Here is a 55,290-nt window from a genome sequence, read left to right on the forward strand (position 1 = left end):
GACTTCCTCCCCGAGGAAAGCAAGTGCCTGGAGCGGAAAGGAACGGTCCCGTTAACATACATCATCATTACGCACTTTTTATTAAGCTTGTTTTATTTATCTCAAAATTCTTAAACTACAGGATTTTAGGGAGGAAAGTCCGAAATTATACGAACATAAATATAATTACCTATATAAACGTTCGTGTTTTGATTGACTTTCGGTTTTAGTGTTGATAAAATGAGTTTGTTTGATAAAAGAGGGAATACTAATTCCCGTCGGAGGTGCTTAATATGTCTTCAGTAGTAGTAGTAGGAACGCAATGGGGAGACGAAGGAAAAGGAAAGATCACTGACTTCCTTTCTGAACATGCAGAAGTAATCGCGCGTTACCAAGGTGGGAACAACGCGGGTCATACGATTAAGTTTGACGGTGAAACATATAAATTACACTTAATTCCATCAGGTATTTTCTATAACGAAAAAACATCCGTAATCGGAAATGGGATGGTTGTCGATCCTAAGGCTCTTGTAAAAGAGTTGAAGTATCTTCACGATCGCGATGTGACAACAGACAACCTTAGAATCAGCAATCGCGCACACGTGATTCTTCCATATCACTTAAAACTGGATGAAATTGATGAAGAACGTAAAGGTGCCAACAAAATCGGTACAACGAAAAAAGGAATCGGTCCTGCATATATGGATAAAGCAGCACGTGTCGGTATCCGTATCGCAGATCTTCTGGATCGTCAATCGTTTGAAGAAAAACTTGCTCGTAACCTGGAAGAGAAAAACCGCCTTTTCGAAAAGTTCTATGAAACAGAAGGCTTCAATATTGAAGACATCCTGGATGAGTACTATGAGTATGGTCAACAGATCAAGCACTATGTTGTCGATACATCTGTTGTCTTGAATGATGCCATTGATAACGGTCGTCGCGTTCTATTCGAAGGAGCTCAAGGGGTTATGCTTGATATCGATCAAGGTACATATCCGTTTGTTACATCTTCAAACCCGGTAGCTGGTGGAGTGACGATCGGTTCCGGAGTCGGCCCAACAAAAATCAATCACGTAGTCGGTGTTTCAAAAGCATATACTACACGTGTGGGAGACGGTCCTTTCCCTACAGAATTAAATAACGAAATCGGAGATCAAATCCGTGAAGTCGGCCGCGAGTACGGTACAACGACTGGACGCCCCCGCCGTGTCGGCTGGTTCGACAGCGTGGTCGTGCGTCACGCTCGCCGTGTCAGCGGGTTAACGGATCTTTCATTGAATTCAATCGACGTTCTGACAGGGATCGAAACATTGAAAATCTGTGTTGCTTACAAATACAAAGGGGAAGTCATGGAAGAATTCCCGGCTAACCTGAACATCCTGGCTGAATGTGAGCCTGTGTATGAAGAGCTTCCAGGCTGGACGGAAGACATCACTGGATGCAAGACGCTGACGGATCTTCCTGAAAACGCACGTCACTACTTAGAGCGCGTTTCCCAATTGACAGGAATTCCGCTTTCCATCTTCTCAGTCGGTCCTGACCGTTCTCAAACGAATGTGGTTCGCAGCGTGTGGAGCCCGAATTAATAAATGAAAAACTCTCAGCCTTCTAACCAGGCTGAGAGTTTTTTATTGTGTCAATTGTTCGTACACACGATCATGACAGACAACATACAATGTATCTTCCGGATGGAGTTCCTGATTCATGGCATTGCTGAAATCCATATTGTCATTTACGGCAAGAAGGATGGCTCCTTTTTCAAGCAGTTCCTCAGATGCCTGCTTGACGGTCTTCCAGGTATCCTTCACGCTGAATTCGTGTATATTGTTGCCGTATCGTTTACTCAAGAGCTGTCTGAACAGGGTAGTCGTTCCAGGATGCAGGGTAGCTTTCGCCATCAGAAGTGAGACTGAATCATTGGAAAGGATGAAATCCTCTACGGCGATATGCTGGAATTTCGGAATATGACGATCCTCCGATACTTCCACGATTGTATGGACTTCTCGCTGATGGGTTTTGGATAATCCTTCGACAGCTGAAGCGATTAATAAAGTCTTCCCATCTACAAGGGAAGGGTCCTCGATTTTAGAATCAGAGAAAATGGCGACCCGCTTCGCTTCAAAGATATTGGCCTTCAATAACACATTTTCATCTGATGGATCCCCCTGGATGAAATGGACCTGCTCATGCTCGATCGGAGTGATGGGAAGCATGTCGATGAGGACGATTTCAGCATCGGGCACATGTGCAAGGATCTCTTCAATTGCTCTTTCCGTCTTTTTGGACCAGTTGATGTAAATATAATGATCTTCATATGTATACACTAGCTTTCCCTCCCTTTTGAATTTCTGAAACGTGGTGATTGAATCGACGGTTTTACTGATCAATACCCCGATAATCCCAATCCCGAAGATAAAGAGGAAGATTCCAAGCATCCGCCCTCCAACCGAAACGGGAAAATAATCTCCATACCCGACCGTCGTCAACGTCGTCATCGTCCACCAGAATCCGTCAAACAGCGATGGAAATGTCTCAGGTTCCAAAAAATGACTGCCAAAGGTTCCAATCAGGACGATTATCAGTGATAATAGAAAAATGAAACCGAAGTCCATCTTCGTGATCTGCTTCCAAATCCTTTGGAAAATAATCATACATACCTTCCTTTCTGAAAAATCATAGTTCAATCATACCAATGAACTTCTGGAAAATGAAACCTTTTCCTTACTGGTTCGTATAGTTTAAAGAAATCATTGTAGGAGGATGCCAGGAAATGAAAGAACCGATATTAGAGTATCGATTGAGAAAAGGAAACGACGCCTTCGAGCCCATTTATCACTACCCCGATATTGAGCTTGAACAGATTCTCGCAAGAAGGGAATGTGAGTTCTTCGTAAAGGAAGGGGTCACTTACCGGCAGCTTTCTTCTTCTATAGAAGGCAACGTATTCGTCATTTATGTGGAAACCTATGAGGAAGAACCGTTGAATGACCCTTTGTTTCCACCGGAACGATTGGTACTTGAAATTCGTGAGCTCAATCACCGGAAAAATAATCCTATCCTGAAAATAGAACATCATGATTATCATCTTGATATTCTAAGCGTCATCGGTTCTGTTTATTATTATATAGACGGAGTTGAATGGGAACGCGACTCTGCTGAAATAGATGAGGATCGCTATGTATATCTTCTATATGTAAATGCAACGGGATATAAGCTGGAGGAGGAAAGTAGATGAACAAAACAAAAAAAATGATGGCGGGTGTGGCCGCCTCGGTCATGGCAATATCGGTGAGCGGCTGCGGGAACCAGGACCTCCCGCCGGAACCGACGGATGTAGATTGTGACGATTGGGATTGGGATGACGACAGCGGTACGTATTATTGTGATGATGATCGATCTTCCCATTACGGCCATTATTTTTATGGAGGAAGATATTATAAAAATAAATCTGGGCTGAAAAGCTCACCAAGCTATAAATCTTATTCTAAAAGCTACAAATCAGGAATTGGAAGTGGCTCTAAAGGTGGATTTGGAGGGTAATATGCCAATCTCTCACCAAGCGAAAAGAAGAGGATTTTACAATGGCATCCCGGAGTTCTGGCACGATTTATATGATATGGAATACTCCTTATTGGATATCCATCTGATACCCAGAAACACCATCATGGCGATTCAAGAAGCATCGAAGCGTGTCTACGCCATTTTTGATAAGACGGCAGATCTTCTTCGGGAGCTGGATGATGGAACCCTTCTCGAACTGGGGTACCCTGAAGAATCCCTCTCATATATAAAATGTAAGTCCGTCCCTCAAGAATGTATCATTGGGAGATTTGATTTCGTCGTATCTAATGGAGATATGAAACTATTAGAATTTAATAGTGATACGCCAACTTTCATCAAAGAGCTTTATCATGTGAATGAAAAGGTCTGTGAGTACTTCGATTATGCGAATCCGAATGAAGGGATGGAAGAACAATTATCCAAAGAGTTGAAAAGGGCTCTTTTATCGTCCTGGAAGTCACTTCAAAGGGAAGGAGACGCAAAGATCGTGTTCACCTCCCATGCCGATCACGAAGAAGACTACCTGACAACGAAGTATATACAGGATCTCTCGGGCGTACCTTCAGAGTATGTGAGCCTTGATCAGTTGCAAATACGCAACGATGGGCTTTTTACACCGGATGGGGAGAGAATCGATGTATTATATCGTCAAACGTATCCGATCGAGCATCTCGTCGAGGATGAGGATCCCCTGACGAACGATAAAGTCGGACAGGAACTGATGCAACTGGTGTTGGATAAGAAATTGGCTGTCTTGAATCCGCCATCTGCTTTTCTACTTCAATCAAAAGGGGTGCAGGCACTCATTTGGGGGCTTCATGAAGAAGGAAGCACCTTTTTTACAAAGGAAGAACATCAGTGGATTGAGCGCTACTTCCTTCCAACGTACCTTGACCCTGAAACGTTTGAGGAATGTGGAATGACGTACGTACAAAAACCTGTATTTGGTCGTGAAGGAGATACAGTCAAAATACTGGAAGCGACGGGTAAGGTGCTCCTGGAAGACAAAAACGAAACGTATAAACAGACTCTGCCTGTCTATCAACAATTCTGCCCCCTTCCTGTCTCGGTGATCACAACGGATGAAGGGGAAAAGGAAGCAAGCCTGATGGTCGGAAGCTTCATCATAAATGGCAATCCCGGCGCAATCGGAATCAGAGCCGGAAATGCCATCACTGATAACGAATCATACTTTCTGCCTGTAGGAATACAGGAGAGATAAAAAGGAGAGAATCATATGCAAATCATAACAAGTGAAGCCTTACTCAGCTTTCTGGCCCACGTCGGAACCGGCCTTGGACTCATGATCCTCGGCATCACCGTCTTCGCCTTCACTACTAAGTTCTCAGAAGCGAAGTTAATCAAAGAAGGAAACATTGCGGTAGCCTTGAAGCTATGGGGAAAAGCCATCGGACTCGCCATCGTCATCTACACCGTGTGGGCAAACAGCCTTAATTTACTTGATGCGTTCATCTGGGGTCTGATCGGAATTGCGACCCAGGTCATTGCCTACTGGATCATAGAGTTTGTCCTGACTCCACGCACAAATCTTGCTAAGAAAGTGGAAGAAGGAAACATCGCCATCGGATTCAGCCTATTCTCCGCATCGATCGTTGTGGGATTGGTTGTGGCGGCTAGTTTGACTTATTGATTTTGTTTAAAACGGAGATCTGCTGCTTTGGTGGCGGGTCTTTTTTTGTGGAGGGGGATGGCGTCCATTTTAACGAATTACATTCCCAAAAATCATCGGTTTGACCAAATTATTCCCCCAGAAATAATTTTCGACAAAAAAACCAAAAAAACTGTTGCCCTCGACAATCATACTGTGATAATATTAATTTCGTTGTCACGAAAGAGGCTTTGATCAAGCCTTCGATTCGTGTTTATATATACTTAGAGAGCCATTAGCTCAGTTGGTAGAGCATCTGACTTTTAATCAGAGGGTCGAAGGTTCGAATCCTTCATGGCTCACCATTTTTTAAGGCCCATTGGTCAAGCGGTTAAGACACCGCCCTTTCACGGCGGTAACACGGGTTCGAATCCCGTATGGGTCATTTTTATTTCCTTGATGATAGATTGCTGGTTTAGTAAGCAATCCTATGTGGAAATAGAATACATATTTTTCGCAAGAGAAAAGTAATGAAACCTATTTTGCTAACGCAAAACAATGAAAGTTATTTTGACTATCGTCAAAAAACTCTGGTCCGGTAGTTCAGTTGGTTAGAATGCCTGCCTGTCACGCAGGAGGTCGCGGGTTCGAGTCCCGTCCGGACCGCCATTTACATATCTGATATTCATGAAATGGAAAAGGGTTTCGATAAGCGAGAAGGTCGAGGAAGCGATCGAAGGAACACTGGAGCGTATTTTACATACGTGAGGATGTGACTGAGTGAGCTGACGAAGAGATTCGAAGCTTAGCGGAAGCCGAAAACTATTTGGCTCAGTAGCTCAGTTGGTAGAGCAATGGACTGAAAATCCATGTGTCGGCGGTTCGATTCCGTCCTGAGCCATCACACAAAAAGTACTGCGACGACTTAGACTCTCGTAGTACTTTTTTATTATGCCTCTTGTAATATTCATGTAACATAAAACAACAAAAATCCTCTAATTTCTACCAACGCTATTTCAATTGAAAATCCATCCTTAGACCCATATCATTCCCAGTATGACGCGGATCATCGCCCAAAAGTCGAAACTATATTTTCAGATAAATTATACAGTTATATTACAATCATGATTCTGCGTCCCGGTTTTCGTCGAATTATGGTAAATTAGTAAAGTAGCAATTTTATAGAATTCGACTAAATTAGGCTTAATGAACTACCGTTAACTGGGATTTTTGCTTTAGTTTATAGGAGGCAAGTCAATGAGTTTTGGAGAGAAGTTTTCACCCGTTTTAGACAAATACAAAAAATTTAATATTCGACATAGATCAAGTCAATTAGTGAAGAGAGTAGGGATTACCACACTTGCTCTAACCACTTTAACCTTTTCTTCTGCTGCCGCTACGGGGTCTGAAGAAGATTTGCAAACCATCTATCATGTGTACATGGATAGTGAGTATGTAGGTGCCGTTACAAGTCAGGACGAAGTAAAGGCGGTATTAGAGGAGAAGCTTGAGAAGGCTCAGAAGGAATACAGTGATTACCAGGTTGATTTTGATCATGAAGTAACATACATACCTGAAAATGTATTTGAAGCTGTCAAAACCAACAATCAACAAGTCATTGAAGACGTAAATAATTCTGTAGCAATCGAAGCAAATGGATTTGCCTTGGTTGTCGATAACAAGCCGGTTGCGTATGTGAAAGACGAAAAGGCGGCTGAAGAAGCTTTAAAAGCCTTTAAGCTTAACTATGTTTCCGATGAAGAGCTGGCTGAATTAGAGGCAAGAAAAAAGGACTCTTCAACCACTTCTTTACCCGCTTTAAAAGAAAATGAAACTCGTTTGTTAGAAGTTTCTTTCAAAGAGAATGTAGACGTTAAAAAGGCGCAGGTGAAGCCTGAAGATATGATGTCCCCTGAAGAAGCGGCTGATTTTCTTAAAAAAGGTGCGTTAGAAGAGAAGAAATACAAGGTCCAAGAAGGCGATTCCCTTAGTACGATTGCCGAAGATCATCAACTGACGACCGGTACTTTACTCAAGTTGAATGAAGGCTTGAAAGAGGACGACGCACTTAAGGTGGGGGCAGAGTTAAACGTTACTGTATACGAGCCGCTTGTTCACGTACTCGTTAAGAAGGAAGCAAATAAGATTGAAAAGATTGCTTACGATAAAGAAGTAGAAGAAGACTCTTCTATGAATAAGGGCGATACGAAAGTGAAGCAAGAGGGTCAGGATGGTGAGAAATCCGTTACCTTCGAAACAACAGAGGTAAATGGTTCTCAAATCTCTAAAAATGTAAAAGAAGAAAAGAAATTAAAAGATCCGGTGAAATATATCGTGGTTAAAGGGACAAAAGCCATTCCTTCACGAGGATCGGGAAGTTTTGCATGGCCGACGAATGGCGGATATATTTCTTCCAAGCAAGGCCAGCGATGGGGTAAAATGCATAAGGGCATCGACATCGCCCGTCCAAGTGACCGTACCATCAAATCCGTTGATAACGGAAGAGTCGTATCAGCAGGCTGGGACGATGGCGGTTATGGAAATAAGGTCATCATTGATCATGGAAATGGATATAGAACTCTTTATGCTCATTTAGACTCCATCTCTGTTTCTGCCGGACAAACGGTTGAAAGAGGACAGAAGCTAGGTATCATGGGAGAAACGGGTGAAGCAACAGGTGTTCATCTTCATATTGAAATTTTCAAAAATGGATCATTGATTAATCCACTGGATGTACTGTAATTTTATAGAGGGAATCAAGCAAGGGACTGACACAATCATTTTATTTGTCAGTCCCCTTTGTTATATTTAGATTATAGTCAACAAGCATTGAAATAAAGGGTATGATAGAGTTAAAGATGAATTAATATGGAGAAAGTGATAAATTTAAAGGAAGAATCCTATACTAATCACAACTTTATATGATCCATTACTTTTTTCTAAAGGAGATCAATTGATATGGAAAAGAAGATATTAGTCGTTGACGATGAGAAACCAATTGCAGATATATTACAGTTTAATTTGAAGAAAGAAGGATATGAGGTTCATTGCGCATATGATGGCGATGAAGCGGTGAAGATGGCGGAAGAAATTAAACCGGATCTTGTCCTTCTTGATATCATGCTTCCGAATCGTGATGGAATGGAAGTGTGCCGTGAAATCAGGAAGAAGTATGAAATGCCGATCATCATGCTGACAGCGAAAGACTCTGAAATCGATAAAGTATTGGGATTGGAGCTTGGGGCGGATGATTATGTGACCAAACCGTTCAGTACACGTGAATTGATTGCCAGGGTGAAAGCCAACCTGCGACGCCACCAGCACGGGGCGCAGCAAGCTATCGAGGATGAGAACAATGAAATCACCGTCGGATCCTTAACGATCCATCCGGATGCCTACGTTGTTTCAAAACGGGGAGATACAATCGAATTGACGCACCGTGAGTTCGAACTCCTTCATTACTTGGCGAAACATATCGGACAGGTCATGACCCGTGAGCATTTACTTCAAACAGTGTGGGGTTATGATTACTACGGGGATGTACGTACAGTCGATGTTACTGTCAGACGTCTTCGCGAGAAAATTGAAGATAACCCAAGTCACCCTACCTGGATCGTAACACGTAGAGGAGTAGGTTATTACTTACGAAATCCTGAACAGGAGTAATATGTAATGAAGAAAGTTGGCTTAACCCGTTCGATTCATTTGAAATTTGTTCTGATCTACGTTCTGCTCATCCTTCTCGCCATGCAAATCATCGGGGTTTATTTTGTGCGGGAATTGGAGCAGAAGCTGGTGGAGAACTTTAAAACCTCTATTACCAATAGAGTGAACTTATTAGAATATACCGTAAAAGAAGCCATGTTGAAAAAAAGGACCGAGGACGATCCCACCCTTCAGGAGGATATATACAGGATATTGGATGATAGCAGTAAAACGTCCGATATAGCTGAAATCAGGGTCATCAATAGCCGAGCCAGGATTGAGGGGACTTCTGATCCCAATAATCAAGGTCTGGTCGGTCAGATCAGTGCGGAAAAAGAGGTTAAAAAAGCCCTTGCTCTCGGATTTGGTGACGACGATATCTACCTTGATGATAAGACAAAGGACCGGATATGGGTATACACCAAACCGATTGAGTCGAACAACGAAGTCATCGGGACCATCTATATCGCCGGGGAAATCGAAACGGTCTATGATCAAATGAGTGAAATCAATAAGATCTTCACGAATGGAACCATTATTGCACTAGCGATAACGGCTGTTTTGGGTGTCCTTTTGGCCCAAACCGTTACCAGGCCCATATCGGATATGAGAAAACAGGCCTTAGCCATGGCAAAAGGTAACTTCTCGAGGAAGGTAAAGGTCTACGGATACGATGAAATCGGTCAGTTGGCCATTACGTTTAATAATCTGACGAAGCGTCTTCAAGAAGCCCAGGCAACGACTGAGGGGGAGAGAAGGAAGCTTTCTTCAGTGCTGTCTTATATGACGGATGGCGTCATTGCGACTGATCGAAAAGGGCGGGTCATTCTCATTAATGATCCTGCTGCTGACATGCTGGATGTTTCACGTGAAACAGTCGTTTCCCAACCGATCGTTTCGTTGTTGGGACTGGATGAGGAGTACACATTCGATGACTTATCGAATGAGCAGGACTCTATCATTTTGGATTACAGTACAAAGGATAAACCGTATATATTACGCGCGAACTTCTCTATTATCCAAAAAGAGACGGGCTTCGTGAATGGTCTTATAGCAGTCTTGCATGATATTACGGAACAAGAGAAGATAGATTTAGAGAGACGGGAATTTGTCGCCAACGTTTCCCACGAGCTCAGAACTCCTTTGACGACGATGAGGAGCTATCTGGAGGCACTGGCAGAAGGAGCATGGGAGGATAAAGAAATAGCCCCCCAATTTCTTGACGTGACCCAGAACGAGACTGAGCGGATGATCCGGCTCGTCAATGACCTCCTTCAGTTATCAAAAATGGATAGCAAAGACTATCGTTTTAATAAAGATTGGGTGGACTTCATCCTGTTTTTCCATAAAATCATCGATCGTTTTGAAATGACGAAAAATGTAAATGTAACCTTTAACCGCTTCTTGCCGGATAAAGCGATGTTCGTAGAAATTGATCAGGACAAGATCACTCAAGTGTTGGATAATATCATTTCCAACGCATTAAAGTATTCACCAGAAGGCGGCACTATTACATTTACGGTGAAAGAAAAGGATGGATTCATTGAGATCAGCGTATCCGATCAGGGATTAGGGATTCCGAAAGATAATCTGGAGAAGATTTTTGAACGTTTCTATCGCGTAGACAAGGCCCGTACGAGACAAATGGGCGGTACTGGATTAGGCCTTGCCATTGCGAAAGAAATGATATCAGCACACGGTGGCGATGTGTGGGCGAAGAGTAAAGAAGGTAAAGGGACGACAATCGTATTTACCCTCCCATATGATTCCACACAAGAGGATGATTGGTCATGAATTATGAAAAAATAAAATCGATAGTCTTAACCGTACTTGTTTGCATAAGTGTCTTCCTTACCTTTAATCTTTGGACCTATTCACCAGGTTACGATACGATCAACAGTGATGGTGCTTATGATGTTTCTGTCGGGGAAAAGCTCAAGGATAACGAGTTGAACACCCACCTTATTAGACCTTACAAGCTCTTTTATCATGGAAGAAACAAGACAGTCGGTACTACAAACCAGACCGAAATGAATAAAGTGACCGAACAGCTGGGAAAGTGGTCCCTGTTTGAAATTAAAAATGTATCAAACGAGTATAGTTTTCAAGAAATCAATACTCTTATTCAGGGTGAAGATAAGTTTGAACTGGTGTTTCCCGACATCGTCCCCTTATCTGTCTTCAGCCAAGGTTTGAATTTGGAGGACAAAAATGTTTCCACGGCTTCGTTTAATCGAATTATCATTGATTTGCACAACGCAAATGGTGATTCCGGCTCCATTTTCTTTATTACAGTAAGTGACGATAAAGAGGAGAAGGCTGTGTATGAATGTCAGGTGAGCCTTGCCAGTCTCGATTCGTTTAAACGGAATTTCGTGCAAAGAGCATTATATAACAGCGCTTATCGTCAATATGTGGAACAACCGATAAATGATAAGAAAACCATTTTTCTACCCAAAGATGCCGAGGACTATGTCAGTTATTATTACTACACTGAATTAAGTTCCCTTGAAGAATATAAACAGGCGCTATTCAGTGATCCCAATAGTGTAAATATGGGCTCAGTCGATGATCTTGTGACGTTTATGGACGTTTCCTCCATATTGACGGTGGATAAGAACCACAATACCTTCTCGTTCGTTAATCCTTCTGAGGATAAGGATGATGGCTCCTCACCTGCCATGCTCGTACAAAAGAGCATGGAGTTCGTTAACGATCATGGTGGTTGGACAGATGATTATCAGCTCTTTTCCATCAGCCCTTATGAAAATAAAATCGTTTATCGTCTTTTTCTGCAAAACCACCCTGTCTTCAACGATAACGGGATGGCTGAAGTCTCCCAAACATGGGGTCAGAACGGTATCAATAAATATAGTCGGCCTTACTTTAAACTAGATTTCTCGTTTAAAGATACGGCTGAAGTCCTGTTACCATCAGGTTCCTCCGTCATCTATGCTTTGAATCAAGTGGATTCGATCGACCTTGATTATGTAGAGGATATTGCCGTTGGATACAAAATGACCAGAGACCCAAATGAAAGCAGAAAACTGAATTTCGAACCCTCCTGGTATTATAAATACGATGGTAATTGGTTGAGATTATCCGTCGATGATAAGGAGGGACTATAAAATGGATTGGAGTAAAACGAAAAGCATTTTCATCATTGTTTTTCTCGTATTAGATATCTTTTTGATGTCCCTTTTTATAAATAAAGTCTCAGAAAGCAACCCGGAAACACTTAGTCAGGCTACTTTTGAGGAAAAATTAAAGGCGGACAAAATTAAATATCCAAAAACGTTATCCCAGGATCCAACGGAAGAAAAATATATACAGGCTAAATCAAAGAAATTTAAGGATGAAGATATCAGTATCTTAAAGGACCAAGACGTTACCGTTATTAACGAAAGTACGATTCATTCAACGTTAGATGAACCTGTTTCATTAGATAAGGATTTTTCACCGGATGATTTAAATGACTTCATGGAGAACAAGGTCATTGATGGCGATAAGTACAGCTTCTGGGATTACAACACGGAAGAACAGACGATCACGTATTATCAGACGTATCGGGGAAGGCAGTTATTCAATAATACAAATGGAAAGATCGTCCTTACAGTCAATAATGATAATAAAATTGTATCGTATAAACAGTCCATGCTTGAGGATCTGAGTGAGTTTGGGGAAGATAAATCCATCATTCCTTCCTTTGTAGCATTGCAGGGCCTTTATACGAATCAAAAAATCAGTCCGGATAGTGTCGTTCACAAACCGAAATTGGGGTATTGGACGTTCTTGTCAGAGGAATCCCAGGTCCTTGCACCAACCTGGCACTTTGTCGTGGAATCAGGGGATGAAGAAGAAGATTTATTTATCAATGCCGTAGAAGGACAGATAGTAGAGGTCACCAAACCGGAAAAAGAAACATTGGAGTGAGAGATATGACGATGCATTTTAGTGTACTTGCTAGCGGCAGTACGGGAAATGCCATATTTGTTGAATCGGAGGAGCATTCCTTTCTTGTAGATGCCGGATTGAGCGGCAAGCAGATGGAAGGATTGTTCAGTCAGATTGACCGGAAGATTGAAGATTTGTCGGGGATTCTGGTCACCCATGAGCATAGTGATCACATTAAGGGGATCGGTGTATTGGCGAGGAAGTACAAGCTGCCGATCTATGCGAATGATAAGACGTGGAACGCCATGGACGGTCTTGTGGGGAAGATTGATACAGAGCAGAAGTTTTCTTTTGATATGGAAACGGCCAAGCATTTCGGGGGACTAAGCATCGAGTCATTCGGTGTATCACATGATGCTGCAGAACCGATGTTTTATATTTTCCATCATGGGGAGAAGAAGCTTGTTCTTGTCACCGATACGGGGTATGTAAGCGATCGGATGAAAGGGATCCTCTCGAATGCCGATGCCTATGTATTTGAAAGCAATCACGATGTAGGGATGCTCAGGATGTGCCGTTATCCATGGAATATCAAACGCCGGATCCTGAGTGATTACGGCCATGTATCCAACGAAGACGCGGCCATTGCCATGAGTGAAGTGATGGGTGATAACACCAAGGGGATTTACCTGGCTCATTTAAGCCTTGATAACAATATGAAAGATCTCGCAAGAATGAGTGTCACCCAAACACTCGAATCAAAGGGAATCCTGGTAGGAGAACAAATCGATCTATTTGATACGGACCCTAAAGTACCAACGCCTTTAGTTGCGATTTAAACCGATTCAAATGTTTATGATTTCTCTTATAAAGGTATGAAAAAGGTGAGGGCTTCTGTCTTCGCCTTTTTTGTTTACATAAATAGTAACCTAATAAATTTCTTACCATCTTTTCATCATTTTTTAATTTAATCTGACTATAATCGGGCTTGTAAAGATAAAATAACAAAAGGAATAGCTGTTAGAAAGGATGAAGACGCATGGGATATTATGATGGTGATCATAATTCTGAAGGCAGGACTGGCAGGCAAAAGGGAAATCGGGGAGGAATGTTCCTGGCGGGGCTATTGGGAGTAATCCTTGGGGCGATCCTTGTAATCGTAGCCATTCCTCAACTGACGAACTTTGATATATTACCTTATTCGGTCCAACCGGATCAAGATTTGAAAGAAACCGATCAGACGTATCATAATGGAACCACCAAGAATGTGTCGGTCAATGTGACGACGGATGTGACGAAAGCCGTTGAAAAGACCGGGGATTCCGTGGTCGGAATCACCAATATCCAATCCCAGAGCTTCTGGGGTCAGGGTGGTGGTCAGACCCAGGACCAACAGGCAGGAACGGGATCAGGGGTCATGTATAAAAAAGAAGGAAAAACGGTCTATATCGTGACGAATAATCACGTTGTGGAAGGGGCTGACCAATTGGAGGTCACCCTCGCAGACGGTACAAAGGTTCCGGCTAAACTCCGTGGTACTGACGTTTGGACAGACCTTGCCGTCATTGAAATCGATGGAAGTAAAATCAAGAATGACGATATTGCCGAGTTTGGTAATTCGGATGAGCTGAAAGCGGGAGAGCCTGTCATCGCCATCGGGAACCCCCTTGGACTTCAATTCTCAGGTTCCGTGACACAGGGTGTCGTTTCAGGTGTGGAGAGAACGATTCCTGTCGACATCAATCAGGACGGGATGGAGGATTGGAACGCAGAGGTTCTGCAAACCGATGCAGCCATCAACCCTGGTAACAGCGGTGGAGCCCTCATAAATATTTCAGGTCAGCTGGTCGGTATCAACTCCATGAAGATCGCACAGGAAGCGGTGGAAGGAATCGGACTTGCGATTCCAATCAATTCTGCTCGACCTATCATTGAAGACCTTGAGCAATATGGTGAAGTGAAGCGTCCTGCAATGGGTGTGACCCTTGAAGACGTGAATCAGATCTCTGCTTATCATCAGCAGGAAACATTAAAACTGCCGAAGGATATCAATTATGGTGTCATGATTAGACAAACCGTTCCGAATTCACCTGCTGCTCAAGCTGGGTTGCAAGAGCTTGATGTCATCACAGAGCTAGACGGTGAGAAGGTCCAGAATGTAATTGACTTGAGGAAGCATCTATATAATAAAAAAGAAGTGAACGATCAAATGAAAGTCACCTTCTACAGAGATGGCAAAAAGAAAGAAGTCACGATGAAACTGACGGATGAATCCCGATTATAGAATGTGGATAAAGTGAAAAGCAGGAAGGCAATGCGCCCTTTCCTGCTTTTTCTTTACATGATATGATGATTGTGGATAAGTATATAAACTACATTTAGGGAGGAAACGACATGATTTACTGCTGCTTGGAGCATGTAGAATTGGCCATGGATATTGTCGTCGATGAACATGAGGTGGCGCCTCAACTAACAGAGCTTTCCGAAGACAAAAAGTTATCCACAACATGTGAATATTGTGGGAATAACGCCGTATATATAGTGGCGAACTAATATTCTCATACTATATGAGGATTATCGTTGTGGATATGTGGATAATTTCTGTGGATAACGTGTTTGTAAATTGTTTGTAAAGCGAGTGTGGATAGTGAACATCACCATTGTAACGGTTGGAAAATTAAAAGAAAAATATTTAAAGCAGGGAATCGATGAATATGTAAAGCGACTTGGTGCATACGCAAAGATCGATATTATCGAGCTTGCAGATGAGAAGGCCCCTGAAGTATTGAGTGACTCTGAAATGGAGCAGGTTAAGAATAAAGAAGGTGAACGGATCCTGGCGAAGATCTCACCGGATTATCATGTCATTGCCCTTGCCATTCAAGGAAAAATGCGTTCTTCAGAAGACCTCGCCGATAATCTGGACAAGCTTGCAACCTACGGAAAAAGCAAAGTGTCATTTGTGATCGGCGGATCATTGGGACTCAGTGATGACGTCATCAAGAGATCCAATGAAACCCTTTCTTTTTCAAAAATGACTTTTCCCCATCAGTTAATGAGACTGATTTTGGTGGAGCAGATCTATCGGGCGTTTCGGATTAATCGGGGAGAACCGTATCATAAATAAAAGGTTGTTAGCCAAAGGCCTCTCCTAATTGTTGGAGGGCCTAAGGGCGAATAGAAATGAGAAAGAAAATAGATTGACAAATAAAAAAATCCTTTTAAACTAAAAGTAGTTCTTTCCTCACATTCTTCTTACTTAACTACTCCTTGATATCCTTATTTGCTTTTTAATCACTCTCCAGTTGAAACCACATTAAGCCTCTTTTTTTCTCTAGATTTTACACTCATTCATTTCAATTTTCCGGAAATTAAATAATTTATTAAGGGAGATGATTCCTTTTTGGCATCGATTATGTATGCTATTCAATGCCCCAGTTGTGGACGTTCTGCTTATGTAGACGATTATTACAAAACTGATGAGAAGTACATTTTTTGTGGGGTGTGCGGTTATTATTACACCAAAACAATAGAAAAATATACTGAAAACTCTATTAAGTACAAGGAAGAGGAACGTGAAGGACACGGTATGTTTGTATTGCAAAATAAAGATGGAAACTGCAAAAAAGTGATGTTGAACGATAGCCTAACAGATGAGCAATTGGAAGAGTTAATGGCATCACTTATGGAGGAGAATGTTAACCAGGAGAAAAGCTATTTAATGTCTTTCAAAAACGGAGAATTTACTATCCTATTTGGCAACCCACCGGAACATTTTCATTTATCTTTTGAAGAGTATCGGAAAAAGATGATTGTCAAGTATGGAGTTCCTGAATACGATTTTATGGTTCCAACTGAGGGTTAGATAAAGGTCTAGTAGAAGAAATTGAGGAGAGAACGAGCTAATACTTTTCTAAAGTTTGACGATTATTGAGGAGGATTGCTGTGGGATTTGAAGAAGAGTATCAGGCTTTTATGAATGCTCACTCTCAGAAAAGAAAAGGTGAACGGCTGAGGCGCTTACAAGAAGGTCACAGCCAGGCTGAAATGCTGTTTTTGAAGCAAGTTTGGTGGCCATCATTTTATCATTTTCGGTATCTTCATCCAGAGTTTGAAATCGATGATTTTAAAGATGGAAAACGGTATTTAGATTTTGCTTATATTCGTCCAGCCATCCGGGTTTGTTTTGAGGTCGATGGGTATGGCCCTCACTTAAAGAATATAAGCAGATGGCAATTTTCCGACAGTCTGGAGCGTCAAAACCAGTTGGTGATGGACGGGTGGACTGTCATCCGATTTTCTTATGACCAAGTGAAAGAAAAACCTCGTCGATGTCAGCAGGTTGTTCAGCAAGTGATTGGGCGGCGGCTAGGTGATGAGCTTGACCAGACCACTCTATCCTACGCTGAAAAGGAAGTGCTGCGATTAGCGATTCGAAAAGGGAAAGCGATATCCCCAATGGAAGTTGAAAAGTATTTGAAGCGAACTGACAAGACAGTGAAAAAATTACTTACTCAACTAGTTGAGAAAAAGATGTTGATTCCCGAATCTGGGGTCAAGAGAATCCGCTCTTATCGCTTAGGGGATCAGGTTAAACGCACAATCTGATCAATAGACGGAAAAATTCCGCTTAATCAGTAAATTGAGTTTGAATTAGCTTAAATAGAGATTAAGTCTATATAATTGTGTAAATAAAAAAGGGCCATTTTAATTCCCATGATACAATGTTTTCGACCAAGAAAATCTGTACATGGAGGAATTAAAAATGACCCAACTTAATCTTACTTTAAATATTGAAGATTTAAAAGACCAGGTAGCTAACTCTGATCTCGATGCCCTTGTTAAATCTTCCCTCGTCTTAGTGCTTAATGAGTTTATGGAAAAAGAACGTAATGACTACTTAAATGCTAAGGCTTATGAGAGAACAGATGAACGATTAGACTACCGAAATGGCTACTACAATCGTGATTTTGTCATTTCAATCGGCAAGCTTACTTTAACCGTTCCTCGTACGAGGAATGGGGCATTCTCCACTTCATTATTTGAAAAATACAAGCGTGTAGATCAGGCACTTGTGCTTTCAATGATGGAAATGGTGGTCAATGGAGTTTCTACTCGAAAAGTTACTAAGGTAATGGAACAGCTTTGTGGTGAAAGTGTATCTAAATCACTGGTTTCTAACATTACAAAAAAATTAGATCCAATTGTAAATGAGTGGGCAACACGCCCTCTTAATGTCATGTATTACAAATATGTATACGTTGACGCTATGTACATTAAGGTGAGAGAGCATCAACGAGTGGTATCCAAAGCGGTCTATATTGCGATTGGAATCAATGAGAAGAATAAAAGAGAAATTATTGGCCTCAGCGTGAATCATGCTGAGTCTAAATCTGGGTGGATTCAATTCTTTGACCACTTAAAATCCAGAGGATTTCAGTCACCTCAAATGATAATTTCTGATGCTCACGAGGGCTTAAAAAGCGCTATAAGAGAATCTTTTATAGGGGCAAGTTGGCAGCGCTGCACCTTTCATTTTAAGAAAAACATCATTGATGTGATGCCTAAAAAAGACTCTCGTGAAGCCAAACAAATCATCAAAAAAATTTTTGATGCCTCTACTCCACAAGAAGCCAGAGAAATCAAAGATGGATTCATTACTCTATTCGAGGAACGAAGTTCTTATCAAAAGGTTATAAGGGTTTTAGATGATGGATTTGAAGACGCGATTCAGTTCATGAATGAGCCTCAGGAATATCATCAAAAATTAAGAACCACAAATAATTTGGAAAGATTAAATTCTGAAATACGGAGACGTGAACGTGTCATCAGAATTTTTCCAAATACGCAATCAGCATTTCGACTAATTGGAGCAGTCTTGATGGAGCAGGAAAAAGACCTTGATCCAGGGAACAGAAAATATCTCTATTGAATTTTCAATTTTCGAGGGGGTCCTCCAGCTAGCTGGAGGACCCCCTAAGAACAATAACTAATATTGGTTGAAGACATAGTATATGAATTTACACAATAAAGTGGACTTGACTTAAATAGACGGAGTAATTCCGCCTATTGACTTAAAAAACGTGAAAATATGAGAAATTCCTTTGTATAAGCGGAAAAATTCCGCTTAAATACCCCAAAATCGAGGTTCAACCTTTATATAACCGGAAAAATTCCGCTTAATTTACCCCCGCTCATTATGAACTCAGAGGTGACCCTGGATTCATATTACTGCAAAGAGCAGCACCATAACCAATCCCTCCAGTTGACAAGATCCATCACACCACTTAAAATAAACAACTATTCGACAGTGAAACGTTAAGCGAATTATATAATTAATAGAAAGCTATGATTGCCATGGATCATCCCATGGCAGGAGCAGCTTCTGGAGAGACCGCGGAAGATCCGCGGCGCCGAAGGGTTCATTATCTCAGGCAAAAGGACAGAAGAGTATCGGATATTTCTTTGGTGTGCACTCATGCCAAATGATATTTGTTATTCTTATGACCACGAGATTGGAGCCCATCCAATCTCTTTTTTTGTGCTTATGTTTACTGGTTGTAAGGAGGAGTTTAGGTTGGAACAACGAGAATTAAAGAGGGATTTATCAAACCGGCACGTTCAGCTGATCGCCATCGGGGGGACGATCGGTACGGGACTGTTCTTAGGATCCGGTAAGGCGATACAGCTTGCCGGTCCCTCTATCATCTTGGCGTATTTGATTGTGGGTATTGCCCTATTTTTTGTGATGAGGTCGCTTGGGGAGTTGTTGTTATCGAAAGCGGGGTTTCAATCGCTGACAGACATTGCAGAAGAGTATCTTGGTCCTCGGTTCTCCTTTGTCACGGGTTGGACGTATTGGTTTTGCTGGATCATGACGGCGATGGCCGATGTGATCGCTGTTGGTGTTTATGTGAACTATTGGTTCGATATTCCGCAGTGGGTCCCTGCCCTTATCTGTGTCATTATTTTGTTGGGACTTAATCTATTAACGGTCAAATTGTTTGGGGAATTGGAATTTTGGTTTGCTTTAATCAAGGTCATCACCATCCTTGGGTTAATTGCCCTTGGCGTCGTTTTGCTAGTGATGGGGCTCCAGACAGATGCGGGGGCGGTTACGGTTCAAAACTTATGGGAACATGGAGGTTTTTTTCCAAATGGAATATCAGGTTTCTTACTCTCATTCCAAATGGTCATCTTCGCCTATGTCGGTGTGGAATTAGTCGCAGTGTCGGCAGCGGAAACATCCAATCCGAGGAAAAATATCCCGTCTGCCATCAACAAAATTCCTTTGAGAATCTTATTTTTCTACGTGGGAGCTCTTACCGTCCTCTTGTTCATTAATCCATGGGTGGAACTGAATGCGGCAGAAAGTCCGTTTGTGAAAACCTTTAGCCTGGTCGGGATTCCGTTGGCGGCAGGGGTCATTAATTTTGTCGTGTTGACGTCAGCTGCTTCCGCTTGTAACAGCGGAATGTTTTCTACCAGCCGGATTCTGTATCATTTAAGTAAAGATCATCAGGCATCACCTCATTTTTCCAAACTGAATCAAAACCATGTACCGGGTAACGGGTTGTTTCTATCCACACTGGTCATATCCGTCGGTGCTTTGTTAAGTAAGCTTATACCGGAACAGGCCTTTGGCACCGTGACCACGATAAGTGCCATTTGCTTTATTTGGGTCTGGGGTATCATTCTGATCTGTCATATTAAGTATAAAAAAACCCGTCCACAGTTACACGAGAAATCTACATTTAAGGCGCCGTTCACACCTTTGGTGAATTATGTGGTGCTCATAATGTTTGCAGCTATTCTTGTGATTATGCTGTTTTCTGAGGCGACACGGCCGGCCTTACTGTTGACTCCTCTATGGTTCATCCTCTTATTTATTTTGTATGGGATGAGGAGAAAAAGGTAGCGCTCATTGTTACAATGGAAGTATAACGAAACCACAAGGGGGAACCAGACCATGATAGACAAAAAAGTCCGCTGGGGAATCATCGGTTGCGGAGATGTGACGGAAAAGAAAAGCGGACCTGCTTTTCAAAAGGTACGAAATTCAGAGCTTGTTGCAGTCATGAGGAGAACAGGTGAACTGGCGAAGGATTACGCCGAAAGACATGGAGTAGCGAAATGGTATGACGAGGCCGATGCCCTGATAAACGATCCTGATGTGGATGCAGTTTATATCGCTACGCCGCCAGGCTCACATAAGGAATACACGCTGATGGCAGCCGCTGCGGGGAAACCCGTTTATGTCGAGAAGCCGATGGCCCGCAACTTTGAGGAATGCAATGAGATGGTGGCTGCTTGTAAAGAGGCTGGAGTTCCTTTGTATGTAGCATACTACCGCCGGGCTCAGGAACGCTTTTTGAAGATAAAAGAATTGCTTGATCAAAACGCGATCGGAGACGTCCGTTTTGTCACCTCGATCCAGTATCAAAAAGCAGGGGAAGACGTGAAAGCTTCAGATCAATTACCTTGGCGTGTTCAGCCTGAAATAGCGGGAGGTGGGTTGTTCTTCGATTTGGCGAGCCATACCCTTGATATACTTGATTTTCTACTCGGACCCATTCAAGAAGCAAAAGGGTTTGCTTCCAATCAAGGGGGATTTTACGGGGCGGAAGATATTGTGACCGGTACATATCGCTTCACATCCGGCGTTCAGGGTGTCGGGACATGGTGTTTCACGGCTTTTGAAGAGTTGGATAAGAATGAGATTGTCGGCAGTAAGGGGAAAATCAGTTTTTCTACATTTGGAGATGACCCCGTCATTTTGACTACCCATGAGGGGCAGCAGAAATGGAGTTTCGAACGTCCCAAGCATGTCCACCAGCCGCTTGTAACGACGATTTTGAAAGAGTTAACCGATGGAGGCAATTGGTGTCCGAGCACTGGAGAATCGGGTGCGAGAACCAACCGCGTGATGGATAAGATCGTCGGAAAGTGAAAAATTGTGTGATGGATAAATAACGGAAACCCGTAACATTAGGAATGAAGGAATAAAAATGTCAGAAGTAGATCTTAAGTGACAGCTCAGCAAGTCTCTTCACTAAAGAAAAGAAGAAGTTTATCCTAAAGTGGGATAACCTTCTTCTTTTACGGATTTATTTACGCGCTTCAGCAGTCACCAGTACATCCTTTTCCACTTCCAGTTTCATATACCCAAGGGAAATGAACATCGCCGGCAGGCTGCACGCCAGCATTCCGATGAAGGCGTATCTTGGTTCGATTTCATATAAGAACCCTCCGAATATCGTAAACACTGCCGTGCTCCAGCTGAGTGCAAAAGCTGAATACATGCCTTGAGCCTTTGGGATGTGTGTATGAGGAATATTTGTTGTTAAGTATTTCATAAAAGCATAGTGTCCCATCGCAAACGAAAGTGCATGCAGCGTCTGGGCAATGCAAAACACCACAACGTTTGGAAACGTAAATACCAATATCCACCGCAGCGAAGATCCGGCAGCAGCCAGCGCCAATAAGGTTCCTGGAGAGAAGCGATTAAATCGTTTATCAGCCATCGAGAAAAAGATAATTTCTGCAATGACGGCGATGTTAATGATGACACCGATGAGATAGACCGGTGCATGAATCTCCTGTAAAAAGATGTAGCCATAGTTGTAATAAGCAGCGTGTGCTGCTTGAAGAAGAACCACAATAATAAGGACGACCAGGAAGTGCTTCGTCTTGAATAATTCAAAGATATTGATCTTAAGGGATTGATTTACTTGCGGTTTCTTCGATAAAATCTCCGGTCCATTCGTTAAACTGAGAACGACAAAGCAGCTGATCCCGAGCAGCAGTGCCCAAAAAATAACGTCATCCCCAAACATCCCTGTAAAGACCGTTAACAGTATTCCTACCGAGACAAATCCGATCGATCCCCACTGGCGGCTTTTCCCATAGTGCTTCAATTGCTTACTTTGTACAAGAACACCGGCAACGCTGTCTAAAGCCGGCATCAGGGTCGGGTAAAAGATGTGCAGTACAACGGTTACGATTAGTAAAGTAGTGAACGAGTCAGCAGGGATATAACAGAGGAGCGCGGCCAGTGTACCCATTCCAGCTATGTTCAGGAGTACCTTATTACTGACTCTTTCCAGTAAATAAGGAAAAGCAAACAATGTAGAAAGACCTCTTGCAACTAAGCCGATACTCATGATTAAACTCGCTTCTGAAACGGTAATGCCTTTTGTTTGTATCATCCATCCTGACCAATAAGGCAGAAAAATCCCCCATGTAAGAAAAAAACTGAAAAAATGTGTGCTCATCCAACGCTGTGTATTCATTTGTATCCTCCTTATCAATCGCATGATATCATGAGGATAAAGCAGATTAATATGAGATATCTCATAATTTCGAGGTGGGAGATGGAAATTTATAAAGGTGAGAAAAAGCAGCTATATTTAGAAAAGCACTCAATCGCTCATCGCTTTTCTTTTCAAATCGAAGAATATCTAGAAGTGCGTGAATATAAGCGGGATGAATGGATCATTCAAGAAGGAAAGCGGCCGGATTATTTATTTTATGTGACAGAAGGAAAAGCAAAAATATACGTCACGCATCAAAATGGGAAAGTATCGCTCATCAACTTTATCAATGCCCATGATTATATCGGTGAAATGGAATTACTGAACGATGTGTACTATACAAAAGGAATTCAGGCATCCACAAAAACAGTTTGTTTGGCTCTGCCTTTTTCCAAGTACCGCACCAAACTGCTTGAAGATACCAAATTCCTTCGAGAGTTAACAAAGTTTTTGAGTCTGAAAGCAACGTTAATGGCAGCCAAGTATTCACAGAGCCTTGCTTTTCCATTGGAAAACAGGCTTGCAGACTTTATTTTACAGACGTCCGATAAAGGAGTTTACCTGGAGAAGCACGTCATCGTTTGTGATTATTTAGGTGTTTCTTACCGCCACCTTCTGCATGTCCTCACTCAGTTTTGTATGAAGGGATATTTGGAAAAGGAAGGAAGGAATTATTCTATAGTAAATCAGCCTGCTTTGCATGAGCTTGCTGAAGCGATAAAGAATAGATAAAATTTCATGACTAAGTCGTTGTAGGAGTAAATGAATTTTCTGGGAGTAAAGGAAAAGTTCTTTAGGTTCGGGGTATGACCTCTTATTTTCTTAATAAGCCGTGTATTATCACCATTTTTTGTGAAACCTATTTATATATTAATAAAAGTGGTGAAAACTATGATTTCGATAGGGCTTTTTCTGATTTTAGCAATAATATCCTTTGTCTCATTGTACTTTTTGATGAAGAAAATGAATGTCGTTAACGTCTTAGGAAGTTATTTTTTGTCCAATATCCTTCTTACGAATACAGGAGTAATCATAAACTTAAATTTAAAGTTAACACATCAGGATCCATATAATGAATTGATTTTTTGGACACAGAAGGTTCCTGAGTTGTCGCTCAAGCCCGTATTACTTTTATGGTTGATATATGTTTTGTTTTCGAAGAGGACGATTTTTACTAAACTCATCCATTTCCTCCTCTTCCTATCAGCGCTTGTTTTAATAGAAGTCTATTTCGTACAGATTGACTACTTGGAATGGATACATTGGAATGTGTTTTATTCCTATTTGAGATATAGTCTGATTGTTTTATTAATGGCTGTTTTCTCCTTTTATTTAGAAAAAGGTATGCAGAGAACCAAAGAGGTGAATTCGATATGATTTTTCCTCTCCCTCGTGAATTTGATGAAAATGAACTGTTTATTATTTTTTCCACGATCATTACCTGGGCGTTTATGTTTATGCTGCCAAGACGCCTGTCGGCTGTTACGATTACGATCATTTGGACGTTTAATGTATTTCTTGCCCTGACGGCCGATATTACACTTACTGTGAAACCATATGAACTTTACTTTACGATTGACCATAAAACCCACGAGTTATTTGATGTGGTATTGCACTTTATCACGTACCCCACTCTTCCTTATTTTGTAGTGAACTCTTATCAGTATTACAAACCTAAAGGGCTGAAATTTTTATTCTTTGTTGTATTTTGGGGAGGGGTAGCGATCGCTTTAGAGTGGACCTCCGTGCAATTCCACGTTTTCACCTATACCGGATGGAAGTGTACCTATCCTTTCTTGTTTATTTGATTGTGTTTGCCGCTTCCATTTGGCTTTCGGACTTTGTTGAAAAGAAATATCCTTCCAAATGGAATTCAAAGGTCACTGAATAAGAAAGGGTCAGTCTCCCAGTAAGCGAACGCTCACAGGAGGCTGACCTCTTTTTGAAATTGAAATTGAATTGGACTTATTTAGAAACCGAAAATCCCTCATCTTCCTTCAATACACTTGCATACTCATCAAGCAGAGCACGAACTTCATCCGTGGTTTCTGTCTCCATCAGACGATTTCTGAGCTCGCTTGCGCCACGGAATCCGCGTACGTAAATTTTGAAGAAGCGGCGGAGCGGTTTAAACGGGCGGGGCTCAAGTTCATCGTTATACTGATCATGAAGATCCAGCTGCAAACGCAGTAGATCGAGAAGCTCTCCGCTCGTATGGTCTTTCTTCTCTTTTTCGAAAGCGAACGGATTGTGGAAAATCCCCCGTCCGATCATAATGCCGTCTACACCGTATTTCTCCGCAAGTTCAAGTCCCTTCTCTCGGTCAGGGATGTCGCCGTTGATCGTCAGTAAGGTATGAGGGGCGATTTCGTCACGAAGCTTCTTGATTTCAGGAATCAGCTCCCAGTGGGCATCCACGTCACTCATTTCCTTTTTCGTGCGAAGGTGGATGGAAAGATTGACAATGTCCTGTTCTAGTAAGTGCTTCAGCCAGTCGTGCCACTCCTCGACCTTGGTATAACCTAGACGGGTTTTCACACTGACGGGAAGTCCTCCCGCTTTGGCTGCCTGGATGATTTCAGCTGCGACATCCGGGCGGCGGATCAGGCCGGATCCTTTTCCATTCGCTGCCACATTGTGCACCGGACATCCCATGTTGATGTCGATTCCACGAAAGCCCATTTTAGCCACACCGATACTCGTTTGACGGAAGTATTCAGGCTTATCACCCCAGATGTGTGCGACCATAGGCTGTTCGTCTTCCGTAAACGTCAGACGCCCGCGTACGCTGTCCTTGCCTTTCGGATGACAGTAGCTTTCTGTATTCGTAAATTCTGTGAAAAACACGTCGGGTCTCGCCGCTTCACTCACCACATGACGAAAAACGACATCGGTCACGGCTTCCATCGGTGCCAACACAAAAAATGGCTTAGGCAATTCATGCCAGAAATTTTCTTTCATACTCTATTTAAACCCTTTCCTTTAGGGAAGCGTGTTCCCAAAATTAAAAAGTAAGATGCTTTACTGTTATCCATTCCCGGTTAGGATGGATTCCAACCAGTATATACTTTAATGGTATTGAACGAAAAGTGCAAGGGAACGCGTCGTCTTGTTAGGAGGGAAATACTTATTATTGAAGAAAAATGAACCAAATTTTGAATAGATTAATAAGGCGATCAGCACTTTGAATATGGAAGAATTTATTTCATAATACCGAACACAATCTGTAAAAAATTGCTATAATTGTTTACAAAAGCAGTGTATCGACCTGCGACAGTAAAGGGGAGCGGCCAATGTCTGAGTTGAATGAAAATCCGTTAATGAAGAGTGATGAAAAGAAACCGAAGATTAAGGTGGAAAGAAAAGAAGGAGAACCAACTTCCGCATTTAAAGGGGCAAGTTGGGCAGCTTTGGTGATAGGGGTTTCCGCTTATTTGATCGGCTTGTTCAATGCCGGAATGGAACTCAATGAGAAGGGATATTACTTTGCAGTATTGGTATTCGGTCTCTACGCAGCTGTATCCCTGCAAAAAGCAGTAAGGGACAAGGAAGAGGATATTCCTGTGTCGGGCATCTATTATGGGCTAAGCTGGTTCGCCGTCATTGTAGCCGTATCCTTGATGACGATCGGACTCTATAACGCCGGAAGTATCATCTTAAGTGAAAAAGGATTTTATGGAATGTCGTTTGTTCTTAGTTTGTTTGCGGCCATCACGATTCAAAAAAATATCAGGGACACACAGGTGGCAAGAGAAAGAGATTAATGATGGGGGTGGTACTGATTACAGTACTACCCTTTTTAGTTAAAACGTTCCTGCCAAGCCCACTCATCTCATCGTCAATACGAATACTTTAGTAACAAGACGATTAATCAGTATCTATAGAGGTGAGAAATGTGTACCAAGATCCAGGGTTTTTAAAAGGTCTTACGGGCGAAGTGGTGACGGTGATGGATCCGGTTTATGACGAAGCCCGACAGGAATGGAATCGAGCCATCAATAAGTTTCCATTGGTGATTGTGTATTGTGAAAGAAAGAAGGATGTGGTGAATGCCATCTGTTGGGCAAGAAAGCATCATGTCAGTATCCGTATACGGTCAGGTGGGCATCATTATGAAGGGTATTCCACCGGTGATTTGGTATTGGTCATTGATATCAGTCGTTTGAATGAGCTGAAATTGGACAAGCAACGGAACATGTTGAAAATAGAAGCGGGAGCAAAGAATACAGAAGCACATGATCTGATAGGATCCAATGGATATGTTTTCCCGGGGGGGGACTTGTCCGACGGTTGGTGTGTCGGGATTTACACTTGGTGGTGGCTGGGGATTTTCGAGCAGGCTTTACGGATTGGGATGTGACAGTCTGATCGAGTTGGAGCTGGTCGACTACCAGGGAAGGCTTATCAGGGCAAACAAATATTGCAACTCCGATCTGTTCTGGGCATGCCGTGGTGCCGGCGGAGGGAATTTCGGGGTCATTGTCAGTATGACCTTCCAACTTCAGGAACCGACGGATTGTCCTGTCACGCTAGTGAGGTTCTATTATGTGGGCACCACCAGGGAAAAGCAGGCACAAGTGATGAACGTTTGGCAGAACTGGTTACCTGGACTTGATAAACGGATGACAATTGTGGCCAGTTTCTATAACGCTGAAGGTGAAGGACTGGGTATCTTTGCGACAGGATTTTTCTATGGCTCATCTGCACGTGCCAGGGAGATTTTACAGCCTTTTGCAGAGGTTGAAGGATTCCGGGTAGAGCTTGAGACCTCCTCATTCCTTGAAGCGGTGAAAAAAGTGGAAGAGACGTATCCTCCATCTGAAAAATTCAAGTCGACGGGCAGGTTTGTTCAAAGGCGTTATTCCCCTTCTGAGCTTAAGAATATCGCAGATCTGATACAGGTGCCGGCAGGCGGTTCCGTGTATGCGGCAGTTTCCTTTTATGCAATGGGCGGGGAAATCATGTGTGTCGGTAAAAGAGAAACGGCCTTCTTCTACAGGGATGCAAGATACATCATGGGTATCCAGTCGGTATGGACAGAAGATTCTGCTGCGGAAGAAAACCGGAAATGGGTCAGAGGCCGCTTTGAATATATTAAAAGCATCACAGAAGGGTCCTATGTGAATTTTCCAATCAGCAAACTTAGGAATTATGAATGTGAGTACTTTGGGGAGAATGCGAAAAGATTGGATAAGGTGAATAAGAAATATGATCCGTATAATGTGTTCAAGTTCCCTCAGGGGTTGAGATAAAGAGTGGCTGTTTGGCTGCTGAATAAAGAAAATTCGACATGCCGGCACGATTTTTCTAAGCTTCGCATGATTAGTTGCAATCTCGCATGAAAAACGTTTAAACCGCACGATAATAGAAATCTCCGAACGATACAGCTTATTTCTCGCATAATTCTTTCCGTAAAAGTCTTACATAATAAAAGAAGTATCCAAGAACAATCAAACGTTCCGGATACTTCTTTTATGAACGTTATGCAGTTGTGACCTGCTTCTGATCCAATCGATAACTCAAGAAAGTAAGCAGACTCGCACAAATTGCAACCACTCCGCCGACGAGTGTCACATTCATCAACGGTCCCTGGTGGTAGACAAGGCCTCCGAGTGCCGATCCCATGGCGATGCCGACGTTGCTTGCAACCGGCATCAGGGAAGCGGCGAGGCCAGTCGCTTTCGGTTGATACACGCCGGCAAGGTCGATCAAGTAAAGCTGAGTCGAGGTGGTAAGGAGGATGGCCATCAAGGACATCAATCCAATGTTGATCAATCCAACAATAAAATGATCGGTCGTAAAATACAGGGCAAACAGGACAAATGCCTGGATAAGAAACACGAATCGGAGGCGTCCGATGGCATTGTGACTGGCAATCTTCCCTGCAAGGATGTTGCTGAAGATCGAGATGAACCCGTAAGCGAACAGGATCAAGCTGATGGAGCTGCCTGGTGCTCCCATCTTGTTCAGAATCGGGACAAGATACGTAAATACTGCATAGGTCGCACCGAAGCCAAGGGATGGAATGAAGAAAGCCATCAGGATCCTTGGATGGGTCAATAAGGAGAACTGATCCCGCATGGAACTGCGGTATTGACTGAGCTTACTCGGTAAATTCAGGAAAGATGCCAAAAAGGCAACGACACCTAATAACGTCGTCAAAAGGAACGTAGCATGCCAGTTGTACCATTCGGCAATGACGGTACCGATGGGAACGCCGATGACGTTTGCCAAGGTGAACCCGCCGAACACGAATGAGATGGCGACGCCTCTTTTTGTGACGGGAATGGCCTCACTGGCAATCGTCATGGCAAGTGAAATCAACACTCCTGTCACAATAGCTGTCAGCATTCGAAGACCCATAAGCATGACGTAGTTTGTGGAAATCACGCACAAAGCATTCAAAACGATGAATGACCCTATCAAACACAACATCCATTTCCTCTTTGGAAAATGACTAGTTGCCGACATGACAATGGGCGTGGCAATAGCAAAGGTAATGGCAAACGCTGAAACGAGCGTGCCTGCCTTTGCATTGGTTATATGAAGACTTGAAGAAATCTCCGTTAAAATCCCGACGATGACAAATTCGCTTGTCCCGAGAACAAATGTTAGTAACGTAAGGGTAAAAATAAGAAACCAATGTTGTTTAGATAATACCGTTTCTTTCATAAGTACCTCTTTTCTAAGTTGAATATCCATATGGGATAGAATGGGCAAACAATTTAACCATCATACCATAAAATATTTTTATGCAGTAACCCTTGTATGGAAAAAATATAAACAAAAGAGCAGGGCTTATTTTTCATGGGAATCTAGGAAACGTTTTCGATAGACTAGAAGGCTTTATTTTTAAATGAGTAAGCCATTCCATTTTCTTTTTACTTTCCGATCTGGTTTGATATGAGATGAATTTGGATATATCTTCTAAATAAGTCATATCTGTATTTCGGTATGTCTTAGATAAGAATGGTTCTGTAAAATTTATTAAAACGGAGGTGGGTAAATAATTGGTGAAAAAGATATCTATTTTAATCGTCATTTTCTTTTTATCAGGTTGCACTTCTTTAGAAGAGAAGGTCTCCACCTTTACGGAAGAGGAAATGGAAGAGGTGTATGGAGAAAAAGTCAAAATGACTTCTATAGAGGAATCCACACCCATTGGTGCCACGATCATTGTGGTACTTACAAAAATCTTCACTGATGTATATGACCTGACATTTCAATCTGAAGATGATCCGAATTTTACATTCGGGGGTGAAATCTCAGGGGACCTTGAAAACTTTGAAGAGGATTATGTTCAAAGTAAACATGAATATTTACTGGAACGGGATAAGAAGTATGAAGAATATCAAAATGTATTTAAAGAGAATGGAATAGAAGATGTACAGTTTAGAAGTATGATCCACAAAGGCAAACCATACATAACAGTCAGTGGATACTACAAAGGTGGAGAAACCGACCCGGAGAAGCTGGTACACACACTTGGAAAAATAAGTGAAAGCCTTGTGAAAGTGCCTGTCGAAACCTCACTTGATCTGGAAATGAAATATAATAGGATTTCAACGGATTACTATAGTAAGGAAGAATCGGCTGAATTTGAACAGATAGTAGAACAACAATTTATGTTGGTCAACCACCATGAAATGGTTGATGGTGGTGTGTTGGATAAAGAGCTCGAGAAGTTGGGCATGTCTGCAGATTCAAGATTGAATTGGGATGAGCAAAGTGAATATTTTATTACGACCTTGTTTATAAGTCAGGATATCACCTTATTTACCAAACCTTATTCAAGTAACGAGGACATTCTAAAGGCATTTGATGTCTTCAGAAAATACGGGATGGATGAATCAGTCGTGAACATCATCAACTTAGATGGTACATGTAAGGTAAAGGAAGTAAAAGAGACGGAAGATCTAAGCAGGTGCTATCGAGAACGCTAGGACAGATCTGTCTCACTAAAAGACGGATTTATGATAGTACCATTGATATGGGGGAATTTTAGGTAATTTTACGGCTATTGAGGTGAGCAGAACTGAAGAAATTGAAAGATATAGATGATATGACCCGTGTGTACCTGAGCAATATGCAGCTTCCTAAAGAAAACAGAAGAAATGTAATTGGATTTCTAATCCTACTTTTGGACTTTTTAGGCTTGCTTCCTTTACTGAGCATTCCTTTTTCTTCTTCCTTCTTTTGGGCAGCACTGGCACCGGCTGTTTTTATTCATGTATGGGGCATCCTTTATATCGTTGCTCCCTATAAATTTGAACACTCTTATTACTTATACATTGGAATTTTCGGAATTGTAAATACGTATGTATTTTTCCTTGTTATTCAAAAGCTTTTATATCTTCATATTGGTGTAGATAGCAGCCGCTTTTTTTACATAGGATTAGTGCTGATGGTGTTTCTATTGGTATTTATTCAGGTTTTTCATGTGAAAATGCTTTATTCCGGTACCTATGTCAAAATCCAAAATGGAAAGTCTCCACTCACTATTTCATCGATCGTCGCTTTCTCAACTTTTGGATACGTTGCTGCTCAGTTTTTAATGTCCTATATGCTCACTGACTCAGCTTTTATGATTGTATTAATGATGGCGTATTCGGTTGTATCGATCGTGACTGCTTATTTATCTACTTTCATTCACCGGTATATTTATATACAAAGAAATAAGGAAAAAGTGTTGAAAATGTATCCTGATTTTGGGAAGCCAAAGGTTTCCAGGAAGTTTGGTTAGGGGGATTTTTCGTTGAAGCAGGAAAAGGTAGATAATATTACTCTGTCTTATTTAAGGTTCCAATCACCCAGGGAAAACAGGAGTAATATACTCGTATTTCTTTTCGTTTTTCTGGATATCATTGGCGTGCTTTTCCTTCTGGGAGAGCCCTTGATTCCTTCGTTATTTTGGGGTGGCATCATTCCGGTAATATTCATTCACCTGTGGGCCATTCCATATATAATTGCTCCTTATACATTTGAGAGCTCCTATTATCTATTTTTCGGGGTGTACGGGGTTATCAATACCTTCATATACTTTTTAGTCATACAAAAATTCATATATTCTCATTTTCAAATAATCGGAATAGCCCCTTTGATTTTAGGATCGATTCTATTTGCCTCCCTCCTTCTCATCATGAATTGGATGAACATCCGCTTATTGTATTCAGGGACGTACTCTCGTCTTCAGAAAGGAGAAAAGACCTTCAACCTTTCTCCAATTGCTCCAGCCTCAGGCATTGGCTACGTACTGGGACAGGTAATTCTATCGTCTTTCTTTGTAGAATCAGTGAAATTCCTTATGATCATCGGGGTACTCTCTATACTCTCTGTGGCGACGGCCTACTTTTCTACAAGCATCCATAAATATTTTTATATCAGAAGAAACATCGAGAAGGTAAAACAGGTTTATCCCCCATTCGGGTTACCGGAAAATGAAAGAACGATGATTGAGAGAAAAGGTAAAAAGAGGAGAAGACATGAAAAAGCATAAAGGTATTGACCCGATCATATTGTCTTATTTAAATTTGCAAACACCGGAAGAAAATAGAAGAAATATCATTACTTTTTTTATCATTTTTTTAGACATCATTGGACTCCTTCCCATTTTGGGGGAGCCCTTCTCCTACGTCTTTGTCTGGCCGGCTGTTGTACCAGTGGCATTATTACATATTTGGGCAATCCTTTATGTGGTGGCCCCGTTTCAGTTTGAAAAATCGTACTACCTGTTTTTCGGCATCTACGGCATCGTGAATACATATGTGTATTTTTTGGTGATTCAAAAATATTTGTATGTATATGCCGGATTGAATGGCAAGGTCCCTTTTATTTTAGGTTTGCTGTTACTATTGGGGTTATTGGTGTTCTTCCAGCTGTTTAATCACAAATTACTGTATTCCGGAGCGTATGCAAGGTTGCAAAGGAATGATCATAAATTCAAGTTGTCTCCTATTTTAACCGCTTCAAGTATCGGGTATGTCATTGCCCATATTCTGCTTTCTACGTTCATGACGGAATCCCTTTTTGTGATCATCATCATTACGGGAGTGTCCATCCTATCTATACTCACCGCTTTTTTTTCAATATCTGTCCACCGATACTATTTTATTTTGAAACATGAAGAGACAGTTAAGAGGGTATATCCTCAGTTTGGGTTACCTAAAAGGAAGAGGGGAATTAAACGGTGAATCATTTAGGAGGGAACTATATGTCAAAAAAGAAAATAACAGGATTTATACTCGTGTTCATGGTGTTTACCTTGATTGCTTGTTCTTTATATGGAATTAATATCCCTTTACCTAGTTCCTATATTCCATTAGTGATTGCAGCAAATGGTGTGTTTGCTTTTTGTTCTATTTTTGCTCAGCGATTGATTATTGCTTTATATGAAGTGAATGTCTTTGAAGGAAAAGATAGTTTAGTGGGATATTTTAATAAGTACACAGCTATCTTTACATCGGGTATTAACTATTATATTCAAATTGTATTAAACCGCCTCCCTTTTCTTATGAATAAGATCCTGGCCATATGTTATTTCCTATCTCTTGTTTGGATTGGATTTGGGATTCTTGGAATATTTAATTAGCGTTTATGTAATGATTGGTAGGGGGTTATGACATGACAGAGGAAAAGATGATTCAACTTTCAACAGAGGAAAAGAAGGATGAGAAATTCTTCTCTTTTAAACGAGGCTTAATTTTTTACTGGAAGAGTAATGTCTTCCTTCTTTGTTCTATTCTTTTATTCTTATTGAATAAGAGTAGTTGGGCTCAGGATGGAGATAGTTATATATGGTTATTTGGCATCCAGGTCGAAGCGCTTCTTATCCTTTTATCTCTCATTGCTTGTTTGCGTCCCAGGATTTTAGAATAAATACTGCTTTTATTAAAGTAGGGAATAGAGAATTATTAATAATTCCGTTAGTAAGAATAAATAACAAGGATATGTTCATAATAACCAGGTAGCAGGGAGGTGTGAAAATGCCGAATCAAAACGATAACAAATTCAAAAAAATTCAGTCTGAAAGCTTCAAGCAAGGGAAATCCCAAGAAGAATATGCGGCAGAGCTTCAAATGAATAAAGAAAAAAGCCAGAAAAGGAAGTAATAACGTACTACATAAAAGAGCCATCCCAACTTTTAGACGGGATGGCTCTCTCCATTATAGAGATACTTTAATCACCTTTTTATAATACAAGACCGATAGAATACCAAAAATCGAATACAACACCGTATATAAAACCATCACGATGATCATCGGTGTCCAGACTTCGGCTCCAAATAGGAACCATCCTGATTGGACCGCAAAGTAACTGTGCAGAAGTCCAATGAGGAGAGGGATTCCGAAGCTGAATAGTTGCTTCGCTTGAATGCCTCTCAATAAGTCACCTTGGGTGAATCCTAATTTTCGTAAAATGGTATAGTTCGGTTTCTCATCTTCACTTTCATCCATCTGTTTAAAGTACAGGATACAGCCCGATGTGATCAGGAAGGTGAGGCCGAGGAATCCGACGATGAACATGATGAGCCCGATGTTTTGTTTTTGTTCGGCTTTCATGTCGTACTGGGAATCGTTTGCCCAATCTTCGTTAAGGTTTAACGTATGAAAGAGATCGTTTGCTTCTTTCAGGTCTTTTTCTTCTTCAATCGTCACACCGATATAGATTGAATTTTCTCTTTGGATTTCAGGGTCCAGGTCCTTCTTTAGTTCTTGGAATACGCGGTCATCCACGATGACAACAGGTGATCCTCCTGCTGTAAAATACCATGAAATCGGGTATTCATCCTTCATACCCAAGTAATTGAGCTTTGTGACTTCTGTTTTTCCTTTCAACTCCGTCCTGCCGGAATCATGTAACGGAATGACCTTTTGAAGCAAATCGCTGTAGCCGGTAAAGACCGTTTCGTTTTCTTTGACCTCGACTCCCTCAACACTTTTCTCGCTGATGACGGAATTCGGCATGGCATCCAGTGACCCGTTCAGTTCGCCAAATTCAGAGTCTGTAATGCCTTTCAGGTTGACGAGTACCTGGAGGACTTCAATTTCTTCTTTATTGTACTTAATGCCTTTCTCCAGTAGGGCATCTTTAAAAGTGTCAAAGTCTTGTTTATTTGTAAACGAAAAATCAGTGGGGACATTATTTTGAGCCGTCTTTTCTGCTGAATAGTAGCCGATGTAACTCAAAGATAATAACGCGATAGCCAGTGCCGATACTGTCGTAATGATAGTCAAAAGTAAGGCGTTCGACTTCATCCGGAACATGATGGATGAAAGGGACAGGACTTCGTTTATGTTCAAGTAGCCACCTTTCTTCTTGCGGATGATGTTGAAAATAAAGCTGACAGACCCTTTATAGAATAGGTAGGTTCCAAGAATCACCGAGCCGAGAATAAAGAGCATGGCTCCATAAAGCTCTGGCATCGTCGTGAAGTCCCCGCCAAACAATTTGGAAGACACATAATACCCGGAAGCAATCAAAATGATACCGAGAACTCCAATGACGATCTCGAACTTGGACATCTTTTTCACTTTCGTTTCCGTTGAAGAACGGACTCTGAAGAGGGATAAGATGCTTTGTCTTTTGATGAAGACAAAGTTCATCAGCATGATCAACAGGTAAATCGCACAGAACACGAGGATAGTCTGGATGAGTGCCTTAGTCGAGAAATGCAGTGTGGCAATCGCATCGACGCCTGTTATATTGAATAAAATCATGATGATCAACTTGGAGAAGGAAAATCCAATCAAGATTCCAAGGATCAAAGACCCAAAATACAAGATGAAGTTCTCCACGCTTAAAATGCGGAAGATTTTATTCTTAGTCATGCCGATTAACTGAAATAGCCCAATTTCTTTACTTCTTCTCTTAATGAAGAGGGTGTTGGCGTATAAAAGAAAAATCGAGACGATGGCGACAAGCAGGACAGACGCGGCTCTGACGGCTGCTCCACCCTTGATGGTTCCCTTCGCTGCATCCATGGACGGATCATACTGAAGGGTCACGAACGCGAAATAAAGGGCAACACTAAAGACTAAAGCAAATACATAAAGGTAATAATTCTTCAGGTTCTTCTTCAGATTTCGGAAGATAAGGGTATTAATGTTCATTCTGCACCCCACCAAGCACTCCCTGGGTTTTCATGATGTCACTGAAGAAATGCTGTCTTGCCTGTTCACCTTTATTTAATTGCGTATAAATTTGCCCGTCCTTGATGAAAACGACCCGACTGCAGTAGCTTGCCGCAACGGGATCATGTGTGACCATGACGATCGTCGCCTTCAGCTTTTGGTTCAGATCACTCAGCTTGTTCAAAAGATCAGAGGCCGATTTCGAATCGAGGGCCCCCGTGGGTTCATCGGCAAAAATGATACTTGGTTCATGGATGAAGGCACGGGCGGCTGATGTCCGCTGTTTCTGCCCGCCTGAGATTTCGTTCGGATATTTATCCTTCAATTCAAGGATCCCAAGTTCCGAAGCAAGGTCATTGAACTTCTGGTCGGCTTCCCTCTTAGGGGTCTTGGTGATGGATAGTGGCAGAAGGATATTTTCTTTCACCGTTAACGTGTCGAGCAGGTTGTAATCCTGAAAGATAAAGCCGAGGTGATTCTTTCGGAATTGTGCGAGCTGCTTTTCTTTCATCATCGTCATTTCATTGCTTTCAATCTTAATTGAACCCTCACTCACTTTGTCGATGGAGGATAGGACATTTAAGAGAGTTGTCTTCCCGGAACCCGACGCCCCCATGATACTGACGAATTCACCTTTTTGGATCGACAGGTCAATCCCCTTTAACACTTCCTGCTTATTGAATTTATTTCCGTAACTTTTATGAAGTTTGCTTGCTTCTAGTATGGTCATCATTTAAAACTCCTTTGATTTGATACCTTTATTATAAAAAGCAGGAAGGTTGTTTTCCTTTTATTGTTCGAACAAAACAGAAAAGCATGTGACATTTTTGTCACACGCCGGTAAGTTGAACGAAATCATTTTTCTCAGGAAAGGTCAGGGTGCCCCGGGTCCCTTCTCCCCGTTTGGATTCGATGTCTATGGAAATCAGCAGAGGTTCTGACACTCTCTTGGTTAAGTATAAGCCCATTCCCGTAGAAGCATGATCATTGTGGACGGTGGTCGAGGTAAATCCTTTTTCAAAGATCCTTGGCAGGTCCCTGGAGTCGATTCCCCTGCCGAAATCCTGGATGGTGAGAGTCACTTTTCCATCTCTTTTTTCGCTTACTATGGCGATATCCGTTTTAGAGCTATATTTAACGGCGTTGGTCAAAAGCTGCCTGATCATAAAAGAGAGCCATTTCGCATCGCTCAGCACGTTTGTGACCTCGAGTTGAATATCAAATCCGATCCCCTTCTGAATACACCAGGATTGCAATGTCTTTATTTCCTGAAAAATAACAGACTCGAGATCGGTGTCCTCAATGTATAAATCATTCTCCATAAAAGACAAACGCTTCTGGTGAAGCTGCTGATCCAACAAAAGATGGATACGCAGCCACTCATATTTTAAATGAGACTTCAAAGGGTCGTCTTCCAAACGTTCAATCATTAAATGCATCGCCGTCAGCGGTGTTTTCACTTCATGGATCCAGGACAGAAGATCATCCTTTTCCTGTTCGAGTATGATTCGATTCTCAGATGCTGTCTTTCTCAAAAGGTTCGCCTGCTCCGATAGACTATCCGAAACGATTTCCTGGAATGGAGTATCCGGGGAATCGACCCCCGTAATGTTGAGGTTATGATCCCATTCTTTAAGCCGTTTGAAGAATCGGGTTTCCTTCTGGTAGCGGATAAACACAAAAACAGTGAAAAAGAGCAGCGACAGAAACACCATATACATGATCGGTTGTAACGGGATGGCCGTATCGATAGAGGCGATAAAGATCCATAACAGATGAAGACCAAGCACTAACGATATCCAGCTTTTCCGTTCCCATAAGTATGTACGGATCATGGCGAATCCTCTTCAATGGCCAGATACCCCTGCCCGACCTTCGTTTCAATGAAGCGGCCGAGTCCTATCTCTTCCAGGCGCTTCCTGAGACGATTCACATTGACGGTCAACGTGTTATCGCTGATGAATCGTTTATCATCCCAGAGGCTGTTCATCAGTGCATCTCTGCTGACGATCTTATTCTTCTGTTCGATTAGAAGCTTTAATATGTACATTTCATTCTTCGTCAATTCGATGGACGCTTTTTCATTAGAAACCGTATTCCGTTCAAAATCAACGGTCGCACTGCACCAGGTCTTGATACTCACCTGTTCGGTGTTATAGTTATACACCCTTCTGAGAGTCGCCTGGACCTTAGCGATGAGGACATCGAAATGAAAGGGTTTCTGGATGAAATCATCTGCCCCAAGCTGCATGGACATGACCATGTCCGTCGGGTGATCTCGCGAGGACAGGAACAAGATCGGCACATTGGAATGTGTGCGAATCATCCGGCACCAGTGGAAGCCATCGAATTTAGGCAATTGAATATCGATGATTACTAGATCCGGCTTTACCTCTGTGAACTCCTGCATGACATGATTGAAATCATTGATTCCATATACTTCATAGGACCACTGGGAAAGCCGTTCCTTGATTTCATTGAATAGGGTTGTATCATCTTCGATTAGTAATAATTTCAATACTTTCACCACTCAATCTTGCTGTTTACATAAATTGTATAGGAAATCGCATACGTTTGCCATATGCCTGAAGATAGGAACTGCTTTATTTAGAAATATTTAGATTATTTTTACAAAAGATGGGTATTTAACTTCTAAAAGCAATTGACCAAATTGCATAAGAAGGGAATTAAAGCATGAAGAAACTTCTCGGATTAGCCTTGTTAACAGCCGTTCTGTTAAGTGGATGTGGTGAAGTGCAGATTTCGATTAATAAAGATCAGGAACCACAGACTGAAGAGAATAACAGTAAAGAGGAAAGCAACAATGGATTGAGCATGGTTGATGATGGTAAAGACGGTGATAAACTAACGGACGCTGATAAACAAAAAGCGATTATTCAATTTATCAATGAGGATATTCAGAGAGTTGCTGAATATGAAGTTGTGGCATTTGAATCTCTTGCATCGGTATCCGGGGTGAATTATACCGATGATGAGACCCTTTATAAAGAGCTGACCTCAACTACCATCCCTTCCTATGAGAAAGCATTGGGAGAAGCGGAGTCCATCGAAGGGGAAATCCCCGAACTTGAGGAAATGACGGAACGGATTGTGGAAGCCACCCAGATTTTTTATGATTCCCTTTTGCTCGAAAAACAGGCTCTTGAGGAACAGGACGAAGGGCTAATAGAGGAGTCCAATGCCAAAATTGAGGAGTATTACAGACTGGTGGAATCCTATCATTCAGATATGAAGCTCTTGGCAGAGAAGTATGATGTGACATACCAGGTGGATGGACAGGGCGGGGACGTTGATGAACTATGACGCCTGTTCTATGGGGGTATAAAAGGTACGTATTTGGAGTCATAGGAAGGGGATCCCATTACACACGGGATCCCCTTCCTTTTTAAACCTTTACTTCACTCACCAACGCATGTGTATTCCCCTCCGTATCCTCAAAAAACACCATCCATGACTCCATGTCGTCCATCTTCCCCACCACATGAGGTTCACCCACAAAATGAACACCATTATCCTTCATTTTTTCGTAGCTGGATTGGATATCATCCACTTCAAAATAAATGACCGAGCAATGGGTGTACTTTTCATTTTCCGGTAGTGTTAGGAGGAGCCTCACGCCGTTGCAATCAAAAAATGCCATATGGGCAGTCGTGAATAGGAGCGGGTGGCCTAATTGTTCACGATAAAAGTCGATGGCGCGGTCTAAATCCTTCACGGGGACCCCGATTTGTTTGATTCCTTGGATCATACTCATTTCATTTCTCTCCTTTCGTTTCCACTTTATCGTAGAGGATTGAAGGAGTTAATTCTTTTCCAAAATCACTTTTTTTCGATAGAGAGTCGGTGAGCATCCCACAAATTGTTTGAACATTTTAGAGAAGGACACAGGGTTTTGAAAGCCGAGCTCAAAGGTTATGGCTGTAATGGATAGGTCAGGGTCCTTCAATAATCTTTTGGCTTTTTCAATTCGTAATTCCGAGATGTGGCGATGTGGGGTTCTCCCATAAAGCTGAGAGTATGTTCTGATCAGATGATTTTGTGATAAACAAGCAACCATGGCTATATCATCGAGTGTAAGGGCATGGTGATAGTATGCCCTGATATATTCATGAGCGATTGTGATTCTCCTGTAGATTTCCTCCCTGGTGGAATGTTTTACTGCATGAATTGATTCCGTTCTTTTCAAATGGTGAAAATGAGAGGTTAATAGGTTTTCCATAACGATATGATACTGTTCTTCACACCAGTTATCTTTCGGATATGTATGAAACCTTTGGGTTAATTGTATCTGCCTGGCGATTGAAGGGGTGATGTCATAGGTCTTTTCAAAAAACTCAATGGGACCGCATCCTTTGAAAGGATCAGTTATCAATTGATCGGGAGAATCTCCCAACGCACGATAGATATCTTCCGCAAACCCTTTCTTAAAGAAGATGCAAAATGACTCCACCTGCCGATCTTCCTCAATGGTAATGGTGTATGGCCCATCATTGACCAACAGATACCGTCCTTCCTCTACACTGAAGTAGCCCCTGCTGGTTTTGTAGAAGGCCCTTCCGTTCATGAAGGTCTTTATGGAAAGCTGTCCCGTTCCCTCCCAATGGAATTTATCGCTCCTTGCCTGAAGGATATAGTTAGATGAGTCCGATTGTGTCATACGTTTTTCTCCCGAATGCAATATTACTACTATTATACAAAATATTGGAAATGGTTATCTATGCTATTTTATTGACGGTTGAAGTTCAATTATAAATAATATGTTTATATGATTAAACATTTAAACTTTATATGAGGGTGATGAATATGAAAGCGATGACCATAAAGAAGTATGGTAAGAACACTCCTTTAGAACTGACGGAACTTTCCATTCCGGAAGTGGGGGAACATGATGTCCTAGTGGAAGTGTATGCAGCGAGCATAAACCCAATCGATTTTAAAATCAGGGATGGCAAGGTGAAAATGCTGTTGAGCTATAAGATGCCTCTGGTTCTGGGGAATGATTTCTCAGGGAAAATCATTCAAACGGGATCCAAAGTAAATAAGTTTCAGGTGGGGGATGAAGTATACGGCAGACCGCGTAAGAACCGGATTGGCACTTTTGCTGAATATCATTCTGTTCATGAAGACGATGTGTCGTTGAAACCTAACAACCTGACGTTTGTAGAGGCAGCTTCCCTTCCGCTGGTTGGGTTGACCACATGGCAGGCATTTCATGACATCCTTGAGCTGAAACCGGGACAGAAGATCCTTATCCAAGCAGGGGCTGGTGGAGTCGGATCCTTCGCCATTCAGCTGGCAAAGGAAATGGGGGCGTATGTAGCCACGACGGCAAGTGAAAAAGGGCATGACTTGGTTTTGTCCCTTGGAGCGAACCAGGTGATCAATTATAGGATACAACCCTTTGAGGAAGTTCTAGAGGGATTCGATGCGGTATTCGATACGCTAGGAGGGGAATCCCTGGACCGTTCGTTCCGGGTAGTGAAACCATATGGTAGAATTGTTTCGGTTTCGGCAGTACCAAACGGGAGATTCGCTGTAGATAACAAATTGGGTTTTCTTAAGCGCATGTTATTCTCGATCGTAAGCAGGCGGATAACCGCTCTGGAACGGAAGTTTAACGTAGACTATTACTTCCTGTTTATGAAACCGAGCGGAGAACAGCTGGCTGAAATCAAGGATTTTGTTGAACAAGGGAAGATACGACCTCTGGTGGATAGAGTCTACCCCCTTGAGAAGGCTCAGGAGGCCATCCAGTACGTCGAGACAGGAAGAGCTAAGGGCAAGGTCGTGTTAGAGGTGAAAAAGCCCTTGTAACCCATTAAAGAGGCCTGACACTATCGTCAAGCCTCTTTCTATCAATGTTTTTCTTCTCGGCGCATAGCGAATACCTTCTTAGCAACCGTTAATGCATTTAGAACGCGTGGGAACCCGGTATAAAGGATCAAATGAGTGATGCTCTCGACGATTTCTTCCTCCGTCAGTCCCGCTGTAAGTCCCGTGTTGATATGGAGCTCGAGCTGAGGCTCCGTTCCTTGTGTTACTAGGGAGGAGATAGTGACGAGGGCGCGCTGCTTATTCGTCAATCCTTTCCTGGAATATATTTCACCATAGGCAAATTCGATGATGTATTTTCCCACATCGGGAGCGATATCTTCCAGTGCTTCAGAGATTTTGAGATGAGTGGAGATTTCTTTATTATCGGTCAGTGTATATTCCATCAGTTTATCCAACCCGTTTTGATATCTGTCTTGATTCATGTTCCATTCCTCCTGTCTAAGTTGCTACAGGAATACTATAACGCCGTAAGTATATATGCGTAAAATACATATATTTTATAGAATATATGCAAAAAAGTTATGGATTTTATCGATCATGCAGCATTTTCTTGAATTCGCGAACCGCAAACGATTCGTATCGTCCTTTTTTCGTGATGATCCCTAAATTCCAGGGAACAACCGGGTTTACGATGGGAATCGATTTCACGACTTCCTGGTCCACTTTTTTAGAAATGGATTGAGGGAAGATGGAAATGCCAAGATTTTGCCCGATCATTTCGCCTATGAAATCCCACTGTGAACTCTCATAGGCGACCTTTGGATAAAATCCCGATTTTCTGCATTCCTCAATGATTTTGTCATGCAGGGCAAAGTCTTCACTGAAGAGGATGAAGTCCTCTTCATGTAATGCGTTCATTTCCACCGAATCTTTATCCGCCAGTGGGTGAGAGTGGTGGACAAATAGCATATGTTTCTCGGAAACGAAGGGAACGACATCAAACTGCTCTTCATCCATAGGTAAAACGACCACACCAAGGTCCAACATCCCATCCCTCACTTCTTCCTCCACTTTATTGGCACCATATTCGTTCAGCTGTATGTGGATGTCCGGATATAATGTTTTAAATTCCTTTATGATGCTGGGGAAAAATAAAAACCCAATCAACGGCGGGATCCCGATTTTGATTTTCCCTTTCTTTAAGTTCATTAAGTCATACAAATGAGTTGATAAGTGATCAAGGGATTCCAGGATGACCTGTCCCTGTTCATAAACGATTTCGCCCGCTTCAGTCAGTTCTATTTGACGGGAGGACCGGTCAATCAGCTCCATCTCCAGTTCATCTTCCAGGCTCCGTACCATCTTACTTAGGGTGGGCTGGGATAGGTGAAGAACATTTGAAGCCTTTGTAAAACTTTTGAATTTGGCCACTTCATTGAAGTAGGTAAGCTGTCGGATATCCAATGGTTTCTCTCCTTTTCAATCTATAACTTTATTGCATGATAAATATAGTTTTAATTCATTTTACTTATTTATAGGAGAAGAGTAAAATTTCTTACGTCAAAAAAATTTATTGTTTAAACGTTGGAAGAGTGGTGCGAAATCGTGTCCTCTCTTTTTGTTTTCTTTAGAAGGGTGGAAAGAAGTTGTTTAGTATTTTAATAGGCCTGATTTTGTTGATGGTCTTTGCTTATCTTGGATGGTCCATTATATGGATTGCACCGATTGTCGCAGGCGTTGTGGCACTCATGACCGGTATGGATCTGATGGATACGTATACCGATACGTATATGTCGGGATTCGTGAATTTTGCCAAGCAGTGGTTTCCGATTTTCTTACTGGGAGCCGTTTTTGGAAAGTTGATGGAAGATACAGGGGCAGCAAAATCTGTCGCTTATCAAATCACAAAAATGATCAGGGAGAAGCGGGCCATTCTTGGGGTGCTGGTCGCTTCGGCCGTACTGACATATGGAGGAGTGAGTCTCTTCGTCGTGGTGTTCGCCATCTATCCCATCGCTCTGGCATTATTCAGAAATGCGGATATCTCAAGAAAGCTGATTGCACCGACGATCGTGCTGGGGGCATTTACGTTCACGATGACGGCTGTCCCGGGAACACCGCAAATACAGAACTTGATCCCGATGAAGACGTTTCACACGTCACCGATGGCAGGTTCATGGATGGGCGTCGTCTCGTCACTCATCATGGCTATCGGGGGATACTTCTGGCTCGTGGGCAGGCAGAAGAGGATGGCTGCAAACGGGGATACCTTTAAGGAAATCAGCCAAACAGGGTCAGGATCCAATGAAGAGCAGCGAGCTTTACCTAATTGGATTGTCTCCTTGCTGCCATTACTTTTGGTTGTCGTGTTATTGAACGGCATCAAATTGGACGCCATCCCCTCTTTACTGGCAGGGATTGTTCTGATTCTCATTATCAATGTGAGCAGGTATAAGAAATTCATCCCTTCCATCAATGAAGGGGCAAAGGGCTCTGTGATGGCCATCATCAACACCAGTGCGGCCGTAGGGTTCGGGGCAGTCGTAACGAGTGTACCGGACTTTGAGCGCATCACAGACCTTCTGTTGGGGATCTCATCAAATCCATTGATCTCGGAATCACTGATTGTTCAGATCCTTGCAATGATCACCGGTTCTGCCTCAGGGGGGATGGGGATTGCCATGCAGGCACTGGGCGATACCTATTACCAACTGTCTCAATCAACTGGAGTCAGTCCGGAAGCATTCCATCGCATGGCTTCCATTGCTTCCGGGGCATCAATCCTGCCTCACAACGGGGCATTATTGACGCTCTTGGCGGTTACGAATGTAACGCATAAAGATTGTTATAAAGATGTGTTTATTGTGGGTCTTGTGATCCCTACCATCGCAGTCATAGCCGGAATCATCATGGCAAGTATAGGACTAATATAAAATTATAGGAGTGTTTAGACATGGTAGAAAATAAAGTGGTTTTAATTACGGGTTCAGCAAGCGGCATCGGCTTTGAGTTAGGTAAATCCTATGCTGAAAAAGGAAGTAAAGTGGTACTGACAGATTTGAACGAAGAGGGAGTTAAAGCTGCTGCTGATAAACTTAAAGGTCTCGGATATGAAGCCATTGGTCTTAAAGCTGACGTAACGAGTGAAGAAGATATCAAGAATATGATCGACACAGCCCATAAACAATATGGACGCATCGATGTATTGGTGAATAATGCCGGATTACAACATGTCTCTCCGATTGAAGAATTTCCGACAGGTAAGTTCGAGCTCATGATCAAAATCATGCTTACCGCGCCCTTCATCGCGATCAAGCACGTTCTGCCAATCATGAAAGAACAGAAGTTTGGCCGTATCATTAATGTCTCTTCCATCAATGGTTTAGTAGGCTTTGCTGGAAAAGCTGCCTATAACAGTGCGAAACACGGCGTGATCGGATTGACGAAAGTGGCGGCGCTGGAGTCAGCTCCTTTCGGGATCACTGTGAATTCCATTTGCCCCGGTTATGTTGATACACCACTTGTAAGAGGGCAATTGAAGGATATTGCGACTACGCGAAACGTTCCTTTAGAAAAAGTACTGGAAGAAGTCATCTATCCTTTAGTCCCTCAAAAGCGCTTGCTTGATGTCACTGAAATTGCCGACTACGCAATGTTCCTGTCCAGCGATCAAGCAAAGAGTGTGACGGGACAAGCGGTCGTCATCGACGGAGGGTATACGGCCCAATAAATCATTTCATTCCTTATAAGACATCGGTGTGTAAAATGCCGATGTCTTTTTTATCCTTCTATCGAGTCGTAAACGACTGCTTCACTTTAAATACAAACATTCTTCCCTTCACATTTTACTTCCTCTCCATTATTTCAAATGTAATAAAAAGGTAGTTTCCTAGTTTCAAAACGTAGTAGAAAGAGCATGATTTGAAGTAAGAATATGTAAAAAACATCAAGTATACAATTTTGTATACTTGTAAACAAAAACGTACACAATTGTATACAAAATCGTATACATGTACACGAACAAGTACACATATTGTTATTAAGGGATGTACACAAATAGTGTATACAACGATACAAAAATGTGTACAAATCAGCGGACTCTACTTTGCTATAATCGATAGAAAAGTAGGATTGACCGGAGACGGGAAATTGTATACTCTGAGAGTAAGAGTTGAAATGTTTTGACAAATTCTTACTCATGATTGAAAGGATGATATTAATGACGAACTCTCGCATTGCAGCCATTGATGTTGGTAATGATTCTTTAAAAGGTATTTTTGGGAAACTGGACGCTGAGGTAAATATTCCGAACGTCATCGCAAGGGATGTTGAAGACCGTCCTATCATCGGTATTGAGGAGCTGGATACACAAGACCCACTAGACGGCATACATATCCGTGTCCACTCCCCTGCCCTGAAAGACAATAATGCAATCTACCGGGTTGGTAATCTTGCGACAAAGAGCAATAACTCAACTGAATTGGATCCGGGAAGCAGTAAATCAGAAGAGGATCAAACATTGGTCATGCTGTTTGCTTCCATCGCTCTCGATGCAGCACGTAATGGATCGGATTTTAAAAAGAATAATAATGTAGTCGAAGCAAACTATACGCTTGGAACAGGCCTCCCACTACGTGAGGTAAAGGAAGGAAAAGACGTTGGATACCGTTCAAGATTATTAGGTTCGGTTCATCAGGTCGAATTCCTTGTCACTCCACGCTATCAAGGTATGAAAGTAAATATTAAATTTGATGAAGTAAAGGTTTATCCAGAAGGATTCGCTGCTTTCATCAACCTTGTGATGGATAATAATTCAAATATTATCAACAAAGATTTGATTGATAAGCGTATCTTGATTCAGGATATCGGTGGATTATCCACAGATATCGCGGTCATCAAAGATCGTAAAGTAGACGACGATAAAGCTCAAGGGTTTAATCTGGGTGTATCTGAATCACTGGAATTGATCCGTGAGGAAATCCGTTCAAAACATGGTATTGAGCTTGACAGCCGCCGTGATGTGGTCGAAATCATCACGAAGAAAAATGACCGCAATCATATTATGGTAAAAGGTAGTCGCACAAGCGTCCATGATATCGTGGACCGAATCATGCTTGAACTGGCTAAAAAGCAATACCGTCACCTGCGTAATATGTGGCAAAAGAACTCCCAGACGGAAATTTGTTACTTCATCGGTGGCGGCTCAAGCGTTCTTAAAGAGTACATCAAGACGCTTAACAATAACCTTGATGGGTACAACATCGACTTCTTTGAAGATGAGAAGGAAAGTATCTGGATGATGGCCAACGCTTACTACAAGCTGATTGGCGACTTCACAAGAAAAACGCAAAAGCAGCAAGCCCCGAAAGAAGAACAAAAATTAGCGAAAACCAAATAGGGTGATGGTATGACTGAAAAAGGGATGTCGAGGGGACAGCCGATCACATTTCGGCTTCCCTCAGATACACCTGACCATGTTTTAAAACATTTACAAAAGCTCAAAGAAAAAGAAAAACGGAATTTCTCCAGTAAAATTGCAGAGCTTGTCCTGAACGGGGTAAATGATTCGATTGCAAAGAGGCGGGAAGCGATTACGATCCCCCTTCCGAAGGGACTGGACAAGTCCCAGCGTGACTGGCTTAAGCATGAACACTCAGAAGCCCTGCTCGGCAGCATCGTGTACCAGCTGCTTTCAAACCCGGTTCGAACGGCCTCCCTTCTTGCTTCTTTGAGCAGTAATTCATTGGATATCGATGAAGCACTGTATCTTCAGGAAGAAACGGCAGCAAGTCATGATACGGGACGAGAGTGGTCCCTTGATCAAGTGATGGATGATACCCCTGAAGAAGTAGAGGAAGAGCGTTCACACTCAACAGATGAGGAATTGGACAACTTCGACTGGGACAGTGCAATGAAACCGAATGAAACCGTCAGTGAAGAACCTAAAGAGGAGTCAATGGAAGACCTGTTAGGTGACTTCCTATCCCAAATGAATAAATAAAGAGAACCTGAAGCGAGGCCCTTTGGCCTATAGCTTCAGGTTCTTTTTTGGTTCTATTTCCCCTCTCCTTTCAGAGCACATTTTCCCACTGAATTCAACCACCTATTATAGTTGGAAACTGTAACCGATTTGTCTTATTTGAATTATATTTTCCACAAAAAATCTACAAATGCATATCCCTCTAAGGAAAAATTATTACAGCCTGTTACAAGTGGTGTAAAACATGTATAAAAAATGGCAGTTTAATTCAAATAATTCCCACGGCATGGTTTAACGAGGGCAGAAACCGAGGTAAACACCGATTAAACAGAATAAAACTTTTGCACGCAGTCATTGGCTACACCAATTAAGAGGAGAGATTCGATGAGTATTCAAAAAAGTAATGATAGCTCAAGTCTCGCAGAAGTAATTGATAGAATCCTGGATAAAGGAATAGTCATTGATGCATTTGCCAGAGTTTCCTTAGTGGGAATAGAAATTCTTACTATTGAAGCAAGAGTCGTCATTGCAAGTGTAGATACATGGTTACGATATGCAGAGGCAGTTGGACTCTTAAGAGACGATGTTCAAGAAGAGGGCTTGGCAAAGCAAGAAAATGAAAGAGGAACAGCATTTAGCATTTAAACAAGTAAGTAACATATAGTTTCACTATTTTTTGTAGAAAAGAGGATGAATATGGCAGAAACAAAAAGCAGTCAACCAGTCGAAGAAACGAAAAACACAGAAGGAAATGAAGAACAAACAGTTGAAAACAGACAATCCATGAATTACGCCATTATCGGTGGAGTAGTCGGAGCAGGTCTCGGATTACTTACGAACCCGGGTACAGGAAAGAAAGTGGTGGACAGTTTAGGAAAATCGGAAGTGATGAAAGCTGCAAGTAAAGAATTGCGAAGGTCAGCCCAGGAATTCCTGACAGAGCAGGCCATCATCACCCTTAGACAATCGGCTACCGGATATATGAGCAGGCTCGAAGGTGGCTTGTTGTCACCCAAAAAGAAAAAAGAAGAGGCGTCAGATGCCAAAGCTGAAAACAATGAAATGTCTTCCGATCAATCAGAAGAATTAGAAGAGATCAAAGAAGAAAACAAGAATTTGAATGAGCGTTTAGAACGCATCGAGGAAATGTTGAACAGCCTGGTGGACTCCAAGAAATAACCGCATCCCTGAAGGGGGCATTACATGAGTAAGCCTGTAAAAAAAGCCGTTGGGAAGATGGCTAAAAAAGCATACGACCATGCTCCAGAGCCCGTGAAAGAAAAAGTGAAAGATACTCTGAAAGAGAAAGCGAAAGAAACATTTGTGAACGGTGTGGAAGATGGCATTCAATCAAAGGCAAATGAAGCATCAGAGAAGTTAGAGAACGCAAAAGAGAAAAATGCCGATAATGTTCATACCAAAGCAGAAGAAGCAAAAGAAAAAGTCCAGGATGTCCTGCTTTCCGTAAGGGAAAAGTTAGGAAACGCAAAAGAAGCCGGAGAAGAGTTTCAAAAGAAAATATCTTCATCGAATGGTAAACAAACAAAAGTCAAAGGCGTTGGAAATATCAAGGGAGCAAGTGACATCAAGAGTTCCTTTAACATTAAGAGCTCCACCGAAATAAAAAGTTCAGAAAATATCAAATCATCAAAAGACATTAAGACAATCTGTTCATAAACACCGGAAGGAGAATAACAATTGGCTATTCAAAAGAGTAATAATAGTTCGAGTTTGGCAGAAGTCATCGACCGTATCCTGGACAAAGGGATTGTCATTGACGCATTTGCAAGGGTATCTGTCGTTGGAATTGAAATTTTGACAGTTGAAGCAAGGGTCGTCATCGCCAGTGTCGATACATGGTTGCGCTATGCAGAGGCAGTAGGCCTCTTACGGGATGATGTCGAAGAAAACGGACTTGCTACACAGCAGAACGAAAGAAGCTCCCAGTTCAGCATCTAAAGGGAGTACCAGCAAAAGAATATGTGTATGAAGGGGGCCATTATTGGCACCCTCCCCTTCATCTATAGTAGGAGGCAGCTATGGTAATCAAAGAAATCATGAATAGTGTGACGGATTTCTTCAATGAACATGTAGCTCCGGTCCATAAGATTACGTCAGTGGAACTGACAGAAGACGAAGGCTGGAAACTGCAAGTTGAAGTGATTGAAGAAAAGGAATATATGAAGAAATATGCGAAAGACGAAATGCTTGGAACATATGATGTTCTCCTTAATAAAGAAAAGGAAGTCACGTCATTTAAACGACGGGATATCCGTTACAGAAGTGCCATTGGACAGGAAATGTAGTGTCTTGAGCGAGTAGGAGGGAATTGTACGTGACGGTCTTAACAAAACGGATCAAAAAGGATAGCAGGGCATTAATACAAGATGATGAAACGAAAGAATTGCTTTCGCGCTCATTGCAATACCTTAAAGCTGGATATCCTGTGCATTTCACGGGTCCTTCCGGTGCCGGGAAAACATCTCTTGCACTCGCTTTGGCGAAAAAGAGAAAAAGACCGGTGATGCTCATGCACGGCAATCATGAACTGAATAATAAAGACTTAATCGGTGATTTTACGGGTTATACCAGTAAAAAGGTCGTTGATCAATATGTACGATCCGTTTATAAAAAGGACGAAAGCGTAACCGAAACATGGAGAGACGGACGGTTACTGGAAGCCGTCAAGAATGGTTATACCCTTGTATACGATGAATTCACACGATCACAGCCGACGACGAATAATATTTTCCTATCCATTTTGGAAGAAGGAATCATTCCTTTGTATGGTTCGAAGCTGACAGAGCCTTTTATTAGAGTACATCCGGAATTTGCCATCATATTTACTAGTAATCCTGCAGAGTATGCAGGGGTTTATCAAACACAGGATGCTCTATTGGATCGGTTGATCACCATTAACGTAGATTACAAGGGAGCGGAACAAGAGGCAAAGATTGTATCAGAAAAAGCTAACCTGGTTATGAGTGAAGCAAGAGCGATCACGACACTCATCTCAACATTACGCGATCAATGTACAAATGAAATGAACGGACCGAGCTTGCGTGCTTCCTTAATGATTGCACGACTCGCCATTGAATCGGACATTCCCATAGACGGTAAGGATGCAGATTTTCAACGTCTATGTATTGATATAGCAGCACATAGTATAAGTCGATGTATCGACGAAGAAAACCCACAAGAAAAAGCAGAACAATTGATTATAGATGCATGTAAACGAATGAAGGTATCTGAGGAATAAAGGAGAGTTTTATGATGAGTCAGGAAGAAATGGGGATTTATATATTTTGTGCCATTCAAACGGAACAAGAAGATCAATTTGGTTCCATTGAAATAGAGGGCGAAGAACGCGAGACGTTCACGGTCAGATATAAGGACGCAGCGATGGTAGCAGCAGAAGTGCCGATGAAAATTTATCATCCTAAGAAGCAAAACTTACTGATGCACCAGGGAGCAGTATCCCGGGTTATGGAACAAAAAGATACCGTCATCCCGATCAGTTTCGGAAATGTTTTTAAAACAAGGGACGATGTAGAAGCCTTGCTTGAAAACCTTTATCCCCAGTTCGAAACTCTATTCCCGGCCATTAAGGGGAAAATTGAGCTGGGCTTAAAGGTGATCGGTAAAAAGGAATGGCTTGAAGCCATGGTAAAGGATAACCCGCAGGTAGAAAAAATGGCCTCAGCCGTGAAAGGCAAATCAGAATCGGCAGCGTATTATGACCGCATTCAGCTTGGCGGAATGGCTCAGAAGTTATTTGCTTCCCTGCAAAGTGAGGTAAAGGAAGAAGTGTATGCACCTCTTGAGGAAGCGGCCGTATCGGCAAAGGCCAACGAACCTTCAAGTGAGAAAATGCTTCTCAACGCTTCTTTCTTAATTGACCGGGATCAGGAAGAGTCGTTCGATCAAAAGGTCAATGAAGCACATGAAAAATGGAAGGATAAGGTCGAATTTAATTACAGCGGCCCTTGGCCGGCTTACAACTTTGTCAACATACGCTTGAAGGTTGAGGAAGGCTGATGATTCATAAATTGGTGAGTGCACCAATTAATGTCGTCATAAAAGTCGCTGAAAAGATCAAAGAAGAAGCAGACAAAGAATTGTACGACCTTCCTACCATCCAGCAAAAATTGATACAGCTTCAAATGATGTATGAATTAGGAGAAATTCCTGAGGAAGCATTCCAAGAAAAAGAAGACGAGCTCTTAACAAGATATGAAATTGCGAAACAGATGGAAATGGAACAATGGGAAGAATTAACGAAAAAGAAACAAGGGTGATCAGATGAGCGATTTACTTTATTTATACGGTTTAATTCCGACAAAAGAATCAAACAAAGAAAACCTGCCTTCCATGAAAGGGTTCGATGGAGAAAGCGAGCTTTACCCGATTGAAATTGGTGACGTGACAGCGATTGTTTGTGATTTGCCATCAAATGAATACTCCGAAGAGACCATTAAGGACAAAGTCGATAATGACATGGACTGGCTTCAGGAAAAGGCGTTTCATCATCACGAAACGGTATTGATGGTATCGAAGTTGTATACCATCATCCCCTTGAAGTTCTGTACATTATACAAAAACGAGGATAGCCTCAAGGCGACGATAGAAGGCAATCGAAACAAGCTGGAAACGACTTTTGATCAGCTGGATGGTAACGAAGAGTGGAACGTCAAGATCTACTGTGACGATAAGCTGCTGAAAGAACAAGTAAGTGAAAACAATCCATCCATCGAAGCCAAAAGGAAAGAAATCAGCGAATTACCAAAGGGGAGGCAGTTCTTTGAGAAGAAAAAAATCGATCAGCTGATCGATCGGGAACTTGAAAACGAAAAGAACCGCCTTTGTGAAGAGGTTCATGAAAAGCTGAAAGAACACTCCCTACATGGGAATATCAAAAAAAATTGGAGTAAAGATGTAACAGGCCGACAGGAACATATGGCTTGGAATAGTGTATTCCTCCTTCCTGCGTCCAAAGTAGATGAATTTGTTGAAGAAATAAAGCAATACGAAGAAGAACTGGGACACGCAGGTTGGAAAATTGAAGCATCCGGCCCTTGGCCACCTTATCATTTTTCTAGTTTTTCTTAATCATAAAATAAGGAATGAGAAATATGACAGTCAGAGAATCAATCGAGAACAAAGATATAGCCCTAATTGATATTTTAGATGTCATTCTCGATAAAGGTGTGGCGATCAAGGGAGATTTAATTATATCCATTGCAGGTGTCGACCTCGTGTATCTGGATTTGCGAGTGTTGATTTCCTCAGTAGAAACATTGGTTCAACATAAACAAGGAACGCGTAAAACCGTAACATCCGATCAATTCGATCAAGAAAGGGAGGGATTGATTCATGCAACAGGCCAGCGGGACAAATGGGCGAATTAATTTCGACCCGGAAAAAGCAGAACAAGGATTGGCACAGCTAGTATTGACCGTTGTAGAACTATTAAGGCAAATTGTTGAGAGACATGCGATGCGGCGAGTAGAAGGCGGTACGTTAACAGATGAACAAGTAGAGAATCTAGGCATAGCCCTAATGAACTTGGAAGAAAAAATGGAAGAGTTGAAAGAGGTATTTGGTCTTGATGCAGAAGACTTGAATATAGATCTTGGTCCTTTAGGGAGCTTAATGTAATGCCGATTAGGGAGGTTACATGATGGGAATGGAGCATCCGGTACAATCCAACACAATCGTGGATGTATTAGAAAAGATTTTAGATAAAGGGGTTGTCGTAGCAGGAGATATTACGGTGGGAATCGCCGATGTCGAGCTGCTCACGATCAAGATCCGTTTAATTGTTGCTTCTGTAGATAAAGCAAAAGAAATAGGCATGGACTGGTGGGAAAATGACCCTTATTTAAGTTCCAAAGCCGCAGATAACAACACGAAAGCACTTGAAGAGGAAAATAAGAAATTACAGGAACGACTGGAATCACTTGAAAAGAAACTGGATACAAACCGTCTTAATACGGCGGAAACAACAAACTAATTGGAGGTTTTACCGATGGCAGAAAAAAATAATACGCAAAACACAACAATTGAGAATCAAGGACAGGAAAAGAATTCAACAGAAAAGAATTCAACAAATGAGAACAAAACAAGAAGAAGTGGCCCAATCAAGAGAACTGTAGCTGGAAGTCTGTTGGGAGCGACTGTAGGATACTTGGCAACACCTGAAAACGGAAAAAAACTACTGGACCGTATTGATCAGGAGAAAATCAAAAGCAAAAGCCTCGACTTCGGGAAAGCGGCAAAAGAAAGATCCAGAAAAGCTGCTGTCACGTTAAAATCGTCAACAGCCAACCTGTTTAAGCGTGATAAAGAGGAAGAAGCTTCTGAAGACACGGAAACAGCCGTAAATTCAACGGAAACGAACAGCCAGGAAAAAGAGTCGAACCAAGACTATGAAGCTCTTAAACAGGAAAATGAAGAGCTTCAGAACCGCCTGCAGCAATTAGAGGAGAAAATGAATCAAATTGCCGCAGCGCGTGAAGATGAAAGCGATGATGAGGAAGACGAAGATGACGAGGAAGAAGAACAAGAAGAAACGTCTTCAAGCAAGAAATCTTCTAAAAAGTCCAAGGAAGAAGCGTCCGATGAAGAGGATGAAGAAGACGAATATACGGATGAAGATGAAAACGCTGAAGATGAAGATGATAGTGAAGATGAAGAAGAAGCTTCAAGCAAGAAGAAATCAAACAGCAAATCTGGTTCAAAGGGAAAGAAGCGTTCTACTCGCAAGTCTTCAGCTAAAAGTAAAAAATCTGCAAAAAAAGATGATGATAAAGACGCAGATCAAGACGAAGATACAACACTCTCTACCGAAGATGATACTGTAGCTTAACGATAAAGGAGATGTGAAAATGAGTGTAGAATCAGGTACAGGGAAGGATAGCATCTTAGAATTTTTTGTACAGGCATCAAATAAGCATGATTTTTCATTAGACATCACGTTAAACGTCAAGGGAGCTGTCGTAACAGGCACCCTCGTCTCCGCAAAGGAATACTTCGATTCATTGAGTGAAACCTTTGAGGATGGCAGTGATATAGCTCAGAAGCTGAGTGAGGAGCTTGCCAAAGCCGGGGAATCTGTACAAGAAAACCAAAGTTCTGAAGCCCACTTTATTCACCTGAAGAACGCAAAGGTGTATTGTGGTGACAGCAAACCGACCCCTTCAAAAGGGAAAATCATGTGGCGTGGGAAACTAAATGAAATCGATGGATTCTTTTTAGGAAAGATATCAGAATCGAAAAGTAGTAAATAATACAAAAAAGCAGCCAGGTACAGTAACTGGCTGC

The 55,290-nt window shown here is 41.9% G+C and carries 62 protein-coding genes, 4 tRNA genes, 1 pseudogene and 1 riboswitch; of the genes and pseudogenes, 54 read left to right on the forward strand and 13 right to left on the reverse strand.

Features of this window, described 5'->3' with window-relative positions; all coding sequences use genetic code 11:
• Nucleotides 1-272 precede the first annotated feature (272 nt).
• Nucleotides 273-1,565: an adenylosuccinate synthase gene (locus BVI01S_RS13050; protein WP_061810501.1), complete on the forward strand. Its 1,293-nt coding sequence runs from the start codon at nucleotides 273-275 to the stop codon at nucleotides 1,563-1,565.
• A 42-nt stretch (nucleotides 1,566-1,607) separates the two neighbouring features.
• Here BVI01S_RS13050 and BVI01S_RS13055 read toward each other — a convergent pair whose 3' ends face one another.
• A complete protein-coding gene (locus BVI01S_RS13055) occupies nucleotides 1,608-2,630 on the reverse strand; it encodes a potassium channel family protein (protein WP_061810502.1) in 1,023 nt (340 codons plus the stop codon).
• Nucleotides 2,631-2,749: 119 nt separating this feature from the next.
• Here BVI01S_RS13055 and BVI01S_RS13060 point away from each other — a divergent pair, with 119 nt between their 5' ends.
• From BVI01S_RS13060 to BVI01S_RS13160, 22 genes are all read left to right on the forward strand, one after another.
• Entirely contained in the window at nucleotides 2,750-3,214 is a 465-nt protein-coding gene (locus tag BVI01S_RS13060) for a hypothetical protein (RefSeq protein WP_061810503.1), read from the forward strand.
• Nucleotides 3,211-3,519, forward strand: coding sequence for a hypothetical protein (locus BVI01S_RS13065; protein WP_061810504.1), 309 nt, complete (start codon nucleotides 3,211-3,213; stop codon nucleotides 3,517-3,519). The genes BVI01S_RS13060 and BVI01S_RS13065 overlap by 4 nt, the downstream gene beginning before the upstream one ends.
• Before the next feature lies 1 nt (nucleotide 3,520).
• On the forward strand, nucleotides 3,521-4,762 hold the full coding sequence (locus tag BVI01S_RS13070) for a glutathionylspermidine synthase family protein (RefSeq protein WP_061810506.1): 1,242 nt from the start codon (nucleotides 3,521-3,523) through the stop codon (nucleotides 4,760-4,762).
• Between the two features lie 15 nt (nucleotides 4,763-4,777).
• The gene (locus tag BVI01S_RS13075; RefSeq protein ID WP_061810507.1) at nucleotides 4,778-5,191 is read left to right on the forward strand and encodes a DUF350 domain-containing protein; all 414 of its coding nucleotides are present in this window, start codon (nucleotides 4,778-4,780) and stop codon (nucleotides 5,189-5,191) included.
• A 247-nt stretch (nucleotides 5,192-5,438) separates the two neighbouring features.
• Nucleotides 5,439-5,514 (forward strand) — tRNA-Lys (locus BVI01S_RS13080).
• An 8-nt stretch (nucleotides 5,515-5,522) separates the two neighbouring features.
• Nucleotides 5,523-5,594, forward strand: a tRNA-Glu gene (locus tag BVI01S_RS13085).
• 147 nt (nucleotides 5,595-5,741) lie between these two features.
• Nucleotides 5,742-5,818 (forward strand) — tRNA-Asp (locus tag BVI01S_RS13090).
• Between the two features lie 159 nt (nucleotides 5,819-5,977).
• Nucleotides 5,978-6,050, forward strand: a tRNA-Phe gene (locus tag BVI01S_RS13095).
• A 356-nt stretch (nucleotides 6,051-6,406) separates the two neighbouring features.
• Entirely contained in the window at nucleotides 6,407-7,891 is a 1,485-nt protein-coding gene (locus BVI01S_RS13100; protein ID WP_061810509.1) for a M23 family metallopeptidase, read from the forward strand.
• 216 nt (nucleotides 7,892-8,107) lie between these two features.
• Nucleotides 8,108-8,815: a response regulator YycF gene (gene yycF / locus BVI01S_RS13105; RefSeq protein ID WP_061810510.1), complete on the forward strand. Its 708-nt coding sequence runs from the start codon at nucleotides 8,108-8,110 to the stop codon at nucleotides 8,813-8,815.
• A 6-nt stretch (nucleotides 8,816-8,821) separates the two neighbouring features.
• Nucleotides 8,822-10,648 carry a cell wall metabolism sensor histidine kinase WalK gene (walK, locus tag BVI01S_RS13110; RefSeq protein ID WP_034764813.1) on the forward strand — a complete coding sequence of 609 codons (1,827 nt, stop codon included), beginning with the start codon at nucleotides 8,822-8,824 and terminating at the stop codon, nucleotides 10,646-10,648.
• Nucleotides 10,645-11,982 carry a YycH family regulatory protein gene (locus BVI01S_RS13115; RefSeq protein ID WP_034764814.1) on the forward strand — a complete coding sequence of 446 codons (1,338 nt, stop codon included), beginning with the start codon at nucleotides 10,645-10,647 and terminating at the stop codon, nucleotides 11,980-11,982. Before walK ends, BVI01S_RS13115 begins: the two co-directional genes overlap by 4 nt.
• Nucleotide 11,983: 1 nt before the next feature.
• Nucleotides 11,984-12,787, forward strand: coding sequence for a two-component system regulatory protein YycI (locus BVI01S_RS13120; RefSeq protein ID WP_061810511.1), 804 nt, complete (start codon nucleotides 11,984-11,986; stop codon nucleotides 12,785-12,787).
• Between the two features lie 5 nt (nucleotides 12,788-12,792).
• Nucleotides 12,793-13,587 carry an MBL fold metallo-hydrolase gene (locus tag BVI01S_RS13125; protein WP_061810512.1) on the forward strand — a complete coding sequence of 265 codons (795 nt, stop codon included), beginning with the start codon at nucleotides 12,793-12,795 and terminating at the stop codon, nucleotides 13,585-13,587.
• A gap of 200 nt (nucleotides 13,588-13,787) precedes the next feature.
• Nucleotides 13,788-15,032 (forward strand): S1C family serine protease, encoded by a 1,245-nt coding sequence (locus BVI01S_RS13130; protein ID WP_061810514.1) that lies wholly within the window; start codon nucleotides 13,788-13,790, stop codon nucleotides 15,030-15,032.
• A gap of 110 nt (nucleotides 15,033-15,142) precedes the next feature.
• Complete coding sequence (locus BVI01S_RS22200; RefSeq protein WP_079532410.1) at nucleotides 15,143-15,301, forward strand: CxxH/CxxC protein; 159 nt, start codon at nucleotides 15,143-15,145, stop codon at nucleotides 15,299-15,301.
• Nucleotides 15,302-15,395: 94 nt separating this feature from the next.
• Nucleotides 15,396-15,875 (forward strand): 23S rRNA (pseudouridine(1915)-N(3))-methyltransferase RlmH, encoded by a 480-nt coding sequence (gene rlmH / locus BVI01S_RS13135; protein ID WP_061810515.1) that lies wholly within the window; start codon nucleotides 15,396-15,398, stop codon nucleotides 15,873-15,875.
• A gap of 276 nt (nucleotides 15,876-16,151) precedes the next feature.
• Nucleotides 16,152-16,613 (forward strand): hypothetical protein, encoded by a 462-nt coding sequence (locus tag BVI01S_RS13140; RefSeq protein WP_061810517.1) that lies wholly within the window; start codon nucleotides 16,152-16,154, stop codon nucleotides 16,611-16,613.
• Nucleotides 16,614-16,693: 80 nt separating this feature from the next.
• Nucleotides 16,694-17,356: a putative endonuclease domain-containing protein gene (locus BVI01S_RS13145; protein WP_061810518.1), complete on the forward strand. Its 663-nt coding sequence runs from the start codon at nucleotides 16,694-16,696 to the stop codon at nucleotides 17,354-17,356.
• A gap of 157 nt (nucleotides 17,357-17,513) precedes the next feature.
• Nucleotides 17,514-18,680: an IS256 family transposase gene (locus BVI01S_RS13150; RefSeq protein WP_060674812.1), complete on the forward strand. Its 1,167-nt coding sequence runs from the start codon at nucleotides 17,514-17,516 to the stop codon at nucleotides 18,678-18,680.
• Nucleotides 18,681-19,123: 443 nt separating this feature from the next.
• Nucleotides 19,124-19,204, forward strand: a riboswitch (glycine riboswitch).
• 121 nt (nucleotides 19,205-19,325) lie between these two features.
• On the forward strand, nucleotides 19,326-20,666 hold the full coding sequence (locus BVI01S_RS13155) for an amino acid permease (RefSeq protein WP_061810525.1): 1,341 nt from the start codon (nucleotides 19,326-19,328) through the stop codon (nucleotides 20,664-20,666).
• A gap of 51 nt (nucleotides 20,667-20,717) precedes the next feature.
• Nucleotides 20,718-21,698 carry a Gfo/Idh/MocA family protein gene (locus BVI01S_RS13160; RefSeq protein ID WP_061810527.1) on the forward strand — a complete coding sequence of 327 codons (981 nt, stop codon included), beginning with the start codon at nucleotides 20,718-20,720 and terminating at the stop codon, nucleotides 21,696-21,698.
• 157 nt (nucleotides 21,699-21,855) lie between these two features.
• Here BVI01S_RS13160 and BVI01S_RS13165 read toward each other — a convergent pair whose 3' ends face one another.
• Nucleotides 21,856-23,040: an MFS transporter gene (locus BVI01S_RS13165; RefSeq protein ID WP_061810529.1), complete on the reverse strand. Its 1,185-nt coding sequence runs from the start codon at nucleotides 23,038-23,040 to the stop codon at nucleotides 21,856-21,858.
• Between the two features lie 81 nt (nucleotides 23,041-23,121).
• Here BVI01S_RS13165 and yeiL point away from each other — a divergent pair, with 81 nt between their 5' ends.
• Nucleotides 23,122-23,793: a transcriptional regulator YeiL gene (gene yeiL / locus BVI01S_RS13170; protein WP_061810531.1), complete on the forward strand. Its 672-nt coding sequence runs from the start codon at nucleotides 23,122-23,124 to the stop codon at nucleotides 23,791-23,793.
• A 326-nt stretch (nucleotides 23,794-24,119) separates the two neighbouring features.
• Here yeiL and BVI01S_RS23165 read toward each other — a convergent pair whose 3' ends face one another.
• Nucleotides 24,120-24,245: a hypothetical protein gene (locus BVI01S_RS23165; RefSeq protein WP_280512998.1), complete on the reverse strand. Its 126-nt coding sequence runs from the start codon at nucleotides 24,243-24,245 to the stop codon at nucleotides 24,120-24,122.
• Nucleotides 24,246-24,434: 189 nt separating this feature from the next.
• Between BVI01S_RS23165 and BVI01S_RS13180 the strand changes: the two genes are divergently transcribed.
• On the forward strand, nucleotides 24,435-24,869 hold the full coding sequence (locus BVI01S_RS13180; protein WP_244886939.1) for a hypothetical protein: 435 nt from the start codon (nucleotides 24,435-24,437) through the stop codon (nucleotides 24,867-24,869).
• A gap of 157 nt (nucleotides 24,870-25,026) precedes the next feature.
• On the opposite strand, the gene BVI01S_RS13185 is transcribed toward BVI01S_RS13180, so the two are convergent.
• A complete protein-coding gene (locus BVI01S_RS13185) occupies nucleotides 25,027-26,022 on the reverse strand; it encodes a tRNA dihydrouridine synthase (protein ID WP_061810535.1) in 996 nt (331 codons plus the stop codon).
• Between the two features lie 332 nt (nucleotides 26,023-26,354).
• Here BVI01S_RS13185 and yiaA point away from each other — a divergent pair, with 332 nt between their 5' ends.
• On the forward strand, nucleotides 26,355-26,825 hold the full coding sequence (gene yiaA / locus BVI01S_RS13190) for an inner membrane protein YiaA (RefSeq protein ID WP_061810536.1): 471 nt from the start codon (nucleotides 26,355-26,357) through the stop codon (nucleotides 26,823-26,825).
• A 185-nt stretch (nucleotides 26,826-27,010) separates the two neighbouring features.
• Nucleotides 27,011-28,313: pseudogene (locus BVI01S_RS13195) on the forward strand (FAD-binding oxidoreductase).
• A 229-nt stretch (nucleotides 28,314-28,542) separates the two neighbouring features.
• Here BVI01S_RS13195 and BVI01S_RS13200 read toward each other — a convergent pair.
• Nucleotides 28,543-29,733, reverse strand: coding sequence for an MFS transporter (locus BVI01S_RS13200; RefSeq protein ID WP_061810537.1), 1,191 nt, complete (start codon nucleotides 29,731-29,733; stop codon nucleotides 28,543-28,545).
• 338 nt (nucleotides 29,734-30,071) lie between these two features.
• On the opposite strand from BVI01S_RS13200, the gene BVI01S_RS13205 reads away from it, so the two are divergent.
• The 7 genes from BVI01S_RS13205 (at nucleotide 30,072) to BVI01S_RS23170 (ending at nucleotide 34,169) form a co-directional block, all read left to right on the forward strand.
• The gene (locus BVI01S_RS13205) at nucleotides 30,072-31,004 is read left to right on the forward strand and encodes a hypothetical protein (protein WP_061810539.1); all 933 of its coding nucleotides are present in this window, start codon (nucleotides 30,072-30,074) and stop codon (nucleotides 31,002-31,004) included.
• 101 nt (nucleotides 31,005-31,105) lie between these two features.
• Nucleotides 31,106-31,804: a hypothetical protein gene (locus tag BVI01S_RS13210; RefSeq protein WP_061810541.1), complete on the forward strand. Its 699-nt coding sequence runs from the start codon at nucleotides 31,106-31,108 to the stop codon at nucleotides 31,802-31,804.
• 354 nt (nucleotides 31,805-32,158) lie between these two features.
• A complete protein-coding gene (locus tag BVI01S_RS22565) occupies nucleotides 32,159-32,557 on the forward strand; it encodes a hypothetical protein (protein WP_156477331.1) in 399 nt (132 codons plus the stop codon).
• Complete coding sequence (locus tag BVI01S_RS13220; RefSeq protein ID WP_061810545.1) at nucleotides 32,544-33,251, forward strand: hypothetical protein; 708 nt, start codon at nucleotides 32,544-32,546, stop codon at nucleotides 33,249-33,251. Before BVI01S_RS22565 ends, BVI01S_RS13220 begins: the two co-directional genes overlap by 14 nt.
• A 20-nt stretch (nucleotides 33,252-33,271) precedes the next feature.
• Nucleotides 33,272-33,649 (forward strand): hypothetical protein, encoded by a 378-nt coding sequence (locus BVI01S_RS13225; protein ID WP_061810547.1) that lies wholly within the window; start codon nucleotides 33,272-33,274, stop codon nucleotides 33,647-33,649.
• Between the two features lie 32 nt (nucleotides 33,650-33,681).
• Nucleotides 33,682-33,936 carry a hypothetical protein gene (locus BVI01S_RS13230; protein WP_061810548.1) on the forward strand — a complete coding sequence of 85 codons (255 nt, stop codon included), beginning with the start codon at nucleotides 33,682-33,684 and terminating at the stop codon, nucleotides 33,934-33,936.
• 107 nt (nucleotides 33,937-34,043) lie between these two features.
• Nucleotides 34,044-34,169 carry a hypothetical protein gene (locus BVI01S_RS23170; RefSeq protein WP_268788410.1) on the forward strand — a complete coding sequence of 42 codons (126 nt, stop codon included), beginning with the start codon at nucleotides 34,044-34,046 and terminating at the stop codon, nucleotides 34,167-34,169.
• Between the two features lie 54 nt (nucleotides 34,170-34,223).
• Here BVI01S_RS23170 and BVI01S_RS13235 read toward each other — a convergent pair whose 3' ends face one another.
• From BVI01S_RS13235 to BVI01S_RS13250, 4 genes are all read right to left on the reverse strand, one after another.
• The gene (locus tag BVI01S_RS13235; RefSeq protein ID WP_061810549.1) at nucleotides 34,224-36,170 is read right to left on the reverse strand and encodes an FtsX-like permease family protein; all 1,947 of its coding nucleotides are present in this window, start codon (nucleotides 36,168-36,170) and stop codon (nucleotides 34,224-34,226) included.
• Nucleotides 36,160-36,921 (reverse strand): ABC transporter ATP-binding protein, encoded by a 762-nt coding sequence (locus BVI01S_RS13240; protein ID WP_061810552.1) that lies wholly within the window; start codon nucleotides 36,919-36,921, stop codon nucleotides 36,160-36,162. The genes BVI01S_RS13235 and BVI01S_RS13240 overlap by 11 nt, the downstream gene beginning before the upstream one ends.
• A gap of 100 nt (nucleotides 36,922-37,021) precedes the next feature.
• On the reverse strand, nucleotides 37,022-38,026 hold the full coding sequence (locus BVI01S_RS13245) for a sensor histidine kinase (RefSeq protein ID WP_061810553.1): 1,005 nt from the start codon (nucleotides 38,024-38,026) through the stop codon (nucleotides 37,022-37,024).
• On the reverse strand, nucleotides 38,023-38,718 hold the full coding sequence (locus BVI01S_RS13250; RefSeq protein ID WP_061810554.1) for a response regulator transcription factor: 696 nt from the start codon (nucleotides 38,716-38,718) through the stop codon (nucleotides 38,023-38,025). The genes BVI01S_RS13245 and BVI01S_RS13250 overlap by 4 nt, the downstream gene beginning before the upstream one ends.
• Before the next feature lie 167 nt (nucleotides 38,719-38,885).
• Between BVI01S_RS13250 and BVI01S_RS13255 the strand changes: the two genes are divergently transcribed.
• A complete protein-coding gene (locus BVI01S_RS13255) occupies nucleotides 38,886-39,515 on the forward strand; it encodes a hypothetical protein (protein WP_061810556.1) in 630 nt (209 codons plus the stop codon).
• 82 nt (nucleotides 39,516-39,597) lie between these two features.
• Here BVI01S_RS13255 and BVI01S_RS13260 read toward each other — a convergent pair whose 3' ends face one another.
• Nucleotides 39,598-39,966, reverse strand: coding sequence for a VOC family protein (locus BVI01S_RS13260; protein WP_061810558.1), 369 nt, complete (start codon nucleotides 39,964-39,966; stop codon nucleotides 39,598-39,600).
• 48 nt (nucleotides 39,967-40,014) lie between these two features.
• Complete coding sequence (locus tag BVI01S_RS13265) at nucleotides 40,015-40,869, reverse strand: AraC family transcriptional regulator (protein ID WP_061810560.1); 855 nt, start codon at nucleotides 40,867-40,869, stop codon at nucleotides 40,015-40,017.
• A 146-nt stretch (nucleotides 40,870-41,015) separates the two neighbouring features.
• Between BVI01S_RS13265 and BVI01S_RS13270 the strand changes: the two genes are divergently transcribed.
• Complete coding sequence (locus BVI01S_RS13270) at nucleotides 41,016-42,026, forward strand: NADP-dependent oxidoreductase (protein ID WP_061810561.1); 1,011 nt, start codon at nucleotides 41,016-41,018, stop codon at nucleotides 42,024-42,026.
• Between the two features lie 41 nt (nucleotides 42,027-42,067).
• Here BVI01S_RS13270 and BVI01S_RS13275 read toward each other — a convergent pair whose 3' ends face one another.
• Together BVI01S_RS13275 and BVI01S_RS13280 are read right to left on the reverse strand one after the other, a co-directional pair.
• Nucleotides 42,068-42,469 (reverse strand): carboxymuconolactone decarboxylase family protein, encoded by a 402-nt coding sequence (locus BVI01S_RS13275; RefSeq protein ID WP_061810563.1) that lies wholly within the window; start codon nucleotides 42,467-42,469, stop codon nucleotides 42,068-42,070.
• A 106-nt stretch (nucleotides 42,470-42,575) separates the two neighbouring features.
• Nucleotides 42,576-43,451 (reverse strand): LysR family transcriptional regulator, encoded by an 876-nt coding sequence (locus BVI01S_RS13280; RefSeq protein ID WP_061810565.1) that lies wholly within the window; start codon nucleotides 43,449-43,451, stop codon nucleotides 42,576-42,578.
• 182 nt (nucleotides 43,452-43,633) lie between these two features.
• Here BVI01S_RS13280 and BVI01S_RS13285 point away from each other — a divergent pair, with 182 nt between their 5' ends.
• The 18 genes from BVI01S_RS13285 (at nucleotide 43,634) to gvpU (ending at nucleotide 55,256) form a co-directional block, all read left to right on the forward strand.
• Nucleotides 43,634-44,920, forward strand: coding sequence for a GntP family permease (locus tag BVI01S_RS13285; RefSeq protein WP_061810570.1), 1,287 nt, complete (start codon nucleotides 43,634-43,636; stop codon nucleotides 44,918-44,920).
• 20 nt (nucleotides 44,921-44,940) lie between these two features.
• The gene (locus tag BVI01S_RS13290) at nucleotides 44,941-45,717 is read left to right on the forward strand and encodes a 3-hydroxybutyrate dehydrogenase (RefSeq protein WP_061810572.1); all 777 of its coding nucleotides are present in this window, start codon (nucleotides 44,941-44,943) and stop codon (nucleotides 45,715-45,717) included.
• A 489-nt stretch (nucleotides 45,718-46,206) separates the two neighbouring features.
• Nucleotides 46,207-47,385 carry a ParM/StbA family protein gene (locus tag BVI01S_RS13295; RefSeq protein ID WP_034764897.1) on the forward strand — a complete coding sequence of 393 codons (1,179 nt, stop codon included), beginning with the start codon at nucleotides 46,207-46,209 and terminating at the stop codon, nucleotides 47,383-47,385.
• A gap of 9 nt (nucleotides 47,386-47,394) precedes the next feature.
• Nucleotides 47,395-47,988, forward strand: coding sequence for an uL1 family ribosomal protein (locus BVI01S_RS13300; protein WP_061810573.1), 594 nt, complete (start codon nucleotides 47,395-47,397; stop codon nucleotides 47,986-47,988).
• 363 nt (nucleotides 47,989-48,351) lie between these two features.
• A complete protein-coding gene (gene gvpA / locus BVI01S_RS13305; RefSeq protein WP_034764902.1) occupies nucleotides 48,352-48,612 on the forward strand; it encodes a gas vesicle structural protein GvpA in 261 nt (86 codons plus the stop codon).
• Between the two features lie 51 nt (nucleotides 48,613-48,663).
• Entirely contained in the window at nucleotides 48,664-49,146 is a 483-nt protein-coding gene (gene gvpT / locus BVI01S_RS13310) for a GvpT/GvpP family gas vesicle accessory protein (protein ID WP_034764904.1), read from the forward strand.
• A 24-nt stretch (nucleotides 49,147-49,170) separates the two neighbouring features.
• On the forward strand, nucleotides 49,171-49,644 hold the full coding sequence (gene gvpQ, locus BVI01S_RS13315; protein ID WP_034764906.1) for a gas vesicle protein GvpQ: 474 nt from the start codon (nucleotides 49,171-49,173) through the stop codon (nucleotides 49,642-49,644).
• Between the two features lie 21 nt (nucleotides 49,645-49,665).
• Nucleotides 49,666-49,926, forward strand: a complete 261-nt coding sequence (gene gvpJ, locus BVI01S_RS13320; protein ID WP_034764908.1) for a gas vesicle protein GvpJ — start codon at nucleotides 49,666-49,668, stop codon at nucleotides 49,924-49,926.
• Between the two features lie 80 nt (nucleotides 49,927-50,006).
• Nucleotides 50,007-50,273 (forward strand): gas vesicle protein GvpO, encoded by a 267-nt coding sequence (gene gvpO / locus BVI01S_RS13325; protein ID WP_034764910.1) that lies wholly within the window; start codon nucleotides 50,007-50,009, stop codon nucleotides 50,271-50,273.
• Nucleotides 50,274-50,302: 29 nt separating this feature from the next.
• Entirely contained in the window at nucleotides 50,303-51,226 is a 924-nt protein-coding gene (gvpN, locus tag BVI01S_RS13330) for a gas vesicle protein GvpN (protein ID WP_061810574.1), read from the forward strand.
• Nucleotides 51,227-51,237: 11 nt separating this feature from the next.
• Nucleotides 51,238-52,005 carry a GvpL/GvpF family gas vesicle protein gene (locus BVI01S_RS13335; protein ID WP_061810576.1) on the forward strand — a complete coding sequence of 256 codons (768 nt, stop codon included), beginning with the start codon at nucleotides 51,238-51,240 and terminating at the stop codon, nucleotides 52,003-52,005.
• Nucleotides 52,005-52,265, forward strand: a complete 261-nt coding sequence (locus tag BVI01S_RS13340; protein WP_061810577.1) for a gas vesicle protein GvpG — start codon at nucleotides 52,005-52,007, stop codon at nucleotides 52,263-52,265. Before BVI01S_RS13335 ends, BVI01S_RS13340 begins: the two co-directional genes overlap by 1 nt.
• A 4-nt stretch (nucleotides 52,266-52,269) precedes the next feature.
• Nucleotides 52,270-53,076 (forward strand): GvpL/GvpF family gas vesicle protein, encoded by an 807-nt coding sequence (locus tag BVI01S_RS13345; RefSeq protein ID WP_061810578.1) that lies wholly within the window; start codon nucleotides 52,270-52,272, stop codon nucleotides 53,074-53,076.
• Nucleotides 53,077-53,099: 23 nt separating this feature from the next.
• On the forward strand, nucleotides 53,100-53,375 hold the full coding sequence (locus BVI01S_RS13350) for a gas vesicle protein (protein ID WP_034764922.1): 276 nt from the start codon (nucleotides 53,100-53,102) through the stop codon (nucleotides 53,373-53,375).
• The gene (locus BVI01S_RS13355; RefSeq protein WP_034764925.1) at nucleotides 53,341-53,625 is read left to right on the forward strand and encodes a gas vesicle protein K; all 285 of its coding nucleotides are present in this window, start codon (nucleotides 53,341-53,343) and stop codon (nucleotides 53,623-53,625) included. Before BVI01S_RS13350 ends, BVI01S_RS13355 begins: the two co-directional genes overlap by 35 nt.
• Nucleotides 53,626-53,647: 22 nt before the next feature.
• Nucleotides 53,648-53,980 carry a gas vesicle protein gene (locus BVI01S_RS13360; RefSeq protein ID WP_061810579.1) on the forward strand — a complete coding sequence of 111 codons (333 nt, stop codon included), beginning with the start codon at nucleotides 53,648-53,650 and terminating at the stop codon, nucleotides 53,978-53,980.
• 15 nt (nucleotides 53,981-53,995) lie between these two features.
• Complete coding sequence (gvpT, locus tag BVI01S_RS13365; RefSeq protein ID WP_061810580.1) at nucleotides 53,996-54,835, forward strand: GvpT/GvpP family gas vesicle accessory protein; 840 nt, start codon at nucleotides 53,996-53,998, stop codon at nucleotides 54,833-54,835.
• A gap of 19 nt (nucleotides 54,836-54,854) precedes the next feature.
• A complete protein-coding gene (gene gvpU, locus BVI01S_RS13370) occupies nucleotides 54,855-55,256 on the forward strand; it encodes a gas vesicle accessory protein GvpU (protein ID WP_061810582.1) in 402 nt (133 codons plus the stop codon).
• The last annotated feature ends 34 nt before the right edge of the window (nucleotides 55,257-55,290 follow it).

It is taken from the genome of Rossellomorea vietnamensis NBRC 101237 (assembly GCF_001591825.1).
GTDB classification, from domain to species: domain Bacteria; phylum Bacillota; class Bacilli; order Bacillales; family Bacillaceae_B; genus Rossellomorea; species Rossellomorea vietnamensis.

Coding starts and splice junctions, on each gene's coding strand:
- BVI01S_RS13165 (WP_061810529.1), bottom strand. CDS start 23,040: ATGAATACACAGCGTTGGATGAGCACACATTTTTTCAGTTTTTTTCTT.
- BVI01S_RS13100 (WP_061810509.1), top strand. CDS start 6,407: ATGAGTTTTGGAGAGAAGTTTTCACCCGTTTTAGACAAATACAAAAAA.
- BVI01S_RS13245 (WP_061810553.1), bottom strand. CDS start 38,026: ATGATCCGTACATACTTATGGGAACGGAAAAGCTGGATATCGTTAGTG.
- gvpT (WP_061810580.1), top strand. CDS start 53,996: ATGGCAGAAAAAAATAATACGCAAAACACAACAATTGAGAATCAAGGA.
- walK (WP_034764813.1), top strand. CDS start 8,822: ATGAAGAAAGTTGGCTTAACCCGTTCGATTCATTTGAAATTTGTTCTG.
- BVI01S_RS13200 (WP_061810537.1), bottom strand. CDS start 29,733: ATGAAAGAAACGGTATTATCTAAACAACATTGGTTTCTTATTTTTACC.
- BVI01S_RS13185 (WP_061810535.1), bottom strand. CDS start 26,022: ATGAAAGAAAATTTCTGGCATGAATTGCCTAAGCCATTTTTTGTGTTG.
- yycF (WP_061810510.1), top strand. CDS start 8,108: ATGGAAAAGAAGATATTAGTCGTTGACGATGAGAAACCAATTGCAGAT.
- BVI01S_RS13125 (WP_061810512.1), top strand. CDS start 12,793: ATGACGATGCATTTTAGTGTACTTGCTAGCGGCAGTACGGGAAATGCC.
- BVI01S_RS13335 (WP_061810576.1), top strand. CDS start 51,238: ATGATGAGTCAGGAAGAAATGGGGATTTATATATTTTGTGCCATTCAA.
- BVI01S_RS13180 (WP_244886939.1), top strand. CDS start 24,435: ATGATTTTTCCTCTCCCTCGTGAATTTGATGAAAATGAACTGTTTATT.
- BVI01S_RS13150 (WP_060674812.1), top strand. CDS start 17,514: ATGACCCAACTTAATCTTACTTTAAATATTGAAGATTTAAAAGACCAG.
- BVI01S_RS13230 (WP_061810548.1), top strand. CDS start 33,682: ATGACAGAGGAAAAGATGATTCAACTTTCAACAGAGGAAAAGAAGGAT.
- BVI01S_RS13060 (WP_061810503.1), top strand. CDS start 2,750: ATGAAAGAACCGATATTAGAGTATCGATTGAGAAAAGGAAACGACGCC.
- BVI01S_RS22200 (WP_079532410.1), top strand. CDS start 15,143: ATGATTTACTGCTGCTTGGAGCATGTAGAATTGGCCATGGATATTGTC.
- gvpQ (WP_034764906.1), top strand. CDS start 49,171: ATGAGTAAGCCTGTAAAAAAAGCCGTTGGGAAGATGGCTAAAAAAGCA.
- BVI01S_RS13355 (WP_034764925.1), top strand. CDS start 53,341: ATGCAACAGGCCAGCGGGACAAATGGGCGAATTAATTTCGACCCGGAA.
- BVI01S_RS13120 (WP_061810511.1), top strand. CDS start 11,984: ATGGATTGGAGTAAAACGAAAAGCATTTTCATCATTGTTTTTCTCGTA.
- BVI01S_RS13055 (WP_061810502.1), bottom strand. CDS start 2,630: ATGATTATTTTCCAAAGGATTTGGAAGCAGATCACGAAGATGGACTTC.
- BVI01S_RS13130 (WP_061810514.1), top strand. CDS start 13,788: ATGGGATATTATGATGGTGATCATAATTCTGAAGGCAGGACTGGCAGG.
- BVI01S_RS13265 (WP_061810560.1), bottom strand. CDS start 40,869: ATGACACAATCGGACTCATCTAACTATATCCTTCAGGCAAGGAGCGAT.
- yiaA (WP_061810536.1), top strand. CDS start 26,355: ATGTCTGAGTTGAATGAAAATCCGTTAATGAAGAGTGATGAAAAGAAA.
- BVI01S_RS13300 (WP_061810573.1), top strand. CDS start 47,395: ATGACTGAAAAAGGGATGTCGAGGGGACAGCCGATCACATTTCGGCTT.
- BVI01S_RS13115 (WP_034764814.1), top strand. CDS start 10,645: ATGAATTATGAAAAAATAAAATCGATAGTCTTAACCGTACTTGTTTGC.
- BVI01S_RS13350 (WP_034764922.1), top strand. CDS start 53,100: ATGACAGTCAGAGAATCAATCGAGAACAAAGATATAGCCCTAATTGAT.
- BVI01S_RS13260 (WP_061810558.1), bottom strand. CDS start 39,966: ATGAGTATGATCCAAGGAATCAAACAAATCGGGGTCCCCGTGAAGGAT.
- BVI01S_RS13070 (WP_061810506.1), top strand. CDS start 3,521: ATGCCAATCTCTCACCAAGCGAAAAGAAGAGGATTTTACAATGGCATC.
- yeiL (WP_061810531.1), top strand. CDS start 23,122: ATGGAAATTTATAAAGGTGAGAAAAAGCAGCTATATTTAGAAAAGCAC.
- BVI01S_RS13050 (WP_061810501.1), top strand. CDS start 273: ATGTCTTCAGTAGTAGTAGTAGGAACGCAATGGGGAGACGAAGGAAAA.
- BVI01S_RS13065 (WP_061810504.1), top strand. CDS start 3,211: ATGAACAAAACAAAAAAAATGATGGCGGGTGTGGCCGCCTCGGTCATG.
- gvpU (WP_061810582.1), top strand. CDS start 54,855: ATGAGTGTAGAATCAGGTACAGGGAAGGATAGCATCTTAGAATTTTTT.
- BVI01S_RS13345 (WP_061810578.1), top strand. CDS start 52,270: ATGAGCGATTTACTTTATTTATACGGTTTAATTCCGACAAAAGAATCA.
- BVI01S_RS13225 (WP_061810547.1), top strand. CDS start 33,272: ATGTCAAAAAAGAAAATAACAGGATTTATACTCGTGTTCATGGTGTTT.
- BVI01S_RS13160 (WP_061810527.1), top strand. CDS start 20,718: ATGATAGACAAAAAAGTCCGCTGGGGAATCATCGGTTGCGGAGATGTG.
- BVI01S_RS13275 (WP_061810563.1), bottom strand. CDS start 42,469: ATGAATCAAGACAGATATCAAAACGGGTTGGATAAACTGATGGAATAT.
- BVI01S_RS13270 (WP_061810561.1), top strand. CDS start 41,016: ATGAAAGCGATGACCATAAAGAAGTATGGTAAGAACACTCCTTTAGAA.
- BVI01S_RS13255 (WP_061810556.1), top strand. CDS start 38,886: ATGAAGAAACTTCTCGGATTAGCCTTGTTAACAGCCGTTCTGTTAAGT.
- BVI01S_RS13240 (WP_061810552.1), bottom strand. CDS start 36,921: ATGACCATACTAGAAGCAAGCAAACTTCATAAAAGTTACGGAAATAAA.
- gvpT (WP_034764904.1), top strand. CDS start 48,664: ATGGCAGAAACAAAAAGCAGTCAACCAGTCGAAGAAACGAAAAACACA.
- BVI01S_RS13220 (WP_061810545.1), top strand. CDS start 32,544: ATGAAAAAGCATAAAGGTATTGACCCGATCATATTGTCTTATTTAAAT.
- BVI01S_RS13290 (WP_061810572.1), top strand. CDS start 44,941: ATGGTAGAAAATAAAGTGGTTTTAATTACGGGTTCAGCAAGCGGCATC.
- gvpO (WP_034764910.1), top strand. CDS start 50,007: ATGGTAATCAAAGAAATCATGAATAGTGTGACGGATTTCTTCAATGAA.
- BVI01S_RS13340 (WP_061810577.1), top strand. CDS start 52,005: ATGATTCATAAATTGGTGAGTGCACCAATTAATGTCGTCATAAAAGTC.
- BVI01S_RS13235 (WP_061810549.1), bottom strand. CDS start 36,170: ATGAACATTAATACCCTTATCTTCCGAAATCTGAAGAAGAACCTGAAG.
- BVI01S_RS13295 (WP_034764897.1), top strand. CDS start 46,207: ATGACGAACTCTCGCATTGCAGCCATTGATGTTGGTAATGATTCTTTA.
- BVI01S_RS23165 (WP_280512998.1), bottom strand. CDS start 24,245: ATGAGTTTAGTAAAAATCGTCCTCTTCGAAAACAAAACATATATCAAC.
- BVI01S_RS13075 (WP_061810507.1), top strand. CDS start 4,778: ATGCAAATCATAACAAGTGAAGCCTTACTCAGCTTTCTGGCCCACGTC.
- BVI01S_RS13360 (WP_061810579.1), top strand. CDS start 53,648: ATGGGAATGGAGCATCCGGTACAATCCAACACAATCGTGGATGTATTA.
- BVI01S_RS23170 (WP_268788410.1), top strand. CDS start 34,044: ATGCCGAATCAAAACGATAACAAATTCAAAAAAATTCAGTCTGAAAGC.
- gvpA (WP_034764902.1), top strand. CDS start 48,352: ATGAGTATTCAAAAAAGTAATGATAGCTCAAGTCTCGCAGAAGTAATT.